At 71.1% G+C, this 55,813-nt stretch carries 53 protein-coding genes, 1 rRNA gene and 1 pseudogene; 36 read left to right on the top strand and 19 right to left on the bottom strand.

Annotated elements, in window-relative coordinates; translation table 11 throughout:
* The first annotated feature begins 59 nt into the window (after window positions 1–59).
* The 3 genes from ACLJQE_RS38070 (at window position 60) to ACLJQE_RS38060 (ending at window position 2,304) form a co-directional block, all read left to right on the top strand.
* Window positions 60–227, top strand: a complete 168-nt coding sequence (locus ACLJQE_RS38070; RefSeq protein WP_410644438.1) for a hypothetical protein — start codon at window positions 60–62, stop codon at window positions 225–227.
* A gap of 231 nt (window positions 228–458) precedes the next feature.
* Complete coding sequence (locus ACLJQE_RS38065; RefSeq protein WP_410644437.1) at window positions 459–1,397, top strand: hypothetical protein; 939 nt, start codon at window positions 459–461, stop codon at window positions 1,395–1,397.
* A 124-nt stretch (window positions 1,398–1,521) separates the two neighbouring features.
* On the top strand, window positions 1,522–2,304 hold the full coding sequence (locus ACLJQE_RS38060) for a DUF1684 domain-containing protein (RefSeq protein WP_410644436.1): 783 nt from the start codon (window positions 1,522–1,524) through the stop codon (window positions 2,302–2,304).
* Window positions 2,305–2,321: 17 nt separating this feature from the next.
* On the opposite strand, the gene ACLJQE_RS38055 is transcribed toward ACLJQE_RS38060, so the two are convergent.
* The 3 genes from ACLJQE_RS38055 to ACLJQE_RS38045 all read right to left on the bottom strand — a co-directional run bounded on the left by ACLJQE_RS38055 (window position 2,322) and on the right by ACLJQE_RS38045 (window position 4,923).
* Entirely contained in the window at window positions 2,322–2,813 is a 492-nt protein-coding gene (locus ACLJQE_RS38055) for a hypothetical protein (RefSeq protein WP_410644435.1), read from the bottom strand.
* A gap of 122 nt (window positions 2,814–2,935) precedes the next feature.
* Window positions 2,936–4,180, bottom strand: coding sequence for a hypothetical protein (locus tag ACLJQE_RS38050; protein ID WP_410644434.1), 1,245 nt, complete (start codon window positions 4,178–4,180; stop codon window positions 2,936–2,938).
* 65 nt (window positions 4,181–4,245) lie between these two features.
* On the bottom strand, window positions 4,246–4,923 hold the full coding sequence (locus tag ACLJQE_RS38045) for an MBL fold metallo-hydrolase (protein WP_410644433.1): 678 nt from the start codon (window positions 4,921–4,923) through the stop codon (window positions 4,246–4,248).
* A gap of 121 nt (window positions 4,924–5,044) precedes the next feature.
* Between ACLJQE_RS38045 and ACLJQE_RS38040 the strand changes: the two genes are divergently transcribed.
* Both ACLJQE_RS38040 and uvrA read left to right on the top strand, forming a co-directional pair.
* Complete coding sequence (locus ACLJQE_RS38040) at window positions 5,045–6,250, top strand: acyltransferase family protein (RefSeq protein WP_410644432.1); 1,206 nt, start codon at window positions 5,045–5,047, stop codon at window positions 6,248–6,250.
* Window positions 6,251–6,326: 76 nt separating this feature from the next.
* Window positions 6,327–9,188, top strand: coding sequence for an excinuclease ABC subunit UvrA (gene uvrA, locus ACLJQE_RS38035; protein ID WP_410644431.1), 2,862 nt, complete (start codon window positions 6,327–6,329; stop codon window positions 9,186–9,188).
* A 3-nt stretch (window positions 9,189–9,191) separates the two neighbouring features.
* Here the strand turns inward: uvrA and ACLJQE_RS38030 are convergent, their stop codons facing one another.
* Window positions 9,192–9,728: a fibronectin type III domain-containing protein gene (locus ACLJQE_RS38030; protein ID WP_410644430.1), complete on the bottom strand. Its 537-nt coding sequence runs from the start codon at window positions 9,726–9,728 to the stop codon at window positions 9,192–9,194.
* Window positions 9,729–9,950: 222 nt separating this feature from the next.
* Here ACLJQE_RS38030 and ACLJQE_RS38025 point away from each other — a divergent pair, with 222 nt between their 5' ends.
* From ACLJQE_RS38025 to ACLJQE_RS38010, 4 genes are all read left to right on the top strand, one after another.
* Entirely contained in the window at window positions 9,951–10,448 is a 498-nt protein-coding gene (locus ACLJQE_RS38025; RefSeq protein WP_410644429.1) for a hypothetical protein, read from the top strand.
* Between the two features lie 146 nt (window positions 10,449–10,594).
* A complete protein-coding gene (locus tag ACLJQE_RS38020) occupies window positions 10,595–11,146 on the top strand; it encodes a sigma-70 family RNA polymerase sigma factor (RefSeq protein ID WP_026469270.1) in 552 nt (183 codons plus the stop codon).
* Entirely contained in the window at window positions 11,143–11,850 is a 708-nt protein-coding gene (locus ACLJQE_RS38015) for an anti-sigma factor family protein (protein WP_410644428.1), read from the top strand. Before ACLJQE_RS38020 ends, ACLJQE_RS38015 begins: the two co-directional genes overlap by 4 nt.
* 1 nt (window position 11,851) lies before the next feature.
* The gene (locus ACLJQE_RS38010) at window positions 11,852–12,295 is read left to right on the top strand and encodes an SRPBCC family protein (RefSeq protein ID WP_410644427.1); all 444 of its coding nucleotides are present in this window, start codon (window positions 11,852–11,854) and stop codon (window positions 12,293–12,295) included.
* Window positions 12,296–12,398: 103 nt separating this feature from the next.
* On the opposite strand, the gene ACLJQE_RS38005 is transcribed toward ACLJQE_RS38010, so the two are convergent.
* Window positions 12,399–13,844, bottom strand: a complete 1,446-nt coding sequence (locus ACLJQE_RS38005) for an MFS transporter (RefSeq protein WP_410644426.1) — start codon at window positions 13,842–13,844, stop codon at window positions 12,399–12,401.
* 104 nt (window positions 13,845–13,948) lie between these two features.
* Here ACLJQE_RS38005 and ACLJQE_RS38000 point away from each other — a divergent pair, with 104 nt between their 5' ends.
* Window positions 13,949–14,350, top strand: coding sequence for a winged helix-turn-helix transcriptional regulator (locus ACLJQE_RS38000; protein WP_410644425.1), 402 nt, complete (start codon window positions 13,949–13,951; stop codon window positions 14,348–14,350).
* A gap of 209 nt (window positions 14,351–14,559) precedes the next feature.
* Here the strand turns inward: ACLJQE_RS38000 and ACLJQE_RS37995 are convergent, their stop codons facing one another.
* Complete coding sequence (locus ACLJQE_RS37995; protein WP_410644424.1) at window positions 14,560–15,909, bottom strand: cation:dicarboxylate symporter family transporter; 1,350 nt, start codon at window positions 15,907–15,909, stop codon at window positions 14,560–14,562.
* 157 nt (window positions 15,910–16,066) lie between these two features.
* Here ACLJQE_RS37995 and ACLJQE_RS37990 point away from each other — a divergent pair, with 157 nt between their 5' ends.
* From ACLJQE_RS37990 to ACLJQE_RS37975, 4 genes and pseudogenes are all read left to right on the top strand, one after another.
* Window positions 16,067–17,641 carry an ATP-binding protein gene (locus ACLJQE_RS37990; protein ID WP_410644423.1) on the top strand — a complete coding sequence of 525 codons (1,575 nt, stop codon included), beginning with the start codon at window positions 16,067–16,069 and terminating at the stop codon, window positions 17,639–17,641.
* Entirely contained in the window at window positions 17,638–18,306 is a 669-nt protein-coding gene (locus tag ACLJQE_RS37985) for a response regulator (protein WP_410644422.1), read from the top strand. Before ACLJQE_RS37990 ends, ACLJQE_RS37985 begins: the two co-directional genes overlap by 4 nt.
* A 91-nt stretch (window positions 18,307–18,397) precedes the next feature.
* On the top strand, window positions 18,398–20,146 hold the full coding sequence (locus tag ACLJQE_RS37980; protein WP_410644421.1) for a M64 family metallopeptidase: 1,749 nt from the start codon (window positions 18,398–18,400) through the stop codon (window positions 20,144–20,146).
* Window positions 20,147–20,283: 137 nt separating this feature from the next.
* A pseudogene (locus ACLJQE_RS37975) lies at window positions 20,284–20,484 on the top strand (23S ribosomal RNA methyltransferase Erm); the annotation flags it as partial.
* Window positions 20,485–20,598: 114 nt separating this feature from the next.
* Here the strand turns inward: ACLJQE_RS37975 and ACLJQE_RS37970 are convergent.
* Genes ACLJQE_RS37970 through ACLJQE_RS37935 form a run of 8 tightly spaced genes read right to left on the bottom strand, consistent with a single transcriptional unit; the run spans window position 20,599 to window position 30,510 of the window.
* Window positions 20,599–21,966 (bottom strand): beta-N-acetylhexosaminidase, encoded by a 1,368-nt coding sequence (locus ACLJQE_RS37970; RefSeq protein WP_410644420.1) that lies wholly within the window; start codon window positions 21,964–21,966, stop codon window positions 20,599–20,601.
* Window position 21,967: 1 nt separating this feature from the next.
* Window positions 21,968–22,816: a carbohydrate ABC transporter permease gene (locus ACLJQE_RS37965; protein ID WP_410644419.1), complete on the bottom strand. Its 849-nt coding sequence runs from the start codon at window positions 22,814–22,816 to the stop codon at window positions 21,968–21,970.
* On the bottom strand, window positions 22,807–23,754 hold the full coding sequence (locus ACLJQE_RS37960; protein ID WP_410644417.1) for a carbohydrate ABC transporter permease: 948 nt from the start codon (window positions 23,752–23,754) through the stop codon (window positions 22,807–22,809). The genes ACLJQE_RS37965 and ACLJQE_RS37960 overlap by 10 nt, the downstream gene beginning before the upstream one ends.
* Window positions 23,754–25,037 carry an extracellular solute-binding protein gene (locus ACLJQE_RS37955; protein WP_410644416.1) on the bottom strand — a complete coding sequence of 428 codons (1,284 nt, stop codon included), beginning with the start codon at window positions 25,035–25,037 and terminating at the stop codon, window positions 23,754–23,756. Before ACLJQE_RS37955 ends, ACLJQE_RS37960 begins: the two co-directional genes overlap by 1 nt.
* Before the next feature lie 24 nt (window positions 25,038–25,061).
* On the bottom strand, window positions 25,062–26,183 hold the full coding sequence (locus tag ACLJQE_RS37950; RefSeq protein WP_410644415.1) for a lactonase family protein: 1,122 nt from the start codon (window positions 26,181–26,183) through the stop codon (window positions 25,062–25,064).
* Window positions 26,184–26,231: 48 nt separating this feature from the next.
* Window positions 26,232–27,620, bottom strand: a complete 1,389-nt coding sequence (locus ACLJQE_RS37945; protein ID WP_410644414.1) for a GntP family permease — start codon at window positions 27,618–27,620, stop codon at window positions 26,232–26,234.
* Window positions 27,617–29,212 (bottom strand): N-acyl-D-amino-acid deacylase family protein, encoded by a 1,596-nt coding sequence (locus tag ACLJQE_RS37940; RefSeq protein ID WP_410644413.1) that lies wholly within the window; start codon window positions 29,210–29,212, stop codon window positions 27,617–27,619. Before ACLJQE_RS37940 ends, ACLJQE_RS37945 begins: the two co-directional genes overlap by 4 nt.
* The gene (locus tag ACLJQE_RS37935) at window positions 29,212–30,510 is read right to left on the bottom strand and encodes an amino acid deaminase (RefSeq protein ID WP_410644412.1); all 1,299 of its coding nucleotides are present in this window, start codon (window positions 30,508–30,510) and stop codon (window positions 29,212–29,214) included. Before ACLJQE_RS37935 ends, ACLJQE_RS37940 begins: the two co-directional genes overlap by 1 nt.
* 166 nt (window positions 30,511–30,676) lie before the next feature.
* Between ACLJQE_RS37935 and ACLJQE_RS37930 the strand changes: the two genes are divergently transcribed.
* The 3 genes from ACLJQE_RS37930 to ACLJQE_RS37920 all read left to right on the top strand — a co-directional run bounded on the left by ACLJQE_RS37930 (window position 30,677) and on the right by ACLJQE_RS37920 (window position 32,827).
* The gene (locus ACLJQE_RS37930; protein WP_410644622.1) at window positions 30,677–31,612 is read left to right on the top strand and encodes a sugar kinase; all 936 of its coding nucleotides are present in this window, start codon (window positions 30,677–30,679) and stop codon (window positions 31,610–31,612) included.
* A gap of 73 nt (window positions 31,613–31,685) precedes the next feature.
* Window positions 31,686–32,444 carry an IclR family transcriptional regulator gene (locus tag ACLJQE_RS37925; protein WP_410644411.1) on the top strand — a complete coding sequence of 253 codons (759 nt, stop codon included), beginning with the start codon at window positions 31,686–31,688 and terminating at the stop codon, window positions 32,442–32,444.
* A complete protein-coding gene (locus ACLJQE_RS37920; protein WP_410644410.1) occupies window positions 32,444–32,827 on the top strand; it encodes a RidA family protein in 384 nt (127 codons plus the stop codon). The genes ACLJQE_RS37925 and ACLJQE_RS37920 overlap by 1 nt, the downstream gene beginning before the upstream one ends.
* A gap of 51 nt (window positions 32,828–32,878) precedes the next feature.
* On the opposite strand, the gene ACLJQE_RS37915 is transcribed toward ACLJQE_RS37920, so the two are convergent.
* Genes ACLJQE_RS37915 through ACLJQE_RS37905 form a run of 3 tightly spaced genes read right to left on the bottom strand, consistent with a single transcriptional unit; the run spans window position 32,879 to window position 34,920 of the window.
* Window positions 32,879–33,874: a 1-aminocyclopropane-1-carboxylate deaminase gene (locus ACLJQE_RS37915; RefSeq protein WP_410644409.1), complete on the bottom strand. Its 996-nt coding sequence runs from the start codon at window positions 33,872–33,874 to the stop codon at window positions 32,879–32,881.
* On the bottom strand, window positions 33,871–34,506 hold the full coding sequence (locus ACLJQE_RS37910; RefSeq protein WP_410644408.1) for a GntR family transcriptional regulator: 636 nt from the start codon (window positions 34,504–34,506) through the stop codon (window positions 33,871–33,873). Before ACLJQE_RS37910 ends, ACLJQE_RS37915 begins: the two co-directional genes overlap by 4 nt.
* 54 nt (window positions 34,507–34,560) lie before the next feature.
* Window positions 34,561–34,920: a DUF1844 domain-containing protein gene (locus ACLJQE_RS37905; protein ID WP_410644407.1), complete on the bottom strand. Its 360-nt coding sequence runs from the start codon at window positions 34,918–34,920 to the stop codon at window positions 34,561–34,563.
* Window positions 34,921–35,122: 202 nt separating this feature from the next.
* Here ACLJQE_RS37905 and infC point away from each other — a divergent pair, with 202 nt between their 5' ends.
* The 6 genes from infC (at window position 35,123) to pheT (ending at window position 41,215) form a co-directional block, all read left to right on the top strand.
* Window positions 35,123–35,740 carry a translation initiation factor IF-3 gene (gene infC, locus ACLJQE_RS37900; RefSeq protein ID WP_043780275.1) on the top strand — a complete coding sequence of 206 codons (618 nt, stop codon included), beginning with the start codon at window positions 35,123–35,125 and terminating at the stop codon, window positions 35,738–35,740.
* A 68-nt stretch (window positions 35,741–35,808) separates the two neighbouring features.
* Window positions 35,809–36,003, top strand: coding sequence for a 50S ribosomal protein L35 (gene rpmI / locus ACLJQE_RS37895; protein WP_086840453.1), 195 nt, complete (start codon window positions 35,809–35,811; stop codon window positions 36,001–36,003).
* Window positions 36,004–36,070: 67 nt separating this feature from the next.
* Complete coding sequence (gene rplT / locus ACLJQE_RS37890; protein WP_004559056.1) at window positions 36,071–36,448, top strand: 50S ribosomal protein L20; 378 nt, start codon at window positions 36,071–36,073, stop codon at window positions 36,446–36,448.
* Window positions 36,445–37,260, top strand: a complete 816-nt coding sequence (locus ACLJQE_RS37885; RefSeq protein ID WP_410644620.1) for a TrmH family RNA methyltransferase — start codon at window positions 36,445–36,447, stop codon at window positions 37,258–37,260. The genes rplT and ACLJQE_RS37885 overlap by 4 nt, the downstream gene beginning before the upstream one ends.
* 326 nt (window positions 37,261–37,586) lie before the next feature.
* A complete protein-coding gene (gene pheS, locus ACLJQE_RS37880) occupies window positions 37,587–38,648 on the top strand; it encodes a phenylalanine--tRNA ligase subunit alpha (protein WP_410644406.1) in 1,062 nt (353 codons plus the stop codon).
* Window positions 38,648–41,215: a phenylalanine--tRNA ligase subunit beta gene (pheT, locus tag ACLJQE_RS37875; RefSeq protein WP_410644405.1), complete on the top strand. Its 2,568-nt coding sequence runs from the start codon at window positions 38,648–38,650 to the stop codon at window positions 41,213–41,215. Before pheS ends, pheT begins: the two co-directional genes overlap by 1 nt.
* A gap of 287 nt (window positions 41,216–41,502) precedes the next feature.
* On the opposite strand, the gene ACLJQE_RS37870 is transcribed toward pheT, so the two are convergent.
* Window positions 41,503–42,192, bottom strand: a complete 690-nt coding sequence (locus ACLJQE_RS37870) for a DNA alkylation repair protein (RefSeq protein ID WP_410644404.1) — start codon at window positions 42,190–42,192, stop codon at window positions 41,503–41,505.
* 190 nt (window positions 42,193–42,382) lie between these two features.
* Here ACLJQE_RS37870 and ACLJQE_RS37865 point away from each other — a divergent pair, with 190 nt between their 5' ends.
* Both ACLJQE_RS37865 and ACLJQE_RS37860 read left to right on the top strand, forming a co-directional pair.
* Window positions 42,383–43,966, top strand: a complete 1,584-nt coding sequence (locus ACLJQE_RS37865; RefSeq protein WP_410644403.1) for an alpha/beta hydrolase — start codon at window positions 42,383–42,385, stop codon at window positions 43,964–43,966.
* 202 nt (window positions 43,967–44,168) lie between these two features.
* The gene (locus ACLJQE_RS37860) at window positions 44,169–44,666 is read left to right on the top strand and encodes a helix-turn-helix domain containing protein (RefSeq protein ID WP_410644402.1); all 498 of its coding nucleotides are present in this window, start codon (window positions 44,169–44,171) and stop codon (window positions 44,664–44,666) included.
* Window positions 44,667–44,873: 207 nt separating this feature from the next.
* On the opposite strand, the gene ACLJQE_RS37855 is transcribed toward ACLJQE_RS37860, so the two are convergent.
* Window positions 44,874–45,830 carry a helix-turn-helix transcriptional regulator gene (locus tag ACLJQE_RS37855; protein ID WP_410644401.1) on the bottom strand — a complete coding sequence of 319 codons (957 nt, stop codon included), beginning with the start codon at window positions 45,828–45,830 and terminating at the stop codon, window positions 44,874–44,876.
* A gap of 74 nt (window positions 45,831–45,904) precedes the next feature.
* Here ACLJQE_RS37855 and argC point away from each other — a divergent pair, with 74 nt between their 5' ends.
* The 11 genes from argC to ACLJQE_RS37800 form a co-directional block, all read left to right on the top strand.
* On the top strand, window positions 45,905–46,933 hold the full coding sequence (gene argC / locus ACLJQE_RS37850) for an N-acetyl-gamma-glutamyl-phosphate reductase (protein WP_410644400.1): 1,029 nt from the start codon (window positions 45,905–45,907) through the stop codon (window positions 46,931–46,933).
* Entirely contained in the window at window positions 46,930–48,090 is a 1,161-nt protein-coding gene (gene argJ / locus ACLJQE_RS37845; protein WP_410644399.1) for a bifunctional glutamate N-acetyltransferase/amino-acid acetyltransferase ArgJ, read from the top strand. Before argC ends, argJ begins: the two co-directional genes overlap by 4 nt.
* Window positions 48,087–49,004, top strand: coding sequence for an acetylglutamate kinase (gene argB / locus ACLJQE_RS37840; RefSeq protein WP_410644398.1), 918 nt, complete (start codon window positions 48,087–48,089; stop codon window positions 49,002–49,004). Before argJ ends, argB begins: the two co-directional genes overlap by 4 nt.
* Window positions 49,001–50,203 carry an acetylornithine transaminase gene (locus tag ACLJQE_RS37835; RefSeq protein WP_410644397.1) on the top strand — a complete coding sequence of 401 codons (1,203 nt, stop codon included), beginning with the start codon at window positions 49,001–49,003 and terminating at the stop codon, window positions 50,201–50,203. Before argB ends, ACLJQE_RS37835 begins: the two co-directional genes overlap by 4 nt.
* Window positions 50,203–51,129, top strand: coding sequence for an ornithine carbamoyltransferase (gene argF, locus ACLJQE_RS37830; RefSeq protein ID WP_410644396.1), 927 nt, complete (start codon window positions 50,203–50,205; stop codon window positions 51,127–51,129). Before ACLJQE_RS37835 ends, argF begins: the two co-directional genes overlap by 1 nt.
* Window positions 51,126–51,638: an arginine repressor gene (locus ACLJQE_RS37825; RefSeq protein WP_410644395.1), complete on the top strand. Its 513-nt coding sequence runs from the start codon at window positions 51,126–51,128 to the stop codon at window positions 51,636–51,638. Before argF ends, ACLJQE_RS37825 begins: the two co-directional genes overlap by 4 nt.
* A complete protein-coding gene (locus tag ACLJQE_RS37820; protein WP_410644394.1) occupies window positions 51,635–51,991 on the top strand; it encodes an argininosuccinate synthase in 357 nt (118 codons plus the stop codon). The genes ACLJQE_RS37825 and ACLJQE_RS37820 overlap by 4 nt, the downstream gene beginning before the upstream one ends.
* On the top strand, window positions 51,988–53,403 hold the full coding sequence (argH, locus tag ACLJQE_RS37815) for an argininosuccinate lyase (RefSeq protein WP_410644393.1): 1,416 nt from the start codon (window positions 51,988–51,990) through the stop codon (window positions 53,401–53,403). The genes ACLJQE_RS37820 and argH overlap by 4 nt, the downstream gene beginning before the upstream one ends.
* Window positions 53,404–53,448: 45 nt before the next feature.
* Complete coding sequence (locus ACLJQE_RS37810; protein ID WP_410644392.1) at window positions 53,449–54,078, top strand: DNA-3-methyladenine glycosylase; 630 nt, start codon at window positions 53,449–53,451, stop codon at window positions 54,076–54,078.
* A gap of 32 nt (window positions 54,079–54,110) precedes the next feature.
* Complete coding sequence (gene tyrS / locus ACLJQE_RS37805; RefSeq protein ID WP_410644391.1) at window positions 54,111–55,385, top strand: tyrosine--tRNA ligase; 1,275 nt, start codon at window positions 54,111–54,113, stop codon at window positions 55,383–55,385.
* A gap of 346 nt (window positions 55,386–55,731) precedes the next feature.
* A 16S ribosomal RNA gene (locus ACLJQE_RS37800) occupies window positions 55,732–55,813 on the top strand; the annotation flags it as partial.

Below are 55,813 nucleotides of genomic sequence, written 5' to 3'. Positions count from 1 at the left end.
AAAGAATGCGATGCCATCCGGCCGGATTCCAATTCGAGCGAGGTCGGGGAGTCCTTGTCGTGAACGTCTACTGCAAAATTTTGACCCTGGTGAAATCGGTCTTCACCGCGTTCGTGGTCGGCGCCGTCGCGGGTTTCGCGGTGGCTGCCGGAAACGCGGCGGAGCCGGCCGCGCCGACGTTCCACGGCTCCGCGCCGCTTTCCGCCTCGGCCTGGGTACAGCGATGAGGAGGTGTGTCTGATGGAGAGCCACTCGATCTGGGCCCTGATCTTCGGGGCCGCCTGAGCCGTGCCGGAACCCGGTCGGCCGGCTCGTGGGGGGTCGGCCGGCCGGGCATTCCGCGAATATCGATGTCCCGGATCTGTCCCTTCTTGGCAAGAACGGAAACTGGTAACGTGGGCAAATCTTCCGCGCGGGAACGAGGGGGTGGGACGACGGAAGAACACACCTTCCCGTTCGTGCGCGAGCTGAACGAACTCCGCCGCGGCCGCGGGCTCGACGCGGCGGACCTGCACCAGCGGATCGGCCCCTGCCTGCGGGCGGCGTGCGCGATCACCGAATCCGACCAGCCCGCCGCCGCGCGCCAGAAGCTCGTGCTGCGGCTGACCGAGCTGTGCGGGCGGCTGCCGCCGGACCTGAAGCTGGCCGCGCTCGCGGCGCTCGGCCTGCACGAGGAGGCCGCGGGGGAGTTCCTCGACCGGCGGATCTCGTGGCTGGCCAGCGTCCTCGACCGCGACCCGCGCACCGCCCGCCGCCGGATCGACCTGGCGTTCCGCCGTCTCGACGAGCTGCTCGGCGCGCCCGCGCCCCGCAGTGACCTGCACCCGCTGGCCGGCTGGTACATCGAGTCGATGAAGGCGAGGCTCCGGCTCGACCGCGACCCGCCGGAACTGCAGGAGGAGCGCCGGATCGTCGCGGAGGTCGACGAGCTCGACGAGCTGGTCCTGCCGTTCAGCGTGCCGGCCGAACCGGGTAGCGACCCGGTGCCGGACATCACCGCGGACGCGCTGTTCGGCGGTGAAATCGTCGAAGCGCGCCAGGTGTCGGCGAGCCACGCGCAGTTCATCATGCGGCTGCCGAACCCGCTGCGGCTCGGCCAGCGCCACGAGTACGGCATCCGGTTCACGCCGAGGCGCACGCAACTGCGGCCGTACTACGCCATGACGCCGTTGCGCCGCTGCGAGGAGTTCTCGGTGCGGGTCCGGTTCGACCGGGCGGCACCGCCGTCGCGGGTGTGGCGCCTCAACGGCGTACCGGGCCGCGTGGTCGACGACGGCGTCGACTCGGGCGACGCGCTGACGATCAACCGGGTCGGCGAGGTCGGCCTCGAGTTCCACGACCTGCACCAGGGCCTGAGCTACGGGCTGCAGTGGTCCTTCGACCCGCCGGAGCACTGACCCGCCGGAGCACTGGCCGCCGACGCATTGGCCGCCGGAGTACTGGCCGTCCGGATGCTGGGACGCGGAATAGCGGCGCGCAGCCCGGGTTGGCATGGTCGTAGCCGACGGAAGGGGCGCCGCGATGAGCACGTTCACCCAGGAGTGGCAGGACTGGAAGGCCCGGCGCGAGACCGACCTGGCCGAGCCGCACGGCTGGCTGGCGCTGGTTTCGCTGGACTGGCTGACGGACTCCCCGCGGGAGTACCCCGGCATCCCGGGCCGCTGGTGGCAGGACGCCGACGCGGCCTACGTCGACCCGGCCGGCGCCTCGCTGGCGCACGAAGGCGAGCCGATCACCGGCGTCCGGCGGTTCGAGCTGGTCAACAGCGGCGCGGGCACGCGGGTGCTGGCCGGCGACGTCGAAATCGAGGTGGCCCGCCGGTCCGGGTACCTGATCCGCGTCCACGACCCGAAGGCCGAGGTGCTGCGCGAGTTCCGCGGCGTCCCGGCGTACGAGCCGTCGCCGTCCTGGGTGCTGTCCGGGCGGTTCGAAGCCTTCGCCGAGCCGCGGCCGACCACCGTGGGCGCGGTCGTGGAGGGCCTGAGCCACGTCTACACGGCGCCGGGCGTCGTCCACTTCTCCCGTGATGGAGCGTCACACACGCTGACGGCGTTCAACGGCAAGGACGGCGGCCTCAGCATCCTGTTCACCGACGAAACCAGCGGCGTGACGACCTACGCGGCCAACCGGTCGCTGCCGGTCGGGCCGCCGGCCGCGGACGGTTCGGTGACCCTGGACTTCAACCGCGCGGTGAACCTGCCGTGCGCGTTCACGGACTTCGCGACGTGCCCGCTGCCGCCGGCGGGCAACCACCTGCCGTTCGCGGTCGAGGCGGGGGAGAAGACGCCCTACGAGCGCGGCTGACTCCCCCGCCCGCCGGTTCAGTGGGCGACGTCGATCACGACGCGGTTGGGCGCGGTGAGCGTGAAGACGTTCACCGCGGTCCGCGACCGCACGCCGAGCCCGACGGACAGCTGCCCCTCGAAGTCCCCGGTGACGGCGACGGCCATGACGTTGCGCAGGTTCCGCGTCCGGAACTTCCGCGGCCCGGGGTAGGTCGGGTTGCCGTCGCCGTCGTGCGCGGCCGCCGGGGTGGCGGCGACGTTGATGAAGAACTCCCCGGTGAGCCACACGACTTCCCCGCTCGCGTCGGCGGTCAGCTCGTCGACGAGCTGGTAGGAGACGGCGGGCGCGGGCCCACTGGAGAGATCGAGCACGACCCGGTCGAACCCGGCGTTGAGCCCGGTCCGGATGTTGGTCATGGTGGCGGTACCGGGACCGGCGGCCTGTGCGGGCCCCGCGGCGGCGAGGATCCCGCCCCCGGCGATCAGCAGGGTGACGGCGGCGAGTGCGCGCAGCTTCGGTGTGGACATGGTGGGCCTCCTGGCAGAACGGACCGGTGGAAGCCCCAGCGCTGGGTATGTGGGAGAGACGTCCGGTTCGTCCGGTGAGTTGCCCCGGCGTCCTCGATCGTTACCCGGCTGCTCCGTCCGTGTCAGCCGCGGTCGCCGTGGGTCAGCGAGAAGACCGTCCCGTCCGCAGTCGCGGAGTAGACCTCACGCGATGCGGGTGGCCGCTCCGAGTCCCGCCACTCCTGAAGCTGATCGGCGAACTCTTGCTGGGCCTCCATCACTGCCCCGGCGGATCCTCCGGTGAGCTGTTCATCCACTCGCGCGGCTATGCCGTACCTGACGGTGAGCCGCTCTCGGCCGAAGCCGAAGACGAGGCTTGTGCCGCGCGCTGTTCCCACCGGTGTTTCGAACGTCACCCGCTCTCGCGGCCGTCGCTGCATCCGGTTCTGCATCACTTCCGGCGCCCACAGCTGGATCGCCTCGAGGTTGCCGCCGAAGTCCGCGAGCGTGGCCCAAGACGCTCGGATCGAGGCACTCGTGATTTCGGCTGCCGAAACGTCGACCCGGTCCGACTCGAAGCGGAAGCTCTTGACCCGGTCGATCGTTTCCGCGGTGACTTCGTAGGACGGCTCATCGTCCTCGTCTTCGGTGTCCAGCGCCAGGTACGACGTCCGGCTTTCGCCGGTGACCATCGAGGTGGCCAAGCCGCGCGGTGCCCGGCCGCCGACCGTTACCCCATCCAGCTGGCCGACGGCACGTGCGAGCTGCGGCACGGCGTTGCCGGGGTTCTTCGTTCCCTTGCACTCGAGCACCCGCAGCACACAGCGGCTTCTGTCCCGCCGGTCGCCTCCGATGAGGAGGTAGTCGGGGCGCCGGGTGCCGATGTGTTCGACCGCCGCGCTCGACCCGAAGACGAAGCGGGCGTCCAGGGCCACGTCGATGTCGACCACCGTACGCAGAGTGGCGGTACTGGTGTCGTCGAACCAGCGCGCAGCCAGGGCCGCCCCGAACGCGATGCCCATTTCTTCCGAGGTCACGCGCCGCTGGTTGCCGGCGATGCGGTGGCCGGCGTCGCTCACGGCGAGCTTCGGCAAGCGAGAGTGAGAGTAGTCGTGCGTGAAGAATCCCAGGTAGCGCAGAAGGCCCCACCACAGGTACCGGTCCAGCACGTCGTCCTGGTACCGGGGCCGTGTCACGTAGGTCAACCAGTGCAGGGCCTCGAGCGGACGGAGGAAGATGCCTTCTTCCAGGCCGGTCGCGGGAGACAACGCCGCACGAGGAGGGCTGAACTCTTTGCGCTGCTGTACCTGCCGGACAAGCGCGTCGTCGCTTTGTCCTGACAGGTACACCGGCGTGTCGACCACGGTGAACGCGTCTTCGAGATCCAACTCCTGCCCCCTGGCTGCTGTCGTTGCCGGTGGGCCGCTCCGGGTGGAGCGGCCCACGCGATCGCTCACCAGCCGCGCTCGCGCCACTCCTCGAGCTTCGCCCGCTCCGCGCCCAGCGTCGAGTCGTCGCCGTGGCCCGGGTAGAACCACGTCTCGTCCGGCAGCTCCCCGAAGAGCCGCGTCTCCACGTCGTCCAGCAGGGACGTGAAGTTCTCCGGTGACGACGTCTTCCCGATCCCGCCCGGGAACAGCGAGTCGCCGGTGAACAGGTGCGGGTGGCCCGCCGGGTCTCGGTACAACAGGGCGATCGAGCCCGGTGTGTGGCCCCGCAGGTGGATCACCGACAAGGTGACCTGGCCCACCGTCAGCGTGTCCCCGTGCTCGACCAGGAAGTCCGGCGGTACCGGCAGCGGCTCGGCGTCAAGGGGGTGGGCCGCCGTGTTCGCTCCGTTGGCGCCCGCGACCGCGCCCAGTGCCTGCCAGTGGTCCTGGTGCTGGTGGGTCGTCACGACCGTCTTCAGCGCCGGCCGGTCCGGGCCGTGGCCGATCAGGTCGGAGATGCGCTCGGGGTCGCTGGCCGCGTCGATCAGCAGGGCTTCGTTCGACTGCCGGCACACCAGGAGGTACGCGTTGTTGTCCATCGGGCCGACGGACAACTTGGTGATGGTGAGCGCGTCCAGGGTGCGGCGGGTGGCGTCGCCGCCCGGGTCGACGTGTCCGGTGTAGGTGTCCACGATGTTCACCCAGCACACGGTAGTCGTTTCACTCCAAGCGGTTCCACCCGCACAAGCGCGCGGGCGCCGCGGCACGTAGGCTCACCGCGAACCCCGCCCAGCCGCTGCGTGCCCCGACCTCAGGACGACCGTGCCCACCTCCCCGACGCCGCGCCGGATCAGCTGGGACCTCCTCCGGGTCGTCGCCGTCCTCGCGGTCGTCCTCGGGCACGTCACCCACCAGGGTGCTCTGCTCCACCCGGAACTCACGGGGTACCCCGTGCGGGTGACGGCGCAGTTCGGTGCCGCGATCCTGCTGGTGATCTCCGCCTTCTTCGTTTGCGTCAGCCTGCGCAAGGGCAATCCCCGCCGGTGGCTGTGGAACCGCGTCGCGCGGCTGGTGCCCGCGTACCTGGTCGCCGTCCTGGTGACGTACGTCGTGACGCGGTGGGCCGCCGTCTCCTTCAGCGGCCTGCCGTACCCGCCCGGCGTCACCGGGTTCCTGTTCGGCGTGCCGCCGGGGCCGCCGACGAACCCTTCGCCGTGGTACATCCCGACGTGGCTGGACCTGCTCGCCAACCTCGGCATGGTGCAGGAGTGGGGCATCCGGTCGGAGACGTTCTACTACCTCGACGGCTCCTACTGGACGCTGCCGGTGCAGCTGATGGCGTTCACCGGCGCCGCCCTGCTGTGGCCGCGGCCGTGGCGCACCCACCGGCTGACCGTCGCCCTGCTGTGGGCGCTGATCCTCGGTCCGCTCGCGCTCCGGTTCCTCGTCTTCGCGCCGGGCACGGCGAGCCCGGTCTTCGAGACGTGCTACTACGGCCTGGGCCTGCACCGCCTGCACGTCTTCGCCGTCGGCGTCGCGATCTGGCTGTGGTCGCAGCGCCGGCTGCGGACCTGGCACGTCGCGCTCTTCGCGGCCGCCGCCGTCGCCGCCCAGGACCTGCAGGTCTTCCCCTTCCACGCCGCGCTGCCGCAGGACGCCGAGCGCTGGCCGTCCACGATCGGGTTCGCCGTGCTGCTCCTGCTGGTCTGCCTGGCCGCCCGCGGCGCGGACTGGCGGTTCCCCGGTTCGGTGCGGATCGCCCCGGCCGTCACCTGGCTCGCGGGCATCTCGTATGGTCTTTATCTGGTGCACCAGGAACTGGGTTACATCCTGGCCCGTGCTCTGCTCGACCTCGGTCTCCCCGGCTGGCTGCGGCTCCCCGCGGTCGTCGGCGCCGCCGTAGTGGCGGGCTGGGCGGTCACCGCGGGGGTCGAACGCCCGGCCCACCGGTGGCTCACCACGCGCCAGAAGCCCGAAGAACCGCAGGTCAGAGACGCGGAATCAGTTTCTGTCGGTGGTGGCTCGTAGCATGGATCGCGGCCACCCGTGCAGCTTGAGACCGGGTCGGCGACCGCAACTGAGAATGACCTGAGAGGACCCTGGCGTGGCTGATCGCCTCGTTGTTCGCGGTGCCCGCGAGCACAACCTCCGCGGTGTGGATCTCGACCTGCCCCGCGACAGCCTGATCGTGTTCACGGGCCTGTCCGGGTCCGGGAAGTCGAGCCTCGCCTTCGACACCATCTTCGCCGAGGGGCAGCGGCGCTACGTCGAGTCGCTCTCGGCGTACGCCCGGCAGTTCCTGGGTCAGATGGACAAGCCGGACGTCGACTTCATCGAGGGCCTCTCGCCCGCGGTGTCGATCGACCAGAAGTCGACCTCGCGCAACCCGCGCTCCACCGTGGGCACGATCACCGAGGTCTACGACTACCTGCGCCTGCTCTACGCCCGCGCCGGCAAGGCGCACTGCCCCAAGTGCGGCGAGGCGATCAGCAAGCAGACCCCGCAGCAGATCGTCGACCAGGTGCTCGCCATGGAGGAGGGCACCCGGTTCCAGGTGCTCGCGCCGGTGGTGCGCGGCCGCAAGGGCGAGTACGTCGACCTGTTCGAGAACCTGCAGCAGCAGGGCTACGCGCGCGTGATCGTCGACGGCACCATGCACCCGCTCACCGACCCGCCGAAGCTGAAGAAGCAGGAGAAGCACCAGATCGGCGTGGTGATCGACCGGCTGAGCGTGAAGGCGGCGTCGCGGCAGCGGCTCACCGACTCGGTCGAGACGGCGCTGCGGCTGGCCGACGGCCTGATCGAACTCGAGTTCGTCGACCTGCCGGAGAACGACCCGCACCGCATCCGCGGCTTCTCCGAGAACCTGGCCTGCCCCAACGGCCACCCCCTGGCGATCGAGGACCTCGAGCCGCGCTCGTTCTCCTTCAACTCGCCCTACGGCGCCTGCCCCGAGTGCACCGGCATCGGCATCCGCAAGGAGGTCGACCCGGAACTGGTGGTCCCGGACGACGAGCTGTCGCTGGCCGAGGGCGCGATCGCGCCGTGGTCGGGCGGGCAGAGCGCGGACTACTTCATCCGGCTGCTCGAGTCGCTGTCGGAGACCATCGGCTTCCGGATGGACACACCGTGGCGGCGGCTGCCCGCGCGCGCCCAGAAGGCGGTGCTGCACGGCGTCGACGAGCAGGTCCACGTCCGCTACAAGAACCGCTACGGCCGCCAGCGCTCGTACTACGCGGCGTTCGAGGGCGTCATCCCGTTCCTCGAACGGCGGCAGGAGCAGACCGAGTCCGACTACATGCGCGAGCGGTACGAGGGCTACATGCGCGAGGTGCCGTGCCCGGCCTGCCAGGGCACCCGGCTCAAGCCGGAGATCCTCGCGGTGACGCTGGCGCACAAGACCCGCGGTGACATGTCGATCGCCGAAGTCTGCGCGCTGTCCATCGCGGAGGCGTCGCAGTTCCTCGACGAGCTGGAGCTGGGGCAGCGCGAGGCGATGATCGCCGGCGCGGTGCTCAAGGAGATCCAGGCGCGGCTGCGCTTCCTGCTCGACGTCGGCCTGACGTACCTCTCGCTCGACCGCGCGTCGGGGACGCTCTCGGGCGGCGAGGCGCAGCGGATCCGGCTCGCGACGCAGATCGGTTCCGGTCTGGTCGGCGTGCTGTACGTGCTGGACGAGCCGTCGATCGGCCTGCACCAGCGCGACAACCACCGGCTGATCGAGACGCTGACCCGGCTCCGCAACCTCGGCAACACGCTGATCGTCGTCGAGCACGACGAGGACACCATCCGCTCCAGCGACTGGGTGGTCGACATCGGCCCCGGCGCCGGCGAGCACGGCGGTCACATCGTCCACAGTGGACCATACAAGAAGCTGCTCAAGAGCAAGGAGTCGCTGACCGGGCAGTACCTGTCCGGACGCCGGAAGATCGAGGTGCCCGCCATCCGGCGGCCGATCGACAAGAAGCGGCAGCTGACCGTCGTCGGCGCGCGTGAGCACAACCTGCGCGGCCTCGACGTCTCGTTCCCGCTCGGCTGCCTGGTCTCGGTCACCGGCGTCTCCGGCTCGGGCAAGTCCACGCTGGTCAACGACATCCTCGCGACGGTGCTGGCGAACAAGCTCAACGGCGCCCGCCAGGTGCCGGGCCGCCACACCCGGATCAACGGCCTGAACAACGTCGACAAGCTGGTGCGCGTCGACCAGTCGCCGATCGGGCGGACCCCGCGGTCCAACCCGGCCACCTACACCGGCGTCTGGGACCACGTGCGCAAGCTGTTCGCCGCGACCACCGAGGCGAAGGTGCGCGGCTACCAGCAGGGCCGGTTCTCGTTCAACGTCAAGGGCGGCCGCTGCGAGGCGTGCGCCGGCGACGGCACGATCAAGATCGAGATGAACTTCCTGCCGGACGTCTACGTCCCGTGCGAGGTCTGCAAGGGCGCCCGGTACAACCGGGAGACCCTCGAGGTGCACTACAAGGGCAAGACCGTCTCGGACGTGCTCGACATGCCCATCGAGGAGGCCGCCGAGTTCTTCGAGCCGATCAAGGCCATCCACCGCCACCTGCAGACGCTGGTGGACGTCGGCCTCGGCTACGTCCGGCTCGGCCAGCCCGCGCCGACGCTGTCCGGCGGCGAGGCGCAGCGCGTCAAGCTGGCCAGCGAGCTGCAGAAGCGTTCGACGGGCAAGACGGTGTACATCCTCGACGAGCCGACGACCGGCCTGCACTTCGAGGACATCAACAAGCTGATCGGCGTGATCAACGGGCTGGTCGACAAGGGCAACTCGGTCATCGTGATCGAGCACAACCTCGACGTGATCAAGACCTCCGACTGGATCATCGACATGGGCCCCGAGGGCGGTTCCGGCGGCGGCCAGGTGGTCGCCGAAGGCACGCCCGAGCACGTCGCCGAGGTCGAGAGCAGCTACACGGGCGAGTTCCTGCGGACGGTGCTCGCGGCGCAGTAGCGGCTACCGCTCCTTCCCGGTGGTCTGGTGGACCACCGGGGAGAGCGGGCCGTAGTGCAGGGCCCGGAGCTGGTAGGCCGAGCCCTCTTCGCCGGGCAGGAGCGAAAGCACGCACGTCGTGACGTCGGGCCCGGTCACCTCGACCGGGTCGAACTCCGTCGCGCCCGGCCGCCGGATCTCCAGCAGGAACCCGGCTTCGTCCGGCGTGCGGTCCGGCCACGTGAACGTCACCGTGTCGCCCGATCCGCGCGCGTGCAGCTCTGTCGAGACCGGACCGGTGAACGGCTGCACCCGGTAGTGGAACGGCGTCTCCGGGATCAGGTCCGGGTGGTGGTAGCTCGTCACGTGCGGCGGCAGGAACCGCAGGGTCGTCCACGGGCCGTCCGGGGCGTTCGCGTACTCGACGCGGTGGCCCGCGCCGTCGTCCGGCCAGCCGAGCAGCACGTCCGTGGGCGAAGTCAGGGTCGCCGTGAACGCCGGCGCGGACGCGGCGCAGCCCGTGGCCAGCAGCACGACCAGGGCGAGGGGTTTGACGGGCACGGCAGCCTCCCGGACCGGGCGGGGCGGCGGCGCGGACGTGATCAGCTTAGGAACCCGCCCGCACGGCGACAAGATCGTGCCGATCACCGGGACACACCAATCCACCGGCGAACCGGCACCGAATGGCGTGAATCCGGCTGAACCGTTTCGCGATCGCGGCCGTGTTCTGAGGTGTCGAGGTCCGCCGGACGGCGGTGCCGCCCTCACCGAGGAGAGAACGTCATGAACCGTATCCGGCCGGTGGTCACCAGCGCGGTGGCGCTCGTCGCCGTCGCCTCGTTGTCCGCCTGCGGCGAGATGGCCGACGGCGCGCAAGGGCCGCAACACGGGGAGCCGGGGCACAAGATGCTCGCCGTCTCGACGATCGAGGGGGTCGGCGCGGTGGTCACCGACGCCGACGGCAAGACGCTCTACCGGTTCGACAAGGACCTCTCCCAGCCGCCGACGTCCAACTGTGACGGCCAATGCGTGACGTCGTGGCCGCCGCTGCTCGCCGGGGTGGCCACGCCGATGCTCAAGGGCATCCAGGACACCCAGGTCGGCACGGCGACCCGCAAGGACGGCAGCACGCAGATCACGCTCAACGGCTGGCCGCTGTACGAGTACGCGGGCGACAAGGTCGCGGGTGACATGAACGGCCAGGGCGCCAACGGCACGTGGTTCGCCGTCGCGCCGGACGGCAGCAAGATCACCGCGAAGGCCGGCGGCGCCGGGTACTGACTGACGACGGGTTTCCGGGCAGGACGAGGAAGGACGGGCAGCCGATGAACACCATGGTCGCGCTGCGCTCGACGCACGCACCGCCGGTGGAGCTGAGGGTTGCACTACTGTCCTCGACGACTCAGAACACCGTCGGGAGGACGAGGGTGGCCATAGGAGGCAGGCGGCCTAAGAAGGCCAAAGGCGAAGACCTGATTCGGCAGCTGTACGCCGAACACGGGCGAAGCCTGCTGGCCTACGCGACGAGGCTGACCGGGGATCGCGCGGCAGCCGAGGACGTGGTCCAGGAGACGCTCGTCCGAGCGTGGAAACACGCGGACGATCTGCAGAACGACGGGAAGGGCTCGGTGCGCGGCTGGTTGCTGACCGTCGCGCGCAACCTGGTCACCGACCGGGCACGGGCCCGGGCGGCACGGCCACAAGAGGTGGCCGAACCGGCCGAAGGCGTGCCGACCCCGGCCGTCGAGCGCGATCACGCCCAAGGCGTGGTCGACTCGATGACCGTGCTCGGAGCGATGGACGGGCTGTCCAACGAGCATCGAGAGGTCCTGGTGGAGATCTACTACCGGGGACGGACGGTGGCCGAAGCGGCGAGAACACTGGGCGTCGCACCGGGTACCGTGAAATCAAGGTCGTACTACGCACTAAGAGCACTCAGAGCAGCGATGATTTCGAGCGGAACGGAGGTGGCGCGATGAACTCGGTGGACGAGAGTCACACGCAGCTCGGCGCGTACGCCCTCGGCGCGCTCGATCCCGGGGAGGCGGCCGACTTCGAGCGGCGGCACCTGCAGACCTGTGCACAGTGCCGGTTCGACCTGAACGAGCTCGTGGCCCTGCGCGACTCGCTCGACGAGGTACCGCCCGAGGCGTTCCTCGAAGGGCCGCCCGAGGGTGGGGACCTGCTGCTGCAGAAGACCCTGCGCCGGGTGCGCGACGAGGAAGAGCGGGTGGCTCCGGCCCGGACGTCACGCCGGGGGCTGGCCCTGGTCGCGGCGGCGGTGCTGGTGGTGGCCGCCCTCGGTGGCGGCGTGCTGGTGGGACGGCAGACGGCGTCCTCGGACGTTGCGGTGCCAAGCCCGCAGTCGGTGGTGCCGGGCACGAAGGACGTCCGGGCGACCGACGCCTCGACCGGCGTGCAGCTGGCCGCGTCGGTGGCCCCGTTCCAGGGCTGGGTCCGGGTGAACGTGGCCGTGAAGGGCGTTCCAGCCGGCGAGAAGTGCCTGCTGCAGGTCACCACGAAGGAAGGCCAAGCGGTGACCGCCGGCAGCTGGCAGGTGTCGGAAAAGTGGGAGAGCCAGGGCTTCTCGCTCGACGGGTCGGCGCTGGTCGCCCCCGACGACGTGAAGTCGGTCGACATCGTCACGGTGGACGGCCGGAAGCTGGTCTCGGCCGAGGTGTGACGTGACGGGCGCGCAGTACCGGTTCCGCAGCACGTGGCTGCTGCCCGGAACCGCGCCCGGGCGGGTGTTCGACGTGGTCACCGACCTCGCCGGCTACCCGCGGTGGTGGTCGGACGTCCGCGCGGTGCGCCGCGTGGACGACGACACCGCCGAACTGGTTTGCCGGTCCCGGCTGCCGTTCCGGATCATCGTCCGGATGCACCGGGACCACCAGGACGAGCGCTCGGGCCTGATGCGGGTCAGGCTCAGCGGCGACCTCGACGGGACCCTGGCGGGCGCGGTCCGCGCGGCGGGCGCGGGCACGCTGCTGGAGATCACCCAGGACGTCCAGGCCCGGAAGAAGTTGCTGCGGCGCTTCGACACGGTGGCCCGGCCGCTGTTCCGCGCGAACCACGCGCTGATGATGTGGCGGGGCCACCGTGGGCTTTCGGCCTACCTCACCTGACCCCCGGCCCCAGCGCCCCAATGTGGCCTTCGGTGCGTTGAACGCACCCAAGGCGGCCTTCGGTGCGTTGAACGCAACCAAGGCCACCTTGGGGCGCTTGAGGTCACGCCTGACCGGCGATGCAAACCTCCGGTTCGGGAGCGGCCGGAACGGCGGGAACGGAAGCCGGGGCCGGGCGGGTGCGGCGGGCCAGGACCAGGCCGCCCAGTGCCACCGCCGCGATCAGGAAGCCCGCGCTGACCCCGTAGGCCAGCCGAAACCCGGCCGCCAGTGCTTCGCGGTGGTCGACCGCACCGAGGCTCTCGGTCCGGGAGGCGGCCACCGCGGCCAGGACCGCCGTGCCGACCGCCGCTCCGACCTGCTGGGTCGTGTTGATCAGGCCGGACGCCACGCCGGCGTCCGCGGCCGGGACGTCCGCCATCGACAGGCCCATCAGCGCCGGGATGGCCACGCCGGCGCCGAGGCCCATCAGGAGCAGCGGCGGCAGGACGTCGGTGAAGTACGCGCCACCGACCGAAACGCGGGTGAGCAGCAGCAGGCCCACGATCACCAGGCCGAGCCCGGAGAGCAGCACCGCCCGCGGGCCGAACCGCGCCGCGAGCCGGTCGGCGAAGCCCAGCGACGCCACCGCGATCACCAGCGGCACCGGCACGAACGCGACGCCGGTCCCCAGCGCGTCGAGGCCCAGCACCTGCTGCAGGTACAACGCCGTGACGAACTGGAAGCCGAGCATCCCGGCGACCATCAGCACCATCACCACGTTCGCGCCGGCCACCGCGCGGATCCGGAACAGCCGCAGCGGCAGCAACGGCGTCCGCGCCTTGCCCTGCCGCACCGCGAAGGCCGCGAGCAGGACGACGGCCGCGACCACCGCACCCCAGGACGACGACGAAATGCCGTACACGCCGAGCATGACCGCGGCGGTGACCAGGACCGCGCCGAGCACGTCCAGGCCCTGCCGCAGGCCGGTGCCGCGGTCCGCCTCGACCACCCGGACGGCCAGCAGCAGCGCCGCCACGCCGATCGGCAGGTTGACGTAGAACGTCCAGTGCCAGCTCAGCGCCTGCGTCAGCGCGCCACCCGCGATGAGCCCGATCGACGCGCCCGCCGCCTGCGTGAAGCTGTAGACCCCGATCGCCTTCGCCCGGGCCCGTGGCTCCGGGTACATCGTGACGATCATCCCGAGCACCACGGCCGACGCCAGCGCGCCGCCGACGCCCTGGGCGAACCGGGCCACGACCAGGACACCCGCGTCCGCGGCCAGGCCCGCGGCCAGCGAAGCGAGCGTGAACAGGCCCAGCCCGCCGAGGAAGACCCGGCGGCGGCCGAGCAGGTCGCCGAGCCGGCCGGAGATCAGGAGCAGGCCACCGAAGGCGACCAGGTAGGCGGTGACCACCCAGGCGAGCCCGGCGGGCGTGAACCCGAGGTCGGCCTGGATGGCGGGCAGCGCCACGGCGACGATGCTGCTGTCGAGCACGACCATCAGCGAGGCGGTGCACAGGACCGCCAACGCGAGGCCGCGGGAGCGGGTGGGGTGGTTCTCGGCCATGTCAGGCCCCTCCAGACGAGAGTTCCCCTGGTCGTTGCCAGGGCACTTCTTGTAACAGTGCCCATCATGTGTGACCATAGGGTTCGCTGGAAGGAGGCACTTTCATGTCCCAGGGGAACATCGGTGTACCTGTCCAGGTCACCGAGATCGACCCGGAGAAACTCGACGTCTGCACGGTGCTGGAGGTCATCAACCGGATCAGCGGCAAGTGGGCGATCGGCATCCTCCTCGAGGCGATCCGGGGCCCGGTGCGCTTCACCGAACTGGAACGCGCGGTCGAGGGGATCAGCCGCCGGATGCTGACGCTGACCCTGCGCAACCTCGAGCGGGACGGCCTGCTGGTCCGCACGATCTACCCGACCGTCCCGCCGCGCGTGGAGTACGAGGCCACGTCGATGGCGAAGGAGCTGTACCAGTCCCTGAACGGCTTGCTCGGCTGGGCGGAGCAGCATCGCGACGACATCGCCGCCGCCCGCGTCGCCTACGACGGCCACGCCGCCTGCTGAACGCCGAACGCCGACTGTGAGTTTCATGTGAAGGCTCCGCACTTTCATAGGGAAAGTGCCACCTGCTGACCGCCCGGCGCGCATCTTTCCTAGGGAAAGTGGCGCTTCCCGAAGATGTGGAACGGGCCGCGGTGCGAGGTCGGGGAGACTCGCACCGCGGCCCGCGGTGGTTCGTGCTCAGCGGGGGCAGTGAGCACGAACGTCAGGGATCAAGCCGGGACCTTTTCGCCCTCCGGCTCGGGTTTGGCCGCCTCGTGCTCGTCGAGCATGGTGGCTTCGTCGAACGGTTCCTCGCCGGCGAACACCCGGTGCGCCTGTTCGCGGTCGAACTCCTTCGTCCAGTTTCCGATGAGGACGGTCGCGACGGCGTTGCCGGCGAAGTTCGTCAGCGCGCGGGCCTCCGACATGAACCGGTCGATGCCGAGGATGAAGCCGACGCCGTTGACCAGGTCGGGCCGGTGCGACTGCAGGCCGCTGGCGAGCACCGCGATGCCCGAGCCGCTGACGCCGGCCGCGCCCTTCGAAGCGATGATCATGAACAGCAGCAGGACGATCTGCTCGCCGACCGACAGCGGCGCGTCCTGGGCGGAGGCGATGAACAGCGTCGCCATGGTCAGGTAGATCGCGGTGCCGTCCAGGTTGAACGAGTACCCGGTCGGCACGGTGATGCCGACGACCGACTTGCCGACGCCGAGGTGTTCCATCTTCGCGATCAGCCGCGGCAGCGCCGACTCGGACGACGACGTCGACAGGATCAGCAGGAACTCGCGACGCAGGTAGTTGAGCAGCTTCAGGATGCTCACCCGCGCGCCGACCCACAGCACCGTGCCGAGGATGCCGAACACGAACACCAGGCAGGTCAGGTAGAAGCCGATCATGATCACCGCGAGGCTCTTCAACGCGTTGAGCCCGGTCGCGCCGACCACCGCGGCGATGGCGCCGAACGCGCCGATCGGGGCGGCCCACATGATCATCGCCAGGATCCGGAAGACCAGCCGCTGGATGTGCTCGATGCCGCGCAGGATCGGGGCGCCCTTGGGGCCGAGCTTCTGCAGCGCGAAGCCGACGAGCAGCGCCACCAGCAGCGTCTGCAGCACCTGGCCTTCGGTGAACGCCGAGACGAGCGTCTTCGGGATGATGCTGAGCGCGAACTCGACCGGGCCGGCGGCGCCGGTGGCCGACTTCTGCGCGCTCTTCACGTCGGCGGGGTTCAGGTGCAGCCCGGTGCCCGGGTGCAGCAGGTTGCCCACGATCAGGCCGATCGCCAGCGCGAACGTCGACATGGCGATGAAGTAGAAGAGGGCCATCAGGCCGATCTTGCCGACCTTCGCCGCCTTCGCGACCGACCCGACGCCGATCACGATGGTGCAGAAGATGATCGGCGAGATCATCATCTTGATCAGGTTCACGAAGCCGTCGCCGAGCGGTTTGAGGCCCTTGGCGAAGCCGGGGAAGAGGAAGCCGACCGCGATGCCCAGCGCGACCGCGACGATCACGGCCAGGTACAGGTAGCGGGTCTTGTCGCGGCGCGGCGCCGCGTCGGGGGTCGGTGTAGGCACCGTTGCCTCCAGCTCGGGGATGTCCAGGTTGCGGCACACTGTAGGCGCTCACCGGTGATCCGGCTCACTTGTGTTCATTGAGTTCGTGTGATGATCGCACTGTCCCGTTCGGACACCGGCCCACGAGGTGTGCTGGTATGAGGAGGTGCCCCCGACGTTGCGGTCCCACTGGAGCCTGGCCCGCCAGCTGCTCGTGCTGCAGCTCGCGGCGCTCTGCGTGCTGGCCGGCGCCGGGATCACGTTCGCCTACCTCGACGCGCAGCGCGCGGTCCACGAGAACGCGAGCGACCAGGTCCGGGTGGTCGCCTTGACCGTCGCCGACGCACCCAGCGTCGTGGCGGCGCTGGGGACGCCGGACCCGAGCGCGGCGCTCCAGCCGTTCGCGCTGCGGGTGAAGGACCACACCCGCGTCGACTTCATCACGATCATGAGCCCGGCCGGGATCCGCTACACGCACCCGACGCCGTCGCTGATCGGCCAGCACTACATCGGGACCATCGACAAGGCACAGCAGGGCCAGACCCTCACCGAGACCTACACCGGCTCGCTCGGCCCGTCGGTGCGCACGGTCGTGCCGGTGTTCGACGCGGGCCACCGCGTGGTGGCGCTCGTCGCGGTCGGGATCAAGGTCGCGGCGATCTCGGCCGAGCTGCGTGAACGGCTGTGGCCGCTGTTCGGCGTCTCGGGCGCGGTGCTGCTGGTCGGGGCGCTGGGCGGCTGGCTGATCAGCGCCCGGCTGCGACGCCAGACCCGGGGCGTCGCGCCGGACGAGCTGAGCAACCTCTTCGAGTACCACGAGGCCGTGCTGCATTCGGTCCGCGAAGGCGTGCTGCTCGTCGGCCGGGACGGGCGGATCGGCCTCTGCAACGACGGGGCACGCACGCTCCTCGGCCTCGACGCCGACCCGGTCGGCCGCGACCTGGCGACGCTGGGCCTGCCGGACGGGCTGGCCGAGGCGTTCACGTCGGAGGAGAACCGGGCCGAGGAACTGCACCTGACGGACTCGCGCGTGCTGCTGGTGAGCACGACCGCCGTCAGCTCGGGCGGCCGTTCGCAGGGCACCGTCGTCGTCCTGCGCGACCACACGGAACTGCAGTCGCTGACCGGGGAGCTGACCACCGCCCGCGGCCTCGCCGAAGCGCTGCGGTCGCAGGCGCACGAGGCGGCGAACCGGCTCCACACGGTCGTTTCCCTCGTCGAGATCGGCAAACCCGAGCAGGCGGTCGAGTTCGCCACCGCCGAGCTCGCGTTCGCGCAGGAGCTGACCGACCGGGTCGTCGGCGCCGTCGCCGAGCCGGTGCTCGCCGCGCTGCTGCTGGGCAAGGCGGCCGAAGCGAGCGAGCGCGGGGTCGAGCTGACGGTCACCCCGGACACCGTGATCGACGACGTCTCGCTCGGCATCGAGGCCCGGGACCTGGTGACCATCCTCGGCAACCTGATCGACAACGGCCTCGACGCGGCCGTGCGCGGCACCGGTCACCCGAAGGTCGTCGTCACCGCCCGCTCCGAGGAGGACGGGCTGCTGCTGCGCGTCGCCGACTCCGGGCCCGGCGTGCCCGACGACGCCGACGTGTTCAGACGCGGGTGGTCGACGAAGGCCGAGGACGGCCACGGGCTCGGGCTCGCGCTCGTCGGGCAGGCGGTGCGCCGCTACGGCGGTACGGTCGAGGTCGGGCGGGACGGCGGCGCGGTGTTCACCGTGCGGCTGCCGCGGCAGGAGGCGGGCCGGTGATCCGCGTGCTGGTGGTGGAGGACGAGCCGGTCGCGGCGGAGGCGCACCGCGTGTACGTCGAGCGGCTCCCGGGGTTCGAGGTGGCCGGCGTGGTCCACTCCGGCGGCGAGGCGCTGCGGTTCTGCGAACGCGAGCCGGTCGACCTGGTGCTGCTGGACTTCTACCTGCCGGACACGCACGGCCTGGCGGTCTGCCGCTCGCTGCGCGCGGCCGGCCTGCCGATCGACGTCATCGCCGTGACGTCGGCGCGCGACCTCGGCCTGGTCAAGGCGGCGGTGTCGGTCGGCGTGGTGCAGTACCTGCTCAAGCCGTTCACGTTCGCCACCCTGCGCGAAAAGCTCGAGCGCTACGCGGAGTTCCGCGACGCGTCCGGCGAGGTCACCGGCCAGGCGGAGATCGACCGGGCCCTCGGCGCGCTGCGCACGACCGAGCAGCCCCCGCTGCCGAAGGGAATGAGCGTCCAGACCCTGGAAGCGATCACCGACGCGCTTTCCGGGGCGGCGGAAGGACTTTCGGCAGGCGCGGCGGCGAGCGCGATCGGCGCCTCCCGCGTGACGGCACGAAGGTACCTGGAGTACTTGGCGGACAACGGCATGGCCCACCGCGAGCCGCACTACGGCCAGATCGGGCGGCCGGAGGTCTGGTACCGCCTGACCCGCGTATAACGGCCTACACGGCGGCCCCGACTTCCGGCGGGTTCCGGCGCTCCGGCCGGTGCGGTACACCGGAAAGCACGCCGACCAGGGGAGTGCCGCCATGCGGAAGTGGGCCGGGTTCGCCGCAGCGTTCGTGTTCGCCGCCGGGATCGCCGCCCCGGCGTACGCCGATGCGCCCGCGGCCACCGTCACCGAAGTCCAGGTCACCGGGCCCGTGGCGCAGCGGTTCAACCTCGTCGTGCTCGGGGACGGTTACACCGCCGCCGAGCAGCCGAAGTTCTTCGCCGACGTCCAGCGGCACGTCAGCACGCTGTGGTCGCTGGAGCCGTTCAAGTCCTACCGCAGCTACTTCAACGTCCACGCCGTTTCCCTCGCCTCGCCGGAGTCCGGTGTGGACTGTGACCCTTCGCTCGACGCGCCACGCCGGGACACCCCGCTGAACATGGGTTTCTGGGGCGGCTGCAACGCTTCGAGCGTCCAGCGGCTGCTGACCGTCGACGACGCGGCCGCCCAGCGGTACGCCGACCTGGTGCCCGGCACGACCCGCGCGAACCGCCAGATCCTGGCGCTGGGCAACAGCACCACCTACGGCGGCGCGGGCGGCACCTACGCGACGGCGTCCGGCGGGAACGCGCTGTCCGCGCTCATCTCGCCGCACGAGCTCGGCCACTCGCTCGGCGGCCTCGACGACGAGTACGACTACTACGCGCGCGCCGTCCCGGGTGGCGCCTACGAGGGCGGCGAGCCCGCGTCGATCCACCACACCCTGCTCACCGAGCCGCAGCTGCGGGCCCAGCACGCCAAGTGGTGGCGCTGGCTCGGCGAGCCCAGCGAGTCCGGCGGCCCGATCGGCCGCTTCGAAGGCGGGCTGTACGCCCAGACCGGCGTCTGGCGGCCGAGCAGGCACTCGATGATGAAGACACTCGGGTACGCGTTCGACCAGGTCGGCCGCGAGCGGATGACGGCGCGGATCGCGGCGAAGGTCCCGCTCGTCGCCGGCGGCACCCCGGCCGGGACGATCGGCGCCGACCGCGTCGTGTGGGTGCGCCCGATGCACCCGGTGAGCCACCGCCTGGACGTCACGTGGACGCTCGACGGCAGGAGGCTGCCCGGCCGTGACGCGGTCGACCTGCGCCGCGCGCACGTCAAGCCGGGCAGGCACACGCTGACGGCGACGGTGACCGACCCGACGCCGTTCGTCCGCGACCCGGCGGTCCGGCCGACGGCGACCCGCACCTGGACGGTCGACACGGCGGTGGTCACCGCGCCCGCGGGCGGACCGGCGGTGGTGGCGTCGACGCCGGTTTCGCGCCCGGTCGGCGGCCACGACGTGGTCTACGTCGAAACCGGCGAGCCGACCGGTTCGATCCCTCAGGTCGTGTGGTCGCTCGACGGCCGCCTGGCCGGCACCGGCTCCGACCACGTCCTCGACGTGCCCCGCGGCACGCACACACTCACCGCGACCACCCGCGGCACGACCTTGACCTGGACGGTGGACGCAACGGGCCCGGAAACCACGGCGGAGCTGCCGACGGGTTCGGTGTACCACGGCTCGTTCACGATGCGCTTGAAGTCGCCGGACGGAATGCCGGAGTTCCGCGTGGACGGCGACGGCTGGCACAAGTTCTACGGCTGGCCGACGGACCCGGACGCGCCGTACGTGTTCACGCCCCGCGGCACGGAGATCGACGGCCTGGCGTACGGCAACCTGGGCGAGGGTGGGCTCACGGTGTCGCCGTTCTCGGAGCGGAAGCCGGGGTACGGCAGGCACCGGATCGAGTACCGCTCGATCGACGCGGCGGGCAACGTGGGCCCGACGAAGTCGGTCACGGTGACGCTGCTGCCGTAAACCGGTCGCAGCGCGCCGTCGCGGGCTTGTAGGGTCCGGGACCATGGGAACTTTGTGGATGCCCGCCTACGGGCGTAAGGCTCAGCGTCTCCGCCGCGCCTGACGGCGCGCCTCGCCGGCTCAGGCGCCGCCTGCCGTCGGTGACCGTGGTTCACGGCGATGCGCTCCGGACCCGGCTGGACCGGCCGGTCGTCGTCGGCAACCTGCCGTTCCACCTCACCACGCCGATCCTGCGGCGGCTCCTCGCCGCCGGCGGCTGGACCGAGGCGGTCCTCCTCACGCAGTGGGAGGTGGCCCGCAAACGCGCCGGCGTCGGCGGGCGGACCATGCTGACCGCGTGGCACGGCTAGTGTCGCGCGTCGCAGGTTGTTCGACGTCGGTGGCCGGAACCGGCTCGCTCCCCGAAACCGGCCCGCGGCGATGTGGTGAAAGAGTCGTTCACCTCGTCCGAACTAGCGTGGCCGGCCCGGCACCCCCGGCCGCGTCTGCCAGGGGTGCGGCCCGTCCAGCGGCCGGTACTCCACGCCGAGCGCATCAAGCCTCGGCAGGTGGTGGTCGCGCAGGCGTGGCAGGAACTCCGTGTAGTCCCGTGGCCCGGAACTCCAAGCCACCTCCGCGAACGCCGACAGCCGCGGGAAAGCCATGTAGTCCACCCGCCGGACGCTGTCGAGGTGCTCGCTCCACACCTGCGCCTGCACGCCACGCAGCCGCGGACCGCCCAACGCGGGCTCGTACGCGTACACGTCCTCCAGGGTGTGGATCCAGCCGACCGGGATCGGCTCGTCCGGGTGCGGCGACTGCCGGTGGTCCAGGTACAGGTGCTGCTCCGGGCACAGCACCACGTCGTGCCCCGCCGAAGCCGCCCGGAGGCCCGCGTCCTCGTTGCGCCAGGCGCCGATCACCATCGGGGGGAGGCCGTCGATGTCGAGGACCTCGTCCCAGCCCATCGGGGTGCGGCCGCGGGCCACCAGGTGGTCCGCCAGCTGCCGGACGAACGCGCGGTGCTCGTCGGTCGCGCCCGGCGTCTCGTCGCCGCCGAGGGCGAGCACCGGGGACGGGAAGATCTCCAGCAGGTGGTCGAACACCTGCCGGAAGAAGTCCAAAGTGGACGATCCGGGCGAAAGCAGCGAAGTGCTGATACCCCACGAAGTCCAGACCTCGTAGGACGACGAAGTTCCCAAAGAAGGGTAAGCCGCCAGTGCCGCCCGCGCGTGGCCGGGGATGTCGATCTCCGGTACCACCGTGATGGCCCGCGACGCGGCGTGGGCGACGATCTCCCGCAGGTCGTCGCCGGTGTAGAAGCCGCCGTGCGGACGGCCGTCCTGCGCACCCCGGCTGCCGGCCATCGACGACGGCCGCCAGCCGCCCACCGACGTCAGCCGCGGGAACGCCGGGACCTCGAAGCGCCAGCCCTGGTCGTCGGTGAGGTGCAGGTTGAGCACGTTCAGCTTGTGCACGGCCAGCAGGTCGACGAACCGGAGCACCTCGGCCTTGGTCCGGAAGTGCCGGGCGACGTCCAGCAGGCACCCGCGCCACCCGAACCGCGGGTGGTCCTCGACGACCCCGCACGGCAGCGACGAAGGCGAAAACCCGGCCACCCGGAACGCCGACGGCCCCGCCAGCTGCCGCAACGTCTCCCGCCCGTGGCACTCCCCGGCCGCATCGCCGCAGAACAGAACCACACCGGACGGGGAAATCGAGAGCCGATAGCCCTCCGGTGGCAGATCAGCGGGCCGGACGTCCACAGTGGACGGCCACGGGCAGGCGCCCGGTGCGGGCGTCACCGAAACCGGACGGGGGAGCAGGGTGCCGAAAGCCATGTCAGCCCTTCACGGCGCCGGCCATGCCGGACACCAGCCGTCGCTGGACGAGGACGAAGAACACCAGCACCGGGATCGTCATCAGCGTCGACGACGCCATCACCGCGCCCCAGTCGGTGTCCTCCGGCTTGAAGAACACCAGGATCGCCTGCGGCAGCGTCTGGTTCTCGGTCTTGGAGATGATGAACGTCTTGGCGAACAGGAAGTCGTTCCACGCGTGGATGAACGCGAGCACGCTCACCGCGACCAGCCCGGGCGCCACCAGCGGGAACAGGATCTGCCAGGTGAACCGCATCCGGGACGCGCCGTCGAGCTTGGCGGCTTCTTCGAGCTCCACCGGCACCGCGGCGACGAAGCCCCGCAGCATCCAGATCGCGAACGGCAGGCTGAACGCCAGGTGCACCAGCACCAGCGAACCCAGCTCGTTGAGGCCCAGCGCCGGCACCGCGCCGCCGAGGGACCGCATCAGGAAGAACAGCGGGATGGTCAGCGCCTCCACCGGCACCATCTGCGCGACCAGCGTCATCACCAGCAGCACGGTCCGGCCCTTGAAGGAAAACCGCGTCAGGGCCACGGCCGAAAGGAACGACAGCAGCAGCGACAGCGCCACGACGACCAGGGCCACGAGCAGGCTGTTGACGAAGTACCGCCCGAAGCCCGACACCGTGAGCACCCGCGAGAAGCTGTCGAACGACGGGCTGAACGTCCACGGCTTCGGGTTCGCCGTCTGGATCTCGCCCGCCGGCTTCACCGCCGAGAGCAGCATCCAGTACAGCGGGAACGCGACGATCCCGGCGATCACCACGGTGACGACTTCGGCGACCAGCCGTCCAGGACGTTTCACAGCCATGCCGCGCTCCGGCGCTGCGTCCGGACGTACAGCCCGGTGACCGACAGCAGCAACAGCGTCATCACGACTCCGATCGCCGAGCCGAGGCCGTACTCCTGCCCGGCGAAGGCCTGTTGGTAGGCGTAGACGTTGAGCACCAGGTTGCGCCCGGCCACGCCGCCGCCGTTGGTCATCACGTAGATCTGGGTGAACACCTTGAAGTCCCAGATGATCGACTGGACCGTCGCGATCATCAGCAGCGGCCGCACCATCGGCAGCACGATCGTCCACGTCGTGCGCCACGCGGACGCTCCGTCGAGCGACGCGGCCTCCAGGACTTCGTCCGGTACGCCCTTGATCCCGGCGTACATCGTGACCAGCACGAACGGGAACGAGCACCAGATCACCTCGGCCGCGACCAGCCCGAACGCGCCGAGCGTGCCGAACGTCCACGAGTGGTGCTCGAACGGCAGCCCGAGCCCCGACAGCACCTCGTTGACCAGGCCGAAGTCGGTGTCGAAGAGGAACAGCCAGACGTAGGAGCCGGCGATCGCCGGTGTCGACCACGCACCCAGCGCGGCCAGGAACAGCAGCATCCGGGGCAGCGACCGCACCCGGCTCGCCAGCACCGCGAGCCCGGTGCCGACGATGAGCGAACCGGCGACGCAGGCGGCGGCGAACCCGACGGTCTTGCCGAGCACGGTCCAGAACTGCGCCTGGGACAGCAGGTCGGCGTAGTTCGCGAAGCCGAGGAACACCAGTGGCGCGTTGCCCGCGGCCTGCGGCTGGCCGTAGTCGTAGAACGAAATCAGGACCAGCTGGTAGATCGGGTAGGCCAGCAGCGCGGCGAGCAGGATGCCGGCCGGGGCGAGGTAGAGCGCGGCGGCCCGGCCGTCCCCCTGCCGCCTCGGCCGCCGCGCGGGAGCCGTGACGGAAGGGGCTTCCTGGACCGTCACCACTAGCCGAAGGCCTTGTTCATCGCGGCGGCCGCGTCGGCCAGTGCCGCCGACGGGTCCTTGCCGCCGGTGGCGATCTGCTGCACGGCCGTCGGCAGCACGTTCTGGCTGTCGATCTTCGACCACGCCGGTGTCGCCGGCACGAACTTCGTGCCCGCCTTCAGGGTGTCGACGAACGGCTTGAGGAACGGGTCGTTCGCCGCGAGCTTCTGCTGCACGCTGCCCAGCGTCGGCAGGTTCCCCATCGCGGTGTACATCTTCTCCTGGTACTTCGCGCCGCCGAGCAGCTCGATGAACTCCAGGGCCAGGCCGCGGTGCTTGCTCGCCTTGAACACGCCGAGGAGGTTGCCGCCGGCGAACGCGGGCGCCGTGCTGCCCGCGGTGGTGCCCGGCAGCGGCACGACGGCGTACTTGCCCTTGACCGCGCCCTGGTCGACGGCCTTGCGGTTGAAGTCGCCGCCGATCGTCATCCCGGCCTTGCCGCCGGCGAACGCCGTGACGCTCTGCGTGCCGGTCAGGTTGGCGCACTGCGCGGGCGGGCAGATGTCGTCCTTGAGCAGGGTCGCGTACTGCGTCACCCCGGCCTTGGCCTGCTCACCGGTGACCGCCGACGTCCACTTGCCGCCGTTCTCCTGCGCCAGCTCCCCGCCGTTGGCCCAGAGGAAGGGCAGCATCGCGTAGGTGTACTTGCCGCCGACGGCGATGCCGTAGAGATCCGGCTTGGCGGCGCGGATCCGGCGGGCGGTGCCGGTCAGCTCGGCCAGCGTCGACGGCGGCTTGAGGCCGAGCTCGGTGAAGACGTCGGTGCGGTAGTAGAGCGCCCGGATGCCGGTGTACCAGGGCAGGCCGTAGGTCCGGCCGCCGGACTTCGCGGTGTCCAGCACCGTCGGGATGAGGTCCTTGCCCTCGCCCCACGCCGCGAGGTCGCCGGTCAGGTCGGCCAGTGCCCCGGTGGCCGCGTAGCTGGAGACGTCGGTGTTGCCGAACTCGGCGACGTCCGGGGCGTTGGCCGGGTCGTTGAAGGCACCCGAGAACTTGTCGGCGCGGCCCTCGACCGGCACCCACTGGACGTCGATCTCGACGCCGGCGTGCGCCGCCTTGAACTCGGCGATCGCCTCCTTGACCGCGGCTTCCTTCGGGGCCCGGTTGGCCTCGTCGAACAGCCAGACGCGGACGGTGCCGGTCTTGTCGTCCCCGCCGCCGCCCGCGGGCGCGGACTGGGTGGGCGCGCAGCCGGCCAGCAGGGCCAGCCCGGCGATGACGGGCAGGGTGCGGCGCAGTCTCATGGGGGAACCCTCCACTGGCGGGGATCAGGCGAAGTAGACGGAGTTGACGCTGCCGACGGCCAGTTGGCCGGCGGGGGCGCCGGGCAGGCCGGTGGCCGGGTCGCGGGGCAGCCAGGTGACGGTGCCGGAGCGCTGGTTCGAGACGTAGAACCAGCTTTCGGAAGGGTCGAGGGCCACGTGCCGCGGCCAGTTGCCGCCGGTGGGCGCGTTCGACACCAGCTTCAGGGTTGCGCCGGAGGCCGCGAAGGTGGCCAAGGTGTTGGGTCCGCGGACGGTCGCGTAGACGAACTTCCCGTCGTTCGACACGAGGATCTCGCCCGGGTACTGCTCGCCGGTGCTCCCGGCGGGCACGGCCGGGACGACCGAGAGCGCTTTCAACCTCCCGGCGGCCGCGTCCCAGGTCGCCACGGTCACCTCCGCCCGCAGCTCGCCCAGGATGTAGGCGAACTTCCCGGTGCGGTCGAACGCGAGGTGCCGCGGCCCGGCGCCCGACGGCAGCTTCAGCTGCTGGTGCCGCGAAAGCTTCCCGGCGGCGAAGCCGTAGACGTACACCGAGTCCGCGCCGAGGTCGACCGCCAGGACCCAGCGGCCGCTGGGGTCGTTGACGACCTGGTGCGCGTGCGCGTCCCGTTCGGCACCGTGGTGGGTGACGAGGTCCGTGGCCGGCCCGAGCTTGCCGCCGGCCAGGATCGGCAGCACGACGACGCTGCCCGAGCTGTAGTTCGCGGCCAGCACGTACTTCCCGCTCGAATGCACCGAAAGGTGCGTCGGCGCACCGCCCTTCGACGAGACCTTGTTGAGCAGCTTCGGGTTCACCGGGTCGGCGAGGCTCAGCGCCGAGACGTACCCGGCCGGGTCGCCTTCGTTGGTGACGTACAGCGTCTTGCCGCCGGCGCCGCGGTCGAACCACGACGTGTCAGTGATCCCCGCGACGGTGCGCACCGGGGACAGCGCCGCGCCCGAACGGGTGGCGACGTCGAGGCCGTGCCCGGTCGCCCCGGTGGTGTAGCTGCCGATGTACACGGTGGTGCCGGCGAAGCAGCCTTTCTCCGTGGTGGCCGCGCCGGCCACCTGCGTGCCGAGCACGGTGGCGGCCCCCGCGCCGGCGGCGGCGCCGAGGAACGTGCGACGGGAAAGTCCGGTCATCGTCTTTGTCTCCCAACGGGTTTCGGCGGTGACAGGCTTCAGTATGGTTTAGACCACGGCCATGAGCAATGCCGAAACCCCGAAACCCGAAAGGGAAAGCACGGTTTCCAGCGCGGTCCAGGACTTGATCGTCTGCGGCACGGTGAGGTTGAAGTACCGCGAAACGATCCAGAAGCCGCCGTCGTTGACGTGCGAGGCGATGATCGAGCCGGCGGAGATCGCCATCACCAGCAGGGCCAGCTGGATCTGCGAATAGCCGAGCTGGGCCACGGTCGGCGCGATGATCCCGCTCGTGGTCACGATGGCGACGGTCGCCGAACCCTGCGCGATCCGCATGCCGCAGCTGATGACGTACGCCGCGAGCAGCACCGGCAGCCCGGCGTCGTGCAGCGAGTCGGCGACGGCCTTGCCGATCCCGGTCGCCGAGAGCACCGCGCCGAAGAACGCGCCCGCGCCGACGACCAGCAGGATCATCGCGACCGGCCGCAGCGACTTCGCCGCGAGCTCGTTGAGGTCCTTGCCGGTGAACCCGCGCCGCAGGCCCAGCAGCCAGGACGCGAGCAGGACGGCGACGGTCAGCGCGACCGCGGGGGTGCCGATGAACGCGGCGACACCGGCGAGCGCGGAGCCCTTCGGCAGCCAGATCCTGCCGAAGGTGCCGGCCAGGATCAGCACCAGCGGCACCGCGATGATCGCGGCGACCAGCCCCAGCGACGGCGGGTTCTCCTCCTTCTCGCTTTCCTCCTCGGCGAAGACCATGTCCTCGGGCACGTCGACGACGATCCGCTTGCCGATCCACGTCGAGTAGAGCACGCCGCCGACGAGGAACGCCGGGATCCCGCAGGCCAGGCCCATCAGGATGACCCAGCCGAGTTCGACGTGCAGCAGGCCGGCCGCGGCCACCGGGCCGGGGTGCGGCGGCAGGAAGGCGTGCGTGATCGAGAGGCCGGCCAGCAGCGGCATCGCGTACAGCACCAGCGACTTGCCACCCTGGCGCGCGGCGACGTAGACCAGCGGGGCCAGCACGAAGATGCCGATGTCGAAGAACACCGGGATGCCGAAGACGAACCCGGCGACGCCCATGGCCAGCGGCGCCCGCTTCTCGCCGAACGACCGCAGCAGCGCCCCGGTGAGCACTTTCGCGCCGCCGGAGCGTTCCAGGATCGAGCCGAGGATCGTGCCCAGGCCGATGATCGCCGTGATGTGCCCGAGAATGCTGCCGAACCCCTTCTCCAGCAGGGAGTCCGACGCCTTCTGGGCCGAGCCGACGATCGTCCCGACGGGCAGGCCCGCCGCCAGCGCGGTGAGCAGGCCGACGACGATCAGCGCGATGAAGGGTTCCAGCTTCAGCTTGATGATCAGCACCAGCAGGACGGCGATCGAGACGGCGGCGAGCGTCAGCAGCCCGCCCGTGGTGTGTTGCAGCCAGTGGATCATCGGGCTCTCCGGGGGTTGCGCAGGGAGTGTCCGGCGAGGGCGCCGGTGGGGCTTCCGTCGTCGAGGGCGGCGACGCCGTTGACGAAGACGTGGGTGATCCCGGCGGCCGCCTGCCGGGGATCGTCGAAGGTGGCGGTGTCGGTGATCGTTCCGGGGTCGAACAGCACCAGGTCGGCGGCGTACCCGGCGCGGACCAGCCCGCGGTCGGCCAGCCGCAGCCGCCGCGCGGCCCGCCCGGTCAGGTGGGCGACGCACTCGGCGAGGTCCAGCACACCCAGTTCGCGGACGTACCGGGCCAGGTAACGGGGGAACGTGCCCCACGCACGCGGGTGCGGCCGGGCGCCGACGAGCAGCCCGTCGCTGCCGCCGGTGTGCGTCCGGTGCCGCATGATGGCCTGGACGTTCTCCTCGTGCCCGACGTGCATCAGGCACGACGTCCCGAGCTTCTCGTCGAGGAGGGTGTCGAAGTACAGCTTCGCCGGTTCGGTGCCCAACGTGCGCGCGGACGCGGCGACGGTGTGCCCGACGAGGTGCGCGTTGGCTTCGTTGCGGACGCCGTTGATTTCGATGGCGTCCCAGTCGATCGGGACGCCGTGCGCGCCGTCCGAACCGGACTCTTCGATCTCGGCGCGGATCCGCTCACGCTCGTCCACATCGGACAAACGGGCGAGCGTGGCGGCCAGGCCCCCTTCGGTGGCCCAGCTCGGCAGCAGGGCCGAGAGGTAGGTCGCACCCGGCAGGTACGGGTAGGTGTCCAGAGAGATGTCGCAGCCGTCGTCGAGGGCGTCGTCCAGCAGCTTCAGCAGCTCGGGGGCCTTGCCCTTGTTGACCGAGAAGTTCATCGTCGCGTGCGCCAGGTGCAGGGGGCAGCCGGACCGGCGCGAGACGTCGATCATCTCGGCGAACGCCTCCAGCGCGCCTTTGCCGTAGCTGCGGTGGTGCGGGCTGTAGAACCCGCCCAGCTCGCCGACGACCCGGCACAGTTCGACCAGCTCACCGGTGTCCGCGTACATCCCGGGCGTGTAGGTGAGGCCGGACGACATCCCCATCGCGCCCTCGGCCAGGCCCGTGGCCACGAGTTCCTTCATCCGGTTCAGCTCGGCGTCCGTGGCGGGCCGGTCGTCCCAGCCGACGGCGAGCATCCGGACCGTGCCCTGCGGCACGAGGTAGGCGGCGTTGACGGCGATGCCCCGGTCGAGGCGGTCGAGGTATTCGCCGACCGAGCGCCAGTTCCAGTCGAACCCCGGCGGGTCGTCGTTCCAGCCCGCGAGCTGCTGGCACAGGGCCTCGAGCACGGCGTCGTCGACCGGTGCGTACGACAGGCCGTCCTGGCCGAGGACCTCGGTCGTCACGCCCTGGGTGATCTTGGCCGGGTGGTCCGGGTTGGCCAGCAGCTGCAGGTCGGAGTGCGAATGCATGTCGATGAACCCGGGCGCGAGCACCAGGCCGCCGGCGTCGATGGTCCGGCGCCCGGCCAGCGACCCCGCTTCGGCGACACTCGCGATCTTCCCGCCGGTGACCCCGACGTCGTGGCGGGTGAGCGGGCCGCCGGTGCCGTCGGCGACGAGCGCGCCGCGGAAGACGACGTCCATCAGAACCACGTCCGGACGTAGTCGACGACGGTTTCGCCGTCGGCCGCGGTCACCGGTAACAGGGGCCACTTGTCGAACACCGTGCACGGGTGGGAAAGCCCGAGCCCGATCCAGTCGCCGACCTCGACCGGCGATCCGGACGGCAGCGCGAGAAAGGCGTGCTGGTCGTTGAGCTTCGTGACGGTGTGCCCCGCCAGCGGCTCGGAGGGCCCGCCCGGGGTGCGCCGCAGCTGCGGCTCCGGCAGGCCCTCGTCGAAGGACGCGTCGCGCTTGCCGATGGTGAGCAGCGCGAGCTCGTCCGACGGCTTCGACGTCACCTGCGCCCAGGCTCGCAGCGCCGGCCGGAACGAGTCGACGCCGTCGATGCGCGGGTGGTCGCCGAGCGGGGAGACCTCGCGGTAGAAGCCGTCGTCGTGGGTCAGGTAGGCGCCGCTGCGCAGCACCGGCAGCACGTCGAGGCCGTCCGGCCACGGCTTGGTCAGCTCGTTGGCGACCTGGTCGAAGTAGGCGCTGCCGCCGGCGGTGACGACGATCTGCCCGTCGAGGAGGCCCTTGTCCGCGAACGAGATCGCCAGGTCACGCAGTCCGTCCACATAGGAACTGATCTTGGCCAGGGCGGCTTCGTCGGTGCCGTGGGACAGCGCGCCTTCGTACCCGCCGGTGCCCCGCAGCCGCAGCACCGGGCTCGCCTGGACCGCCTCGGCGATCGCCAGCGCGGTCGCGGTGTCGCGAACACCGGTGCGGCCGCCGTCGGCGCCCAGTTCGACCAGGACGTCCACCGGGCGCCGCGTGCCTTCGAGGGCCGCGGTCATCAGCTCGACTCCGCGGACCGAGTCGACCCAGCAGAAGAACTCGAAGCCCGGGTCGGCCGCCAGCTCGGCGGCCAGCCAGCGCAGGCCGGCCGGGTCGAGGAACTGGTTGGCCAGCAGGATCCGGGACACCCCGAAAGCGCGGTAGATCCGGAGGTGGCCGGCGTTCGCGCAGGTCACGCCCCACGCGCCGTGCTCGATCTGGCGCGCGAACAGCTGCGGTGCCATGGTCGTCTTGCCGTGTGGCGCGAGCGCCACGCCCCGCGCGGCGCACCACGCGGCCATCGTCCGCAGGTTGTGTTCGAGCGCTTCTTCGTCGAGGACGACGAAGGGGGCGAAGAACCCGTCGGTGAACAGGTTCAGCCGGCGGTCCGCGGCTTCGGCGAGGGTCAGCCCGCTCAGGGCGGGGGCGGCGGAGCGGAACCGCCAGTCGACGCGCTCCTGGCGGAGAGCGTCGAGGGCGGCGCTGTTCATGGTGCAGTCGTTCATCGGCGGCGCCCCCTGCAGTGTGTGTTGCAGTTGCGTATGTTGCAACGACTGTTGCGCATTTTGAGTGCCATAGGTGTAGCATCCGGGTCGCCACAGGTCAACGGGGTGAAGGGCAGGGAGACCGGACGTGACGAGCGGGCCCGAGGTGTTGTGCGTGGGCGAGTCGATGGCGCTGTTCGTGCCCGCCGAACCCGGCCCGCCGGACGAGGTGAAGCACTGGGTGCGCACCATCGGCGGCGCCGAATCGAACGTGGCCTGCAACCTGCCGACGCTGGGAATCCGCAGTGGCTGGGTGAGCGCGGTCGGGGACGACCCGTTCGGCCGGGCGATGCTGCGCGAGGTCGCGTCCCACGGCGTCGACGTCAGCGCGTGTTCCATCGACCCGCTGCGCCCGACCGGGCTCTACGTCAAGGAAAGCGGCGCCGGCGGCAGTCCCGTGCGCTACTACCGGGCGGGCTCGGCCGCGTCGGCGATGGATCCTTCGCTGCTGGACCGCCTGGACCTCGACGGCGTCCGCGTGCTGCACCTGTCGGGGATCACGCCGGCGTTGTCGGTCAGCTGCCTCGCGCTGGTGCGCGCCCTGCTGGAGATGCCGCGCGGCGACCGGCTGATTTCGTTCGACGTCAACCTGCGGCCCGCGTTGTGGGCGGGCCGCGACCCCGGCCTGCTCGCCGAACTGGCCGGTCGCGCCGACATCGTCCTGACCGGTGACGACGAGGCCCGGCAGGTGTGGGGGACGGGTGACCCGGCGAAGCTGCGGGCGTTGCTGCCGGGGCCGCGGACGCTCGTCGTCAAGCACGGCGAGCGCGGTGCGACGCTGGTCGAGGGCGAGCCGCTGTTCGCCCCGGCGCTCAAGGTCGACGTCGTCGAGCCGGTCGGTGCCGGCGACGCGTTCGCCGCCGGCTTCCTCGCCGCGACCCTGCGCGGCGCCACGCCCCTGGAACGGCTGCGGCAGGGTCACCTGCAGGCCGCCGTCACCCTGCTCACCCACGACGACGTCGGGGTGCCGCTGCCGCGTCCGGTGGTGGATAGCCTGCTCCGGGCGGATCCGGACGAGTGGCGTTCGGTCCGGCTGACCGGTGAAGGGGTGGTGCGCCCGTGAGGGAGCTTGCGACCGAACCATTCAACACCGCGTCTTCGGCGAACGGCGCACCGAGCGTCAGCGAGGTGGGCGCGTGAGTCAGAGCCTGGACCGCGCATTGACGTTGCTGAACTCGATCGCGCAGGACGCGCGGACCCTCGACGACCTCGCCGACGAGATCGGCGTGCACAAGTCGACGGTGCTGCGGCTGCTGCGCACCCTCGAACAACACCACTTCGTCCGCCGCGAAGGCACCCGCCACTACCGGCTGGGCAGCGCCATGTTCGACCTCGCCAACCAGGCCCTCGACTCCTTCGACGTCCGGCGCAGCGCCCACCCCGCGCTCGCCGCCCTCAACGCGCGCACCGGGCACACCGTGCACCTGGCCAGCTACGAGGACGGCGAAGTCGTCTACATCGACAAGTTCGAAGGACGGCACTCGGTGCGGATGTACTCGCGCATCGGCAAGCGCGCCCCGCTGCACTGCACCGCGGTGGGGAAGGTGCTGGTCGCGGCCATGCCGGTGGCTCGTCGCGAGGAGATCGCGCGGTCGATCGAGTACCCGGTGCGCACGCCGAACACGATCACCACGCCGGAGGCGTACCTCGCCGAGCTGGAGCGGGTGGCGCAACTCGGCTACGCCGTCGACAACGCCGAGCACGAGGACTTCATCCACTGCATCGCGGCGCCGGTGCGGGGGACCGGCGGTGAGGTGCTGGCGGCCGCGTCGATGTCGGTGCCGAAGGTGCTGCTCGACTACGAAGGCCTGCTGGCACTGGTGCCCGAGCTGCGGGCCGCCACCAGGGAAGCTTCCGTCCACAGTGGATGGACGGAGAACGGAAAGGGGCACTGATGAGCAAGACGGCAGTTTCCACCGAGAACGCGCCGAAGCCGCCGGCGAAGTTCTCGCAGGCCGTCCGCAAGGGGAACCTGCTGCAGGTCGCCGGCCAGGTCGCCTTCGACCCGGCCACGAACGCGATCGTCGGCGACGACGTCGCGGGCCAGACCCGGCAGACGTTCAAGAACATCGAAGCCGTGCTGACGGCGGCGGGCTCGAGCCTCGCCGACGCCATCATGGTCCGGGTGTACCTGACCGACACCGCGCACTTCGCGCCGTTCAACGAGGTGTACGACGAGCTGATCGGGGACGCGCCGCAGCCCGCCCGCACGACGGTGTACGTCGGCCTCCCGGGCGAGCTGCTCGTCGAGATCGACGTGCTCTGCGTGCTGGACTGAGCTTTCGGGTGGGCCGGGCCTTCGGTGGGCCGGATTCCCCGGCCCACCGGTTCAGCCGAGGACGCTGGTGTAGCCGTTGAGCGCGAGCTGCCCCCCGAGGTGGGCGTAGAGGACGTTCGATTCGCGCGGGATCTCCCCGTTCTTGACGAGGTCGATGAGTCCCGCCATCGACTTGCCCTCGTACACCGGGTCCGTGATCATGCCCTCCAGCCGGGCGCACGTCTCGATCGCGGCCACGGTGGACTCGTCCGGGATGCCGTAGATCCCGGCGTGGTAGCGGTCGTCCAGCTCGACCTCGGCGATCTGCCCGGCGCCGATCAGCTCGGCGGTGTTCCGCGCGATGCGCGTGATCTGCTCGCGGGTCTCGGCCGGCTTGGCGGAGGCGTCGATGCCGAGGATCCGGCGGTTCTTGCCGAGCGCGGTCCCGGCGACCATCCCGGCCTGCGTGCTGCCGGTGACCGAGCAGACGACGACGGTGTCGAAGAAGACGCCGAGTTCTTCCTCTTGTTCCTCCAGCTCGAGGATCCAGTTCGCGAAGCCCAGCCCGCCGAGCCGGTGGTCCGAGGCACCGGCGGGGATGGCGTAGGGCTTCCCGCCGCCGGCCTCGATCTCGGCGACCGCGTCCTCCCAGGCCTGCTTGAAGCCGATGCCGAAGCCGGCGTCGACGAGCCGGACGTCGGCGCCGAGGATGCGGGAGAGCTGGATGTTGCCGACCTTGTCGTAGAGGGGGTCGTGCCAGTCGACCCAGCTTTCCTGCACCAGGACGGCCTTGAGCCCGGCCCGCGCCGCGGCCGCGGCGACCTGGCGGGTGTGGTTGGACTGGACGCCGCCGATCGAGACGAGCGTGTCGGCGCCTTCGTTCAGTGCGTCGGCGACGAGGTACTCCAGCTTGCGGGTCTTGTTGCCGCCGAAGGCGAGCCCGGAGTTCACGTCCTCGCGCTTGGCCCAGATCCGCGCACCGCCGAGGTGCTCGGTCAGGCGGTCCAGCCGGTGCACCGGTGACGGGCCGAACAGCAGGGGATAGCGCGAGAAGTCGGCCAGGGTCATGCTTCCTCCAGCAGGTCGGTCCAGATGGTCGAGATCACCGCGACGGCGGTGTCCGTGTCACGTGCTTCGAGCGCGTCGATGAGCTGCGTGTGGCGCTCGACCGAGTTCCAGGCGAGTGCCGAGCTGAACCGGGCGTGCTCCAGGCGGCGCAGCAGGGGCGTATAGCGATCGAGGGTCGCGGCGACGGCGGCGTTGCCCGCCAGCCGGACCGGGACGTCGTGCAGCTCGTCGTCCGCTTGCACGGCGGCCGCGATGTCACCGGCCTCGATGGCGGCGGCGAAGCGGTCGTTGGCCGCGCGCATGGCGGCGATGTCGGCCGGGCGGCAGCGGGACGCGGCCTGCCGGACGGCGAACTCGTGCAGCAGCCGGACGATCTCGCGGGCGTCGGTCACGCCGGGCGACATCACGTCGGAGACCCGCGTGTAGCTCTGCGGCTTGGAGTCGACCAGGCCGTCGTCGGTCAGGCGCCGCAGGGCCTCGCGCACGGGCGCTTTGGAGAGTCCGAGCTGGTCGGCGAGGTCGGCGTCCCGCAGCGGCGCGCCGGGCGGCAGCGTGCCGTCGACGATCGCGCGGCGGATGCGGTCGTAGGCCTCGTCGCGGAGCAACGGGCGGGTGACCTTTGAGAGACTCACATCTAACATGTTAGATGTCGACAGGCTCGTCCGGCAAGGAGCCGGACGAGGAGGTCAGTAGACGGGACCGGTGTACTTCTCTCCCGGGCCCTTGCCGGGCTCGTCCGGCACGACCGAAGCTTCCCGGAAGGCCTTCTGCAGGGACTGCAGACCGTCCCGCAACGGCCCGGCGTGCAGGCCGAGGTACTCCGCGGACGCGGTCACCAGACCGGCGAGCGCGGTGATGAGCCGGCGCGCTTCGTCGAGGTCGCGGTGCGGGGACGTCGCCGGGTCGGCGTCGGCGAGCCCGAGCCGCTCGGCGCCTGCCGACAGCAGCATCACCGCCGCGCGGCTGATCACCTCCACGCTGGGGATGTCCTCCAGGTGGCGGGCTTCGGGGGAATAGGGGGGCTGTTCGGCGGGTTGATCTGACACGTCTGGTACCCTTCCACGTGCGACCAGCTCCCGAGCGATCGGGGGCGGCAAGTGGAGCCCCGCTCCCACCCGCGTCACCGTACAGGTGGCCGGGTCCGGTCTCGCCCGGACTGCAAGTCCAGGGTGAAGTGCCCGGCCTCGCAGCCGGGTGCGATCGGAACAGAGTGGGCCCCGCACCGAACGGTGTCGGGGCCTTCGCTATGTGGGCACCAGGTCGAACGAGAACAGGAAACATTCCTCGGACCAAGGAGGCCCCATCAGCTCCGAGACACGCATCAACGACCGAATCCGGGTGCCGGAGGTCCGTCTCGTCGGACCCGCCGGCGAACAGGTCGGCATCGTCCGGATCGAGGATGCGCTGCGCCTGGCGCAGGAGAACGACCTCGATCTCGTCGAGGTCGCGCCGCAGGCCCGCCCGCCGGTGTGCAAGCTCATGGACTTCGGCAAGTTCAAGTACGAGAGCGCGCAGAAGGCCCGCGAGTCGCGTCGCAACCAGCAGCTGACCGTCATCAAGGAACAGAAGCTGCGTCCCAAGATCGACCAGCACGACTACGAGACCAAGAAGGGTCACGTGTCGCGGTTCCTGGCGGCGGGCAACAAGGTCAAGGTCACGATCATGTTCCGCGGCCGCGAGCAGTCCCGGCCGGAGCTCGGCTACCGGCTGCTGCAGAAGCTCGCCGAAGACGTCACGGAGCTCGGCTTCGTCGAGTCGTCGGCCAAGCAGGACGGCCGAAACATGATCATGGTGCTGGCCCCGCACAAGAACGTGAAGCCGAAGGCGAAGGCCGAGGCGGCCCCCGAGCCGACCCCCGACGCGTAGGCGCCGACCAGCACGAGTCAGCGGCTCACCGGAATTTCCGGTGAGCCGCCGCACGAAAGAGGACCGAAATGCCGAAGATGAAGACCCACAGCGGGACGTCCAAGCGCATCCGCAAGACGGGTACGGGCAAGCTGCGCCGCCAGATGACCGGCCGCCGCCACCGCATGGAGAAGAAGTCCAGCCGCGTGACGCGCCGCCTCGAAGGCACCACCGAGGTGTCGAAGACCGAGGTCAGCCGCGTGAAGCGCCTGCTCGGCATCTGATTCCGCAGAACTTGCTGTAACCACCCGGGGCGTCCCCCTCGCCCCCTGAGATCGACAGGATGGACCCGTGGCACGCGTCAAGCGGGCGGTAAACGCCCAGAAGAAGCGTCGCGCAACTCTCGAACTGGCCAGCGGCTACCGCGGCCAGCGTTCGCGGCTGTACCGCAAGGCCAAGGAGCAGACGCTTCACTCGCTCAACTACGCCTACCGGGACCGTCGTGCCCGCAAGGGTGACTTCCGCCAGCTGTGGATCACCCGCATCAACGCGGCCGCCCGGGCCAACGGCGTGACCTACAACCGGTTCATCCAGGGCATCAAGGCCGCGGGTGTCGAGGTCGACCGCAAGATCCTCGCGGACCTGGCCGTCAACGACGCCGCCGCCTTCACCGCGCTGGCCGAGCTCGCCAAGGCCAACGTGAACACCGGCGAAGCGAAGTCGGCCTGACCGGCAGCTTTCAACGACCCGGGGCGGATCCGTTCACCGAACGGACCCCCCGGGTCGTTGCTGCGCGCAAGCTGACGCGGCGCGCGGAACGCGACAAGACCGGCCGGTTCCTGGCCGAAGGCGCCAACGCCGTCGAGGCCGCCTTGACCGACGGCACCGTGCACGAACTGTTCGTCACCCCGCGGGCGGCGGAGCAGCACGCCGGCCTGCTCGACGCGGCCCGCGCGGCCGGCGTCCCGGTCTCGCCGATCACCGACCGCGCGGCCGACGGGCTGTCGGAAACCGTGACGCCCCAAGGCATCGTGGCCGTCTGCGCACTGCTGGACCGGCCCCTCGCGGAGGCCGTGACCCCGGGCGCGCGGCTCGTGGTGGTGCTGGTGGACGTCGCCGACCCCGGCAACGCGGGCACGGTCATCCGCGTCGCCGACGCGGCCGGCGCCGACGCGGTGGTCCTGGCCGGCGACACCGTCGACCCCCACAACGGCAAGTGCGTCCGCGCGGCCGCCGGCAGCCTGTTCCACCTCCCGATCGCGCGCGTCCGCGACGTCCCGGCGGCGCTGGCCGCCTGCTCGGCCGCGGGCCTGCGGACGTTCGCCGCCCACGGCTACGCCGACACCGAACTCGATCGGGTGGACCTCGCCGTCCCCACGGCGTGGGTGTTCGGCAACGAGGCCCACGGCTTGCCCGCCGACGTCCTCGACCGGACCGATCTCACCGTCCGGATTCCCCTGTACGGTCGCGCCGAGAGCCTCAACCTCGCCACCGCGGCGGCCGTCTGCGTCTACACGAGCGCGCTGGCGGCACGTCGCTGACCAGCGAGTAAGCCGCCGCGGCAGTCGTTGTGGCCGGCTACGAGGCGATCGAGGAGCGGCTCGGGATCCCCGGCCGGTTCGTCGGAACTCCGATCAGCCTGGCGTGGCAGCTCACGACCGTCCTCGTGCTGCCTGTGGTCCTGCTGGAGGGGTCGCGTCGCCCGACTTTGCCGGGGCGTTCCCCACGCGGTGACCGGGTGTCCGCACGCCGCCGGGGCGACCGGGGGCGCGCGGAGCCGATCCCATAGACTTTTCCCGCCTTTGACCTCTCGCGCGCCGTGTGCGGCGGAGCGCGAACGACCAGTCCCAACGGACGCCGAGGAGTTATGTCCGGAGCCACGGAGAAGGAAGCACAGGGCGCGGTACTCGCCCCCGAGACGCTGCAGGAGGCGGTCAAGGCCGCCGAAGCGGCGTTCGCCGCCGCGACCGGGCTCGAAGGGCTGGCGGAGGTCAAGCCGGCCCACCTCGGCGACCACGCGCCCCTGCTGCTGGCCCGCCGCGAGATCGGCGCCCTGCCCAAGCAGGAGAAGGCCGAGGCGGGCAAGCGCGTCAACGAGGCCCGTCAGGCCGTCCAGGCGGCCTTCGACGCCCGCCGCGCCGAGCTCCAGGCGGAGCGCGACGAGCGCGTGCTGCGCGAAGAAGCCGTCGACGTCACCCTGCCGTGGGACCGCGTTCCACGCGGTGCCCGGCACCCGATCAGCACCATCTCCGAACGCGTCGCGGACGCCTTCGTCGCGATGGGCTACGAGATCGCCGAAGGGCCGGAGCTCGAAGCCGAGTGGTTCAACTTCGACGCGCTGAACTTCGGCAAGGACCACCCGGCCCGGCAGCTGCAGGACACGTTCTACGTCGGGGAGGAGGACTCCGGCCTGGTGCTGCGCACGCACACCTCGCCGGTCCAGGCGCGCACGCTGCTGCACCGCGACCTGCCGGTGTACGTCGTCTGCCCCGGCCGGACGTACCGCACCGACGAGCTCGACTCGACGCACACCCCGGTGTTCACCCAGGTCGAGGGCCTCGCGGTGGACAAGGGCATCACGATGGCCCACCTCAAGGGCACGCTGGACGCCTTCGCCCGCGCGATGTTCGGCGAGAGCTCGAAAACGCGCCTGCGTCCGCACTTCTTCCCGTTCACCGAGCCGTCCGCGGAGGTGGACGTCTGGTTCGAGGAGAAGAAGGGCGGCCCCGGCTGGGTCGAGTGGGGCGGCTGCGGCATGGTCAATCCGAACGTGTTGCGCGCCTGCGGCGTCGACCCCGAGGTGTACTCGGGCTTCGCCTTCGGCATGGGCATCGAGCGCACCCTGCAGTTCCGCAACGGGATCCCGGACATGCGCGACATGGTGGAGGGCGACGTCCGCTTCACCCTTCCCTTCGGAACGGAGGCGTAGTGCGAGTCCCAGTCAGCTGGCTGACCGAACACCTCGATCTCGCTGAGGAGGTCACGCCGCAGGACCTGGCCGACGCGTTCGTCCGGATCGGCATCGAGGTCGACGACCTGCGCGAGCTCGGCCCCGTGACCGGCCCGCTGGTCGTCGGCCGGGTGGCCGAGGTCGAAGAGCTCACCGAGTTCAAGAAGCCGGTGCGCTTCTGCCGCGTCGACGTCGGCGAGCCCGCCGACATCGACGCCGGAGAGCTCGAGGACGACGAGGACGACGAGGACGACGACGAAGCCGGCGAGCTCGACGAGGGTCCGCACGGCATCAAGACCCGCGGCATCATCTGCGGCGCGCGCAACTTCGCCGAGGGCGACCTGGTCGTCGTCGCGCTGCCCGGCGCCGTCCTGCCCGGTGACTTCGCCATCGCCGCCCGCAAGACCTACGGCCGGGTCAGCGACGGCATGATCTGCTCGGCGCGCGAGCTCGGACTCGGCGACGACCACACCGGCATCCTCGTGCTGCCGCCGGGCACCGCGAGCCCGGGCGACGACGCCCAGGAGCTGCTCGGCCTCGACGACTCGGTGATCGAGCTCGCCCCGACCCCGGACCGCGGCTACGCGCTGTCGATCCGCGGGCTCGCGCGCGAGCTGTCGAACGCGCTCGACGTGCCCTTCGGCGACCCGGCGCTGCTGGAGGTCCCGGCGGCCGAGGGCGACGCCTGGCCGGTCCGCGTCGAGGACCCGGAAGGCTGCCCGCGGTTCGTGCTGCGCCGGGTCACCGGCCTGGACGCGACCGCACCGACCCCGTGGCGGATGCGGCGGCGGCTGATGCTGGCCGGCATCCGGTCCATTTCGCTGGCCGTGGACGTCACGAACTACGTGATGCTGGAGCTCGGGCACCCGCTGCACGCGTTCGCCACCAAGGCCATCCAGGGTGATCTGGTGGTGCGCCGGGCGAAGCCGGGCGAGAAACTGACCACTTTGGACGATGTCGAGCGCACGCTCGACCCGGACGACGTGGTCATCGCCGACGACAGCGGCGTCATCTCGCTCGCCGGCACGATGGGCGGCGCGAGCACCGAGATCACGCCGGAGAGCACCGACGTGCTGCTCGAGGCGGCGCACTGGAACCCGGCGGCGATCAGCCGCACCGCGCGGCGCCACAAGCTGTTCTCGGAGGCCGCCAAGCGCTTCGAGCGGTTCACCGACCCGCAGCTGTGCGCGGCGGCGGTCGAGCTGGCCGCGCGGCTGCTGCGCCAGTACGGCGACGCCGCCATCCAGCCCGGCCGCACCGACGTGGGCGTGGTCGAGCCGAACCCCGCGGTGATGATGCCGATCAACCTGCCCGACAAGGTCGCGGGCGTGAACTACCAGCGCGGTGTCACGGTCCGCCGGCTCACCCAGATCGGCTGCAAGGTCTCGGTCGGCACGGGCGACGACGGAACGGGCCTGGTCACGGCGATCCCGCCGAGCTGGCGCGGCGACCTCCGCCAGCCGGCCGACCTGGTCGAAGAGGTGCTGCGGCTGGAGGGCTACGACAGCATCCCGTCGACACTGCCCGCCGCCCCGGCCGGCCGCGGCCTGACCGACGGCCAGCGGCGCGTCCGCGGTGTTTCCCGGGCACTGGCCGAGGCGGGGTACGTCGAGGTGCGCCCGTTCCCGTTCGTCGGCGACGCGGTGTGGGACGCCTTCGGCCTCCCGGCCGACGACGTCCGCCGCAACGCGGTGGTGGTCCGCAACCCGCTGGAGGCCGACCGCAACCGGCTGGCGACGACGTTGCTCCCGGGGCTGCTGGACACCATGCAGCGCAACGTGTCCCGCGGGCTGAAGGACGTGTCGCTGTACCACATCGGGCAGGTGGTGCTCCCGGCCCCGAACCCGCTGAAGGTCCCGGACCTGGGCGTCGACCGCCGTCCTTCGGACGAGGAACTGGCCCTGCTGGAGGCGGCGGTGCCGCAGCAGCCCGTGCACGTCGCGGTGGTCCTCGCCGGAAACCGGCGCCGAGCGGGCTGGTGGGGCGCGGGCGAGCCGGCGAACTGGGCCGACGCGGTCCAGGCGGCCCGCACGGTCGCGGAGGCGGCCGGGGTCGAGCTGACGGTCCAGGCGGCCGACCTCCCGCCGTGGCACCCGGGCCGCTGCGCCCAGCTCCGGGTCGGCGACTGGCCGGTCGGCCACGCCGGTGAGCTGCACCCGAAGGTGGTCGAGGCCCTCGGCCTGCCACCGCGGACGGTGGCGATGGAGCTGGACCTGGACGCGATCCCGCTCCCGGACTCCCGTCCGGCGCCGAGCGTCTCGGGCTACCCGCCGGTGCTCCTGGACGTCGCCCTGGTGGCGGCGGCGGAGGTCCCGTCGGCGGACCTCGCCGAGGTCCTGCGCACCGGAGCGGGCGAGCTCCTGGAGGACATCACGCTGTTCGACGTGTACGCGGGCGAGCAGGTCGGCGAGGGCAAGCGATCGCTGGCGTACAAGCTGCGGTTCCGCGCGCCGGACCGCACGCTGACGGTCGACGAGGCCACCAAGGCCCGCGACGCGGCACTGGCCGCAGCAGGCGAGCGCTTCAACGCAACCCTGCGCGCCTGACACACCCCGGCTGCGGTCCCTCCCGCCCCCAAGCGAGGAGGGACCGCAACCCGGGCCCCACCCCAACCCGCCCACCCCCGCAAGCCGACCCTCCACCCCCGCAAGCCGACCCTCCACCCCCGCGAGTCGACTCCCCAGCCACGCAAGCCGACCTCTGGTCACGCGAGTCGACTCTCCAGACACGCGAGTCGACCCTCTGGTCACGCGAGTCGACCCTCTGGTCACGCGAGCCGACCGTCCGGGCACGCGAGCCGACCGTCCCGGTCCACCTCGTTCGCGAACCCACCTCAGCCGATGTGCTTGAGCGCCTCCCGTCTCGACAGCCCGGACAGCCCCGGGTGGTCGTCCACGAAACACCGCACCCAATTCGGTGCCGTCTTCGCGTAGTCCCGCAGCGCCCAGCCGATTCCCTTGCGCAGGAAGAACTCCGGCTCGGCGATTGACGGCTCGACCGCCCGGGTGAGCAGCTCCGTGTCCGTGTCCTCCTTGGCCCCCACCTGGCAGATGATTGCCGTCCGGCGGCGCCAGAGGTCGCCGTCGTGGGCCCAAGCCAGCATGATCGGCGTCATCCGGGCGCGGTGGTCACGGAGGATCGGGCCGATCCGCCGGATGGCGACCTCGTCCACGACGTCCCACCAAGCCCCGCCGACGATCATTTCCTCGTACACCGGGACCAGCTCCGGGTCCTGCCACCGCCGGTAGGCCCGGTACCCGGAAAGATCGATGGCCGCGTAGCGTTCCTCGCGGAACTCGGCGGTCCGCCACAACTTCAGGACGGTTCCCGAAAATGTCACCCGATCGGGCAATGTGTGCGCGGCCAGCACCCGCTTGAGGAGCGCGCTGCGCTCGGGTTTCGCAACCCCGCGGAAGGGCATGGCCGACTTCATGTACGCCTGCATCGCCGGCGCTTTTGCCGGGTCGGCCAGCTCCGCCAACCCCGTACGGATCGCCGTGACCAGCCTTTCGTCTACGTTCATCAGTCCTCCCACCGCCCTCCGGTGATCCGGAGCGTACTGGCGGCCACCGACAGTTCCGGTCCTGCGAGGACGCCGCAGATACCGACGAAAGGCGGTTGGCGGAAGCCGCGTCGATGAGCGAGATTGGCCGGGGTTGCCGGTAGTTTCGGAATCTGCCGAACGCTGTCGAATGCGGACGAAAAGGACGACTGTGAAAAGAATCGTTGCCACCGTCGCTGCCGCGGGGCTCGCGGCCGGGCTGATGGCCGCCGCACCCGCCGCCTCGGCGGAAACCGGGGTGCAGTTCACCCCCGCCCCGATCGTCTGGGGCCCCTGCACGTCGGCGAGCCTCAAGGCCAACGGCGCCGAGTGCGGCTTCCTCGAAGTGCCGATGGACTACGCGAAGCCGGGCGGGGCGAAGGTCTCCGTCGCGGTCTCCCGGATCAAGCACAAGACCGCGCAGTCCCAGGGAATCATGCTGGTGAACCCGGGCGGCCCGGGTGGCTCCGGCCTCGGCCTGTCGGTGCTCGGCAAGTACGTGCCCAACCACGCCGGCGACAGCTACGACTGGATCGGCTTCGACCCGCGCGGCGTCGGGTCCAGCAAGCCCGCCATCAGCTGCGACGGGGACTACTTCGGCTACAACCGGCCGGCGTACGTGCCGACCACCGTGCAGCTGGAGAAGACCTGGCTCGCCCGTACGAAGGGGTACGCCGACGCGTGCCGCAAGAACGGCCCGATCCTCGACCACCTCAAGACGACCGACGTCGCGCAGGACATGGACAGCCTGCGCAAGGCCCTCGGTGAGAAGCAGATCAACTTCTACGGCTTCTCCTACGGCACCTACCTCGGCCAGGTGTACAGCACGCTGTACCCGAAGAACGTCCGCCGGATGGTGCTGGACGGCAACGTCGACCCGCGGAAGGTCTGGTACCAGGCCAACCTCGACCAGGACGTCGCGTTCGACAAGAACATCAAGATCTACTTCGACTGGCTGGCCGGGTACGACGACGTCTACCACCTGGGCAAGACCGGCGACGCGGTCGAGAAACTGTGGTACGCCACGCAGCGCAAGCTCACCAAGGACCCGGCGGGCGGGGTCATCGGCGGCGACGAGTGGAACGACATCTTCCTGCAGGCCGGCTACTACGTCTTCGGCTGGGTCGACATGGCGAAGGCCTTCGACGGTTACGTGCACAAGGGTGACTGGCAGACGCTGAAGGCGCTGTACGACGACTCGAACCCGCCGGGCAACGACAACGGCTATGCCGTGTACCTGGGTGTGCAGTGCACCGACGTGCAGTGGCCGACCGACTGGAACCGGTGGCGGATCGACAACTGGCTCACCCACTTCAAGGCCCCGTTCGAGACCTGGGGCAACGCCTGGTTCAACGCGCCCTGCGTGTTCTGGCCGGCGAAGGCGGGCAAGCCGGTGGACATCGACGGCCGCAAGGTGGCCGGCGCGCTGCTCATCAGCGAAGAGCTCGACGCCGCCACGCCGTACGCCGGCAGCCTCGAGGTGCGGAAGCGGTTCCCGAACTCGAGCCTGATCAGCGCGCCGGGCGGGACGACGCACGCCGGTTCGCTGTCCGGGGTGTCCTGTGTGGACGACAAGATCGCCGACTACCTGGCCACCGGCGCGCTGCCGAAGCGCCAGCCCGGCAACCACTCGGACGTCCAGTGCAGCCCGGTGCCGCCGCCGGTGCCCGACGGCGCCGCGGCGCAGAAGTCGGACAACTCCGCGAAGGCCGCCCAGGAGAAGCAGAGCACGCTGGCCCAGCCGCTGCGCTTCTGAGCGTAAACGCCGCATCGCGCTGCCCCGGCCCGGTTCTTCCGGACCGGGGCAGCGTCTTGTCCGCCGGTGTTCCATCGTCGCCTCCTCGTGACGGTTCGTGGTGGCGGAGACGTTAGGGGAGGGGTCCGACAATTTCGGAGCGGAGTGGGCCGTGAGCAGCGCGTGGCCGAAAATTGTCGGGGGTGCGCGCTAGCTTCGTGGCATGTCGATCATCGAACAGCGCCGGACCGAGATCCGGGCAGCGGAGAACACCTATCGGATCGTGGTCGCGACCAGGACGGACGTCGACCGCGCCGAACCCACGCCCCGGGTGATGATCACCCTGGAAGCGGGCGGCCCCGGCGGCGAACCGGTCGCCGAGGGCAGCCTCGACCTGGACGTCGCGGTGGCGAACACGGTCGCGGAGCTCGTCACGGACAGTTTGCTGTCCGCGGCCGGCGCCGCCCGCGGGCCGCGGCGAAGATCCGCGGACCGGCCGGCCCAGCAGGGCCGCCCGTGGAGTGAGGAGATGGACGCGGAGCTGGAGACCCGGTGGATCGCGGGCGAGAGCGTCACGCAGATCGCGGCGTACTTCGAACGCACCCCCGGCGGCATCCGCGCCCGGCTGCCGCGCGTGGGCTGCGACCCGGAGAACCCGGGCTGCTACCTCCCGGTACCGCCGAGCAGGCGCACGGACCCGGACGGAGGGGAGCCGAGCTGACCGGCGGCGGTGGGCCGGTCCGCAGCGTGGACCGGCCCACCGGGCCGTTGTCATTCCGTCCTCACCGAACGGAGCAGTCCGATGAGCTTCGATCTCGCCGTCTGGCCCGATCCCGCGGCCGTGACCACGGAGGAAGCCGGTGTACCGGCGCGTGGCCGAGGAGGCCACCGGCGTGCTGGGCGGCCGGCGCGGCGCCTTGTGCCTCGGTCATCCGCGCGTCGCCGCGGTTGCCCGGGCGGCCAGCACCTTGAAATGTTCGATCAGTTCCGGCGGGCCCTCGACGGTGAACGCGCAGCCCAGCCCCAGCAGCCGGAACGCGAGCCAGTCCACCGTGTCCGCGTGGCTTTGCCAGCGGCACCGGCCGTCGCCGAGGTCGGTCAGGTCGCCCGCTGCCTGGCCGAGGCGCGAGGCGATCCGCGCCGCCGGTTCCGCCAGGACGGCCACCGCCCGGTACGACGGCGCCAGGTCGTAGAAGCGGTCGAGGACGTAGGCCGCCAGGTCCTTGGCCGGCGGCTCGCGCGGCGCGACCCGGCCGCCGGTGGCCTGGGCGTCGCGGATGCGGTCGGCGCGGAACACGCGCCAGTCCGCCCGGTCGAGGTCGTAGGCGACCAGGTACCAGCGGCGGCCCGCCGCAACCAGCCGGAGGGGCTCGACCCGGCGCCGGGTCTCGGCCCCGTCGTGGGCGCGGTAGCGGAACCGGACGGTCTCGTGGTTGGCGATCGCCCCGGCGAACGCTGTCAGCTGCGCCGGGTCGACGACCGGCCCGGTGGCCGGCACGGCGACCGTCGCCGTGCCGATCGTGCCCACCCGGCGGCGCAGCCGCGCCGGCAGGACCTGTTCCAGCTTGGCGAGGGCCCGCACGGACGCCTCCTCGATGCCGTCGACCGGCTGGCCCGCCGCGGTCCGCAGCCCGACCGCGATCGCGACGGCTTCCTCGTCGTCGAGCACGAGCGGCGGCATCGCGGTGCCGGCGACCAGCCGGTACCCGCCCGCGACGCCGCGGCTGGCCTCGACCGGATAGCCGAGGTCGCGCAGCCGCTCGATGTCGCGGCGGATGGTGCGCGGGCTGACGCCCAAGCGCTCGGCCAGTTCGCTGCCCGGCCACTCGCGGGGCGTCTGGAGCAGCGAAAGCAGGCCGAGCAACCGGGCCGGGGTGTCCGTCATGGGCCCAGCATCCCAAGGTGGCGGGCACCACTCCGGGTTTGTTTAGACTTGCAAGGGCGTGCATAATCATGCGTATGACGGTGAACATCGCGGTAGCCGGAGCCAGCGGGTACGCGGGTGGTGAGCTGCTGCGCCTGCTCCTGACCCATCCCGGGGTCGAGATCGGCGCGCTCACGGCCGCCAGCAGCGCGGGCACGAAGCTCGGCGTCCACCAGCCCCACCTCGTCCCGCTAGCGGACCGCGTCCTGGCCGAGACGACGCCCGAAACCCTCGCCGGTCACGACGTCGTCTTCCTCGCGCTGCCCCACGGGCACTCCGCGGAGATCGCGGCTCGGCTCGGCCCGGACGTCCTGGTCGTCGACCTCGGTGCCGACCACCGGCTGGCCGACGCGGGCGACTGGCAGCGCTGGTACGGCGGCGACCACGCCGGCCAGTGGCCGTACGGCCTACCCGAGCTGCCCGGCGCCCGCGAGAAGCTCGCCGGGACCAAGCGCATCGCCGTGCCCGGCTGCTTCCCGACCGGCGGATCGCTGGCGCTGGCGCCCGCGTTCGCCGCCGGGCTGATCGAGCCCGACGTCACGATCGTCGCGGTCACCGGGACCTCCGGCGCCGGCAAGAGCCTCAAGCCGAACCTGCTCGGCTCCGAGGTGATGGGCTCGGCCAGCGCGTACGGCGTCGGCGGCGCGCACCGCCACACCCCCGAGTTCGCCCAGAACCTCTCGGCCGTCGCGGGGGAGAAGGTCACCGTGTCCTTCACCCCGGTGCTCGCGCCGATGCCCCGCGGCATCCTCACCACGGCGACCGCCCCGCTCAAGGACGGCGTCGACGAGGCTGCCGCCCGCGCGGCGTACGAAAAGGCCTACGACGCGGAACCGTTCGTCCAGCTGCTGCCCGCGGGCGCCTGGCCGACGACCTCGGCGACGCTCGGCTCGAACAACGTCCAGCTGCAGGTCACGGTCGACACCGACGCCCGGCGCCTGGTCGTCGTCGCCGCGATCGACAACCTCACGAAGGGCACCGCCGGCGGTGCCGTCCAGTCGATGAACCTGGCCCTTGGCCTCCCCGAGACCACCGGCCTTTCCACCGTAGGAGTGGCACCGTGACCGTCACCGGCCCCCAGGGCTTCCGCGCCGCCGGCGTCGCCGCCGGGATCAAGGCCTCCGGCGCGCTCGACCTCACCCTGGTCGTCAACGACGGCCCGCTCGACGTCGCGGCGGGGGTGTTCACCCGCAACGTCATCAAGGCCGCGCCGGTGCTGTGGTCGCAGGAGGTGCTCAAGCAGCGGCGCCTGAAGGCCGTCGTCCTCAACTCGGGCGGCGCCAACGCGGCCACCGGGCCCGGCGGCTTCCAGGACACGCACGCCACCGCCGAGAAGGTCGCCGAAGTCCTGCAGGCGGGCGCGATCGAGGTCGCCGTCTGCTCCACCGGCCTGATCGGCGAACGGCTGCCGATGGACGCGGTCCTGTCCGGAGTGGACACCGCATTCAAGGCCCTCGACGCGAGCCCCGAAGCGGGCCTCAACGCCGCCAAGGGCGTGATGACCACCGACACGAAACCGAAGCAGGCCTTCGGGAAGCACGACAGCGGCTGGAGCGTCGGCGGCTTCGCCAAGGGCGCGGGCATGCTTGCGCCGAACCTCGCCACCATGCTCTCGGTCCTGACCACCGATGCCGTGGTGGACTCCGAAACCCTCGACCGGGCCCTGCGCGCGGCGACCCACATCACCTTCGACCGGCTCGACGTCGACGGCGGCACGTCCACCAACGACACCGTCCTGGTCCTGGCGTCCGGCGCGAGCGGGGTCGAGCCCACCGAAGCGGAGCTCACCGAGCTGCTCACCGCGGTCAGCCACGACCTGGTGCTCCAGCTGCGCGCGGACTCCGAGGGCGCGACCAAGGACGTCGACGTCACCGTGCGGGGCGCGGCCACCGAAGCCGACGCGATCGCCGTCGCCCGGACGATCGCCGAGGACAACCTGGTCAAGACGGCGCTGTTCGGCTCCGACCCGAACTGGGGCCGGATCGCCATGGCGCTCGGCCGGGTGCCGGCCCGCATCGACCCGGAGGCCGTGTCGATCGCGATCAACGGCGTCACCCTGTTCGCCCAGGGCGTGCCCGCCGCCGACCGGTCCGAGGCCGACCTCACCGGCCGGGCCGTCGAGATCGTGGTCGACCTCGGCGTCGGCGCGAGCACGGCGACCATCTACACCACCGATCTTTCGCACGGTTACGTCGAAGAGAACAGCGCGTACTCCTCATGAACCAGGAGGCTCTGATTTCCGCGGACGAACGACTCGCGACGGCGGCCGAGAAGGCCGGGGTGCTCATCGAGGCGCTGCCCTGGCTGCAGCGGTTCCACGGGGCCACCGTGGTGGTGAAGTACGGCGGCAACGCCATGATCGACGACCAGCTGAAGGCGGCCTTCGCCGAGGACATGGTGTTCCTCCGGCTGGCCGGCCTGCGCCCGGTGGTCGTGCACGGCGGTGGTCCGCAGATCACCGCGATGCTCAAGCGCCTCGGCGTCGAAGGCGAATTCAAGGGCGGCCTGCGGGTCACCACGCCGGAGACGATGGACATCGTCCGGATGGTGCTCACCGGGCAGGTCAGCCGCGAGCTCGTCGGGCTGATCAACGCCCACGGCCCGTACGCGGTCGGTATCTCGGGTGAGGACGCCCGGTTGTTCACCGCCGAGCGCAAACAGGCCATTGTGGACGGTGAGCAGGTCGACATCGGGCTCGTCGGCGAGGTCGCCGAGGTCAACCCGGACGCGGTGCTCGACATCGTCAACGCCGGGCGCATCCCGGTGGTGTCCACGGTCGCCCCGGACATCGACGGCGTGGTGCACAACGTCAACGCCGACACCGCCGCGGGCGCGCTGGCGGCCGCGCTGGGCGCCGAAAAGCTCGTGGTGCTCACCGACGTCGAAGGCCTGTACGCGAACTGGCCCGACCGGTCGTCGCTGATCGACCGCATCCGCGTCGACCGCCTCGAGACCATGCTGCCCGGCCTGGCCAGCGGCATGATCCCGAAGATGGAGGCGTGCGTGCGCGCCATCCGCGGCGGCGTGCGCCGGGCGCACGTGATCGACGGCCGCCTCGCCCACTCGGTGCTGCTGGAGGTCTTCACCTCGCGCGGCGTCGGCACCATGGTCTTCCCCGAAACGGAGCTCCCGTGACCGATCTCAAGTCCAATGTGGACGGCCAGGCGCACTGGCAGTCCGCTCTCATGGACAACTACGGCACGCCCGGCCTGACCCTCGTCCGCGGTGAAGGTGCCAAGGTGTGGGACGCCGACGGCAAGGAGTACGTCGACCTGGTCGGCGGCATCGCCGTCAACGCGCTGGGCCACGCCCATCCCGCGATCGTCGAAGCCGTCACCGAGCAGATCAAACGGCTGGGCCACACCTCGAACCTGTACGTCAACCCGGTGGCCGTCGAGCTCGCCGAGGCGCTGCTCGACGTCGCCGGCCTCACCGGCCACGGCAAGGTGCTGTTCGTCAACTCCGGCGCCGAGGCCAACGAAGCCGCGTTGAAGATCAGCCGGCTGACCGGCCGCACGAAGGTGGTCGCGGCCGAAGGCGCGTTCCACGGCCGGACCATGGGCGCGCTGACGCTCACCGGCCAGCCCGCCAAGCGCGACGCCTTCAAGCCGCTGGTGCCCGGGGTGGAGCACGTGCCGTTCGGTGACGTCGAGGCACTCAAAGCCGCCGTCGACACCGAAACCGCGGCCGTCTTCCTGGAGCCGGTGCTCGGCGAGGCCGGCGTCATCCCGGCGCCGGACGGCTACCTGCAGGCCGCTCGCGAGATCACCAAGGCCACCGGCACGCTGCTGGTGCTCGACGAGGTGCAGACCGGCCTCGGCAGGCTCGGCACCTGGTTCGGCTACCAGCAGGCCGGCATCGTGCCCGACGTCATCACCCTGGCGAAGGGCCTCGGCGGCGGGCTGCCGCTGGGCGCGGTCATCGGCGTCGGCGCGGCGGGCGAGCTGCTCAAGCCCGGCCAGCACGGCACCACCTTCGGCGGCAACCCGGTCTGCTGCGCGGCCGGCCTGGCCGTGCTGAAGACCATCGCCGCCGAGGGGCTCCTCGACCACGTCGCCTCGCTGGGCAAGGACATCGCGGCGGGGGTCGAGGGGCTGGGGCACCCGCTCGTCGCCGGCGTGCGCGGCACCGGGCTGCTGCTCGGCATCGCGCTGAAGCAGCCCGTTTCGGCGGCGGTCGCCCGAGCCGCCCAGGAGGCGGGCTACCTCGTCAACCCGGTCGCCCCGGACGCCGTCCGGCTCGCGCCCCCGCTCGTCCTCGACGGCGACCAGGCCGAAGGCTTCCTCGCCGCACTCCCGAACGCGCTCGACTCCACCACGAAGGACTCCGACTGATGCTGCGCCACTTCCTCCGCGACGACGACGTCAGTCCGGCCGAGCAGAAGGCCATCCTCGACCTCGCCGACGCGCTCAAGGCCGACCCGCTGGGCAACAAGACCCTCGCCGGCAAGTCCATCACGGCGATCTTCGAGAAGAACTCGACGCGGACCCGGTTCTCGTTCGAGGTCGGCATCAGCCAGCTCGGCGGCCACCCGGTGATCGTCGACGGCCGGTCGATGCAGCTCGGACGCGAAGAGACCATCGAGGACACTTCGCGGGTCCTCTCGCGCTACGTCGACGGGATCGTGTGGCGCACCTTCGCGCAGAAGCGCATCGAGGCGATGGCCGCGGCCGCGTCGATCCCGGTGGTCAACGCGCTCACCGACGAGTTCCACCCGTGCCAGGTGCTCACCGACCTCATGACGATCCGCGAGCGCAAGGGCAAGCTCGCCGGCCTCACCCTCGTCTACCTCGGCGACGGCGCCAACAACATGGCGCACTCGCTGCTGCTCGGCGGGGTCACCGCCGGGATGCACGTCCGGGTCGTCTCACCGGTCGGCTTCCAGCCGGACCAGGGCGTGATGCTGGACGCGAAGAAGCGCGCGAACGAAACCGGCGGCACCGCCACCGTCTTCACCGACCCGTACGCGGCGGTCGACGGCGCGGACGTGCTCGTCACCGACACGTGGACGTCGATGGGGCAGGAGAACGACGGGCTCGACCGGGTGGGGCCGTTCCGTGCTCTCCAGGTCAACACCGAGCTGCTGAAGAAGGCCGCGGACGACGCGATCGTGCTGCACTGCCTGCCGGCGCACCGCGGCTGGGAGATCACCGACGAGGTGCTCGACGGCCCGGCCAGCGCGGTCTGGGACGAGGCCGAGAACCGCCTGCACGCGCAGAAGGCGCTGCTCGTCTGGCTGTTCGAAGAGAGCCGGCGATGACCAGCAGCCGGGTGGGGCGGCAGGCGCGGATCACCGAGCTGGTGTCCACCATGACCATCCGCAGCCAGACCGAGCTGGCCAAGCTGCTGGCCGCCGAAGGCATCGAGGTCACCCAGGCGACGCTGTCGCGCGACCTCGACGAGCTGGGCGCGGTCAAGCTGCGCGGGCCCGACTCGGGCGCGCCGGTCTACGTCATCCCGGAGGACGGCAGCCCGGTCCGCGGGGTGCAGGGCGGCACGTCACGGCTCTCCCGGCTGCTCGCGGAGCTGATGGTCTCGGCGGACGCGTCGGGCAACCTGATGGTGCTGAGGACGCCGCCGGGCGCGGCGCAGTTCCTCGCCAGCGCCATCGACCGGGCGGCGCTGGAAGAGGTCGTCGGCTCGATCGCGGGCGACGACACGGTCGCCGTGATCGCGCGGGAACCGCTGACGGGCAAGGAGCTGGCTGAGCGCTTCGCCGCTCTCGCGCACCGTTCTGCGCAGGACCACGGGGACGAAGGACCACCATGACCGTGCTCACCGGCATCTTCCCGGCCGAGGGCGAGTTCCTCGCGCCGGACGAGGTCGTGATCACCTTCGACCGCGGGGTCCCGGTGGCGATCGACGGCGAGACCGTGTCCGTCGCCGAAGCACGCCGGATCCTCAGCGCGCGCGGCGAGGCGCAGAGAATCGGCCGCGGCGAAGCGTGCGCTGCGCTCGAACGGCGGACCGGCCGCGGATGCGCCAGTCTGACCAGCGCCTTGTCGGGCGAAGTCCGCCTGGTCCTGTACGACGGCCGGGTGACGGCCGAAGACCTCAAACCGACGAACACCCATCCGACGAACACCCATCCGACGAACACCGAGGAGAAGCGAGAACAGTGAGCGGGAACGAGCAGCCGGTGCAGCTGTGGGGCGGCCGGTTCGCCAGCGGCCCGGCGGAGGCCATGGCCGCGCTGAGCGCGTCGACGCACTTCGACTGGCGCCTGGCGCCCTACGACATCGCCGGGTCCCGCGCGCACGCCCGGGTGCTGCGCAAGGCGGGCCTGCTCACCGACGACGAGCTGACCGGGATGCTCGCCGCGCTGGACGCGCTCGTCCAGGACGTCGCTTCGGGGGCGTTCACCCCGACGATCGCCGACGAGGACGTGCACACGGCCCTCGAACGTGGCCTGCTCGAGCGCGCGGGCACCGAGCTCGGCGGCAAGCTGCGGGCCGGCCGCTCGCGCAACGACCAGGTGGCCACGCTGTTCCGGATGTGGCTGCGCGACGCCGCGCGCCGGGTCGTCGCCGGCACCCTGGAGGTCGTCGACGCGCTGGTGTCGCAGGCCAAGCGGCACCCCGACGCGATCCTGCCCGGCCGCACGCACCTGCAGCACGCCCAGCCGGTGCTGCTCGCCCACCACCTGATGGCCCACGGCCAGGCGCTGCTGCGTGACGTCTCGCGCCTGCAGGACTGGGACGCCCGCACGGCCGAGTCGCCGTACGGCTCGGGCGCGCTCGCCGGCTCGTCGCTGGGCCTCGACCCCGAGGCCGTCGCCGAGGAGCTGGGTTTCGCCACGAGCGTGGAGAACTCCATCGACGGCACCGCGTCGCGCGACTTCGTCGCCGAATTCGCCTTCGCCGTCGCGATGCTCGCGGTGAACCTGTCCCGGATCGCCGAAGAGGTGATCATCTGGAACACCGCCGAGTTCGGCTACGTCACGCTGGACGACGCCTGGGCCACCGGCAGCTCGATCATGCCGCAGAAGAAGAACCCGGACGTCGCGGAGCTGACGCGCGGCAAGGCCGGCCGGCTGATCGGCAACCTCACCGGCCTGCTGGCCACCCTCAAGGCGCAGCCGCTGGCCTACAACCGCGACCTGCAGGAGGACAAGGAGCCGGTGTTCGACTCGGTCGAACAGCTCGAGCTCCTGTTCCCGGCGATCGCCGGCATGCTGGCCACGCTCACCTTCCACACCGACCGGCTCGCCGAGCTGGCCCCGGCCGGCTTCACCCTGGCCACCGACATCGCCGAGTGGCTGGTGCGCCAGGGCGTCCCGTTCCGCGTCGCGCACGAGGCGGCAGGTGAGAGTGTCCGCGTCGCCGAGGCCCGCGGTGTCGGCCTGGACGAGCTGACCGACGAAGAGTTCGAGAAGATCAACCCGGCGCTCACGCCGGCGGTGCGCGAAGTCCTCACCGTCGAAGGCTCGGTGAAGTCGCGCGACGCCCGGGGCGGCACCGCGCCGGTACGCGTGGCCGAGCAGCGCGCCCGGCTCGAAGAGCGCGTCACCGCGGCCCGCCAGTGGCTCAACTGAGCGGCTGGATACGCTCGGCCGGCCGACGGGACGAGGGGAGATCGTGTGAGTGACCGGCTGTTCACCCGTGCGGAGCTGGCCCTCGACCCGGTCGACCTGGCCCACCTGCTGCTCGGCTCGATCCTGGAGGCTGACGGTCCCGACGGCACCGTCGGCGTCCGGCTCGTGGAGGTCGAGGCCTACCGGGGCGAGGACGACCCGGCGTCGCACTGCTACCGCGGCCGGACCCCGCGCAATGCCGTCATGTGGGGACCGGCGGGTCACCTGTACGTGTACTTCGTCTACGGGATGCACTTCTGCGCGAACATCGTCGGCTCCCACGACGGCGTGGCCGGGGCGGTGCTGCTGCGGGCGGGCGAGGTCGTCGAAGGCCTCGACGTCGTCCGCAAGCGGCGGCCGTCCGCGCGGGGGACCGGCGAGCTGGCGAAGGGCCCGGCGATCCTCACCTCCGTGCTGCGCATCGACCGTACGCAGAACGGCGTCGACCTGACCGACCCGGCGTCCCCGGTCCGGCTCCACGTCGGCGAGCGCGTGCCGGCCGAGCGGATCCGGACCGGGCCCCGCGTCGGCGTCGCGATGGCGATGGACACGCCGTGGCGCTTCTGGGTCGACGGCTCGCCCGCCGTGTCCACCTACCGCCGCGGCGGGAAGCGGCGGGTCCGACCCGCCAGTTAGTCGGTTGACCTGGTGCGGGAGGATCTACAGGCGTGAGCGAACACATCCTCGACGAGCTGTCCTGGCGCGGCCTGATCGCGCAGTCCACCGACATCGACGCCCTCCGGCGCGAGCTCGACCAGGGTCCCGTGACGCTCTATTGCGGCTTCGACCCGACCGCGCCCAGCCTGCACGCCGGCAACCTGGTCCCGCTGCTCATGCTCAAGCGGTTCCAGCGCGCTGGGCACCGGCCGATCGTGCTGGCCGGCGGCGCGACCGGGATGATCGGCGACCCGCGTGACACCGGCGAGCGCACGCTGAACACCCTCGACGTCGTCACCGAGTGGGCCGGGCGCATCCGCGGCCAGCTCGAACGGTTCGTCGACTTCGACGACTCGGCAACCGGCGCGATCGTCGAGAACAACCTGAACTGGACCGGGCAGCAGACCGCGCTCGAGTTCCTGCGCGACGTCGGGAAGCACTTCTCGATCAACGTCATGCTCAACCGGGAGACGGTGAAGCGCCGGCTCGAGGGCGACGGCATGTCGTACACCGAGTTCAGCTACCTGCTCCTGCAGTCGCAGGACTACCTGCAGCTGCACCGCCAGTACGGCTGCAAGCTGCAGGTCGGCGGGTCCGACCAGTGGGGCAACCTCGTCGGCGGGGTCGACCTGATCCGGCGGACGGACGGGGCGAGCGTGCACGCGCTGACCGCACCGCTGGTCACCGACGCCGAGGGCCGCAAGTTCGGCAAGTCCACCGGCGGCGGGAACCTCTGGCTCGACCCGGAGATGACCTCGCCGTACGCCTGGTACCAGTACTTCGTCAACGTCGGTGACGCCGACGTCGTCCGCTACCTGCGGATGTTCTCCTTCCTCGACCAGGAGGAGATCGCCGCGCTGGCGGAGGACACCGAGCAGCGTCCCCACCTGCGGGCCGCGCAGAAGCGGCTGGCGGAGGAGTTCACCACGCTCGTCCACGGCGAGGAGCAGACCCGGCAGGTGATCAACGCCAGCCAGGCGCTGTTCGGCCGCGGCGAGCTCGGTGACCTGGACGAACGCACCCTCGACGCGGCGATGGCCGAGGTGCCGAACGGCAAGGTCGATCCCGCGGGCGAGCCGACGATCGTCGACCTGCTGCTCGCCGGGGGACTGGTGGACAGCAAGGGCGCCGCGCGCCGCACCCTCAAGGAGGGCGGCGCGTACGTCAACAACGTGAAGATCGCCGACGAAGAGTGGAAGCCGTCCCGCGAGGACGCCCTCCACGGCAGGTGGCTCGTGGTCCGCAAGGGCAAGCGGAACGTCGCCGGCGTCGCGCTCGGCGGCTGACCGGCCCCCGGCGGCCCGAAACAGGGGCTTGACCTGCGGAGACGCGGTTAAGGTACCCCCCTGTTCCGGGCCCCTGGAGGGGGTGTAAAGTTCTCCAAGTCGCCAGGGAAACCGGGTGGCCACCGGGACACGAACCAAGCTCTCGCGGACAGCGATTGAGTGGGTGTCCCACCAAAAACTGCTAGGAATGACTCGCTTGAAGCGAGCCGCTTGATCGCGGCCGGTTCGGGTGTGTTGCTTGAGAACTCAACAGTGTGCTAGTGAACTAAGCCAGTAGAGCTTATGTATATGAACCTCGTATTGAGGTTCCTTTGAGAGCATTTATTTGCCTCGATTAAACTGTTCATTGATGGAGAGTTTGATCCTGGCTCAGGACGAACGCTGGCGGCGTGCTTAACACATGCAAGTCGAACGATGAAGCCTTCGGG

Origin of the sequence: Amycolatopsis sp. lyj-346, assembly GCF_046548975.1 — a bacterium.
Taxonomy (GTDB): domain Bacteria; phylum Actinomycetota; class Actinomycetes; order Mycobacteriales; family Pseudonocardiaceae; genus Amycolatopsis.
Note: the sequence above shows the minus strand (reverse complement) of the source record. Positions and strands in the feature narration are given on the sequence as shown.

What these genes read in the sequence shown, in the direction of transcription:
- ACLJQE_RS38060 (WP_410644436.1), top strand. Translation starts at nt 1,522, where the DNA reads ATGAGCACGTTCACCCAGGAGTGGCAGGACTGGAAGGCCCGGCGCGAG.
- ACLJQE_RS38055 (WP_410644435.1), bottom strand. Translation starts at nt 2,813, where the DNA reads ATGTCCACACCGAAGCTGCGCGCACTCGCCGCCGTCACCCTGCTGATC.
- ACLJQE_RS38025 (WP_410644429.1), top strand. Translation starts at nt 9,951, where the DNA reads ATGAACCGTATCCGGCCGGTGGTCACCAGCGCGGTGGCGCTCGTCGCC.
- ACLJQE_RS38015 (WP_410644428.1), top strand. Translation starts at nt 11,143, where the DNA reads ATGAACTCGGTGGACGAGAGTCACACGCAGCTCGGCGCGTACGCCCTC.
- ACLJQE_RS38005 (WP_410644426.1), bottom strand. Translation starts at nt 13,844, where the DNA reads ATGGCCGAGAACCACCCCACCCGCTCCCGCGGCCTCGCGTTGGCGGTC.
- ACLJQE_RS38000 (WP_410644425.1), top strand. Translation starts at nt 13,949, where the DNA reads ATGTCCCAGGGGAACATCGGTGTACCTGTCCAGGTCACCGAGATCGAC.
- ACLJQE_RS37980 (WP_410644421.1), top strand. Translation starts at nt 18,398, where the DNA reads ATGCGGAAGTGGGCCGGGTTCGCCGCAGCGTTCGTGTTCGCCGCCGGG.
- ACLJQE_RS37970 (WP_410644420.1), bottom strand. Translation starts at nt 21,966, where the DNA reads ATGGCTTTCGGCACCCTGCTCCCCCGTCCGGTTTCGGTGACGCCCGCA.
- ACLJQE_RS37965 (WP_410644419.1), bottom strand. Translation starts at nt 22,816, where the DNA reads ATGGCTGTGAAACGTCCTGGACGGCTGGTCGCCGAAGTCGTCACCGTG.
- ACLJQE_RS37955 (WP_410644416.1), bottom strand. Translation starts at nt 25,037, where the DNA reads ATGAGACTGCGCCGCACCCTGCCCGTCATCGCCGGGCTGGCCCTGCTG.
- ACLJQE_RS37950 (WP_410644415.1), bottom strand. Translation starts at nt 26,183, where the DNA reads ATGACCGGACTTTCCCGTCGCACGTTCCTCGGCGCCGCCGCCGGCGCG.
- ACLJQE_RS37945 (WP_410644414.1), bottom strand. Translation starts at nt 27,620, where the DNA reads ATGATCCACTGGCTGCAACACACCACGGGCGGGCTGCTGACGCTCGCC.
- ACLJQE_RS37940 (WP_410644413.1), bottom strand. Translation starts at nt 29,212, where the DNA reads ATGGACGTCGTCTTCCGCGGCGCGCTCGTCGCCGACGGCACCGGCGGC.
- ACLJQE_RS37935 (WP_410644412.1), bottom strand. Translation starts at nt 30,510, where the DNA reads ATGAACGACTGCACCATGAACAGCGCCGCCCTCGACGCTCTCCGCCAG.
- ACLJQE_RS37930 (WP_410644622.1), top strand. Translation starts at nt 30,677, where the DNA reads ATGGCGCTGTTCGTGCCCGCCGAACCCGGCCCGCCGGACGAGGTGAAG.
- ACLJQE_RS37920 (WP_410644410.1), top strand. Translation starts at nt 32,444, where the DNA reads ATGAGCAAGACGGCAGTTTCCACCGAGAACGCGCCGAAGCCGCCGGCG.
- ACLJQE_RS37915 (WP_410644409.1), bottom strand. Translation starts at nt 33,874, where the DNA reads ATGACCCTGGCCGACTTCTCGCGCTATCCCCTGCTGTTCGGCCCGTCA.
- rpmI (WP_086840453.1), top strand. Translation starts at nt 35,809, where the DNA reads ATGCCGAAGATGAAGACCCACAGCGGGACGTCCAAGCGCATCCGCAAG.
- pheS (WP_410644406.1), top strand. Translation starts at nt 37,587, where the DNA reads ATGTCCGGAGCCACGGAGAAGGAAGCACAGGGCGCGGTACTCGCCCCC.
- ACLJQE_RS37870 (WP_410644404.1), bottom strand. Translation starts at nt 42,192, where the DNA reads ATGAACGTAGACGAAAGGCTGGTCACGGCGATCCGTACGGGGTTGGCG.
- ACLJQE_RS37860 (WP_410644402.1), top strand. Translation starts at nt 44,169, where the DNA reads ATGTCGATCATCGAACAGCGCCGGACCGAGATCCGGGCAGCGGAGAAC.
- ACLJQE_RS37855 (WP_410644401.1), bottom strand. Translation starts at nt 45,830, where the DNA reads ATGACGGACACCCCGGCCCGGTTGCTCGGCCTGCTTTCGCTGCTCCAG.
- argC (WP_410644400.1), top strand. Translation starts at nt 45,905, where the DNA reads ATGACGGTGAACATCGCGGTAGCCGGAGCCAGCGGGTACGCGGGTGGT.
- argB (WP_410644398.1), top strand. Translation starts at nt 48,087, where the DNA reads ATGAACCAGGAGGCTCTGATTTCCGCGGACGAACGACTCGCGACGGCG.
- argF (WP_410644396.1), top strand. Translation starts at nt 50,203, where the DNA reads ATGCTGCGCCACTTCCTCCGCGACGACGACGTCAGTCCGGCCGAGCAG.
- ACLJQE_RS37825 (WP_410644395.1), top strand. Translation starts at nt 51,126, where the DNA reads ATGACCAGCAGCCGGGTGGGGCGGCAGGCGCGGATCACCGAGCTGGTG.
- ACLJQE_RS37820 (WP_410644394.1), top strand. Translation starts at nt 51,635, where the DNA reads ATGACCGTGCTCACCGGCATCTTCCCGGCCGAGGGCGAGTTCCTCGCG.